The following is a 57671-nucleotide window of genomic DNA, read 5'->3' on the forward strand; positions in this document are numbered from 1 at the left end:
TAGTAAGCCGCTGTCTGTGGAAACAGATAGCGGCTTTTTTGTAAAAATCCTCTTATCTGAAGTGTAGAGCAAAGTCAATTGTTCTGTGTTCAGCCCAGGTCATTTCCTCATTAAAGCGGCTGAAGCCTACATGGCCTCCCAATGCAGGTGTTTCCAGAAATAAATAATCAGACTGGGCTGCAATATCTGCTGGGGAGCAGCTTGCTGAGAGTACAGGATCGTTCTGCGCATTTAAAACCAAAGCAGGAACTCTGATTTGAGAAAGATAAGGTAACGAACTGCAACGAATACAATACTCAGTGTCGTCTTTAAAACCATGTAATGGAGCAACATAATGTTTAGTTATATCCATTAGAGTACTATAAGTCAATGCTTTTTTTAGTGCTTGTGGATCAATAAGAGATGATTTGCTAACTAAAAAATTTTTGAGCTTATCCCGAAACATCCGGCCATATAGGCTATGATCTCCCATAGCTTCTACACTACCTAATACATCACAAGGAGAGGAGATGGCAACAATACTTTTTATTTCAGAAGGAATGGCATTTTCCAATTCACCTGCATACTTTAAAGCAATGTTGCCGCCTTTACTAAAACCAACAAGTGAAATTTCTTTGTATTCTTTGTGGGTTAAAACATGCCGAATAACTATATCCAATTCATCGCTACTACCATGAGTAGTCATTCGCTCCAGAAGATTAGGCTCTCCGCTTAAACCTCTCATATTCCAGCTTAAAACATCCCATCCAATTCTGTTAAATGCCTTTGCCATTCCCAGCATATAGGTACGGGTTGAATTGCCTAACAACCCATGAGTCAAGATAGCCAACTTTGTGGTAGGAATCTGTGCTTGACTCCAATCCAGATCCAGAAAATCATGGTCTGGTGTCTTGATTCGCTCCCGAGAGTAATGTATTCCTTCAACACGGCGAAAAACATTAGGCAGAATCGTTTGCAGATGACGATTCCATTGATGGATCGGTGGATTATAAGAAGGTATAGGTAAAACAGGCATATGCTGGAAATATAATGTTTTAGAACGGTAGCCTATCAGAACAGGTTCCCTGATGGAGAATAAAATTATAGACAGAAGCTATACAAAAGAAATGTTCAGTCCTACTTTCCCTTCTTACTATTCAAAGTGGCATCTTTTTTTTATCTTACTATGTAACTCGGTTACCTATTTTGGTTTCTGCAATTAATGCAGTGACCAACAAGGTATTCACAGGATTTTATTTTTAAATTTTCATACTACAGACAACATACTATGAACGAAGTATTTTCTGCAAGTCGTCTTAAAGACATGTTCACTCCTGATCAGGTAGTGTTAAACGAAAAAGGTGTTTCTTTCCGAACCAAACGGTTATTAAGTGGATCTGACAATTTTGTGTTTTATTCTGATATATCAGGTGTTGACATTGACAGTGGACTTTTCTTCGCTACTATTCGCATACTTCCAAGGGCCAGACCTGAAATTGTAATCAAGGGATTTTCGAAGGGAGACGCTGAACGGATCAAAGAATTAATTCTTGAAAGAGCTTAAATCTGTGATTCCCTTTTGCACATAATTCACAGCAATCAATCTATTGCGTTGAATTCCGATCAGATTTTGTTTTTGCGGTGAGTTATGCGCAAAAACAAAATCTGATCGGAATTCCGGTCAAAATAAAACATGATTGGAGTTATGCATATAACAAGAAGTGTAGTGAATTAGACGTAATTCTTCCACCAATAAGCGGGACTGCCTATCCTTGCTAAAAAAATAGCTTGAGGTAAACTATGCGCAAATCAAAATCCTTCCTATAGCCTTCCCTTATATGGATAGTCCTCAAAAAAACTATATAACAAAAAATGGACAAGGGTAAAACCTGTATCTAGTTTTTGTAGAGCTTTAGCAATAGATATCTTTCAAAAGAGTAATGACCTAAGTTCTGTGAATCAATAATTATTCACAATCAGGCTTGAAATTAGCAACTTTATATCGTTTTCCTTTATACGAGTAATGCCACCACTCAGATGTAATAGGACTAAAGCCTACCTGTATCATGGTTTGTTTGAGTAGTTGTCTACGTTGAAGTACATCAGCGGGCAATTTTGTATAGGCATGATACGCTTCTTTTCCAAAGAAATCGAATGGAGTTCCCATATCTAATTCTTTGCCTGTACTGTCTGCCAGTGTAAGATCCAATGCCGCTCCTTTGTTGTGCATAGAACCATTGCCATAAGGATTTCCTACAAAGTGATCATTAGGCATTATCTTCCACATCTTTTTCTGTACATCCAAAGGACGATAGCAATCAAATAGCCGTAGACGATAGCCTTTGGCTAACAATATATGCTGAGCTTTGATCAGAGCCATTGCCGCTTCCTTTCGAAGGAGACACTTAGCACAATCATAAACCTTTTCCTTCAGAAAGTTATTGGGTGTTGCATACCGTAGATCCAATATAAATGATGAATCTAGCCGGATAAGTTCTACAAACCCACTATCCGGAATCTCATGAAGCTGGATTGGGGGGCGTGGTGTTGATAATGTCTGCTGAATAGTATCAGCTCGTTTTATAGAAATTGTAGTATCAGGTAATGAGTCGTGAGTAGATATATCTATTGGTTTAACAGGCTGGAGAGAGCTTGTATCTTCTATTTTATTTGCTTTTTCTCCCTGCGAAGATGTACAGCAGTAGAATAGAAGGGTGAAAATAAATATAGATACAAATCGAGCTTGAACGTACATGAAGATAAAACGGAATAGTATAATCAATAAAAATATATTGTCTACATTCACAATTACATACTGCGAATGTGCTGTAAGGTGTCAAAATTACATATTTTACCAAAAGTAATGGTAGATTTCGCAAAGAGACTATATATATAAATTATCCGGACGCAGATATAAGACAGTGATAGGATCTTGAAAAAAATAGCATTTTTGATAGATTTACTACACGTATCAAAGACCAAGGTTGTAAAATGAAGGCAAGTTGTAAAATAAACTATGGTTCTAACGGAATTATGGTAATTTTCAACGAATAAAATGCGGGATTTGCCGAATTTTTTAAAAAAAATAGGTTGGGTATTGGCTTACATCAAAATCTTTTAACATATTGGACGCTCTTTTTGATGAGAATTGTTCTTCTGATTAAAGAAATTTAAGCTATTCATCAACCTAAAACAAACATAAAGTATTTATTCTTACATCCTTATGAATTTATTTGTAAAAAAAAATCTAGAACAACTACTTCAGGAAGCAGAGTCCAAGGAGCTTAAGCGGAGTATTGGAAAGTGGGCGTTGGTGGCTTTGGGAATCGGTGCCATTATTGGAGCTGGTCTATTTGTGCGAACAGCTGCTGCTTCTGCAGAATCGGCAGGCGCTGCTGTAACCATATCATTTATTGTGGCCGCAGTAGGTTGTGCATTGGCTGGTTTGTGTTATGCCGAATTTGCTTCTATGATTCCCATTGCTGGTAGTGCTTATACTTACTCTTATGCTACAATGGGCGAATTTGTTGCCTGGTTTATTGGATGGGATCTTGTTCTGGAATATGCATTGGGTGCTGCTACTGTTTCAATTGCGTGGTCTGAATATTTGAATAAGCTTTTAAAGTCTGTTGCAGGGTGGGAGATTCCTTATGAGTGGTGTCATTCCCCGTTTCAATCTGATAATGGAGTGCATGGTATTATGAATATACCTGCGTTGTTCATAATTTTTCTCCTTACATTGATATTGATCAGAGGTGTCTCTGAATCTGCTACAGTAAATGGTATCATTGTAATTGTAAAGGTTGCCATCGTTATATTATTTATTGCTTTGGGTTGGTCTTATATTAATCCTGTTAACCATACTCCATATATGATTCCGGAAGGAACTGCTGGACATGAAGGATTCTTTGAACATGGATGGGGTGGTATCCTGGCAGGAGCAGGGACTGTATTTTTTGCATTCATCGGATTTGATGCTGTATCAACAGCTGCACAGGAAACCAAAGATCCTAAACGTGATATGCCTTTTGGTATTCTGGTATCTCTGGCTATCTGTACAGTTTTATATATCTTATTTGCTCACGTACTTACTGGTGTTGCTAATTACACTGAATTTGAAAAAGCAGGTAAAGAAGCTTCTGTTGCTTATGCAATCGAAACCTATATGACCAAATATAGCTGGTTAGCACTTTTTGTAACTATTGCTATTCTGGCAGGGTTTTCTTCTGTAATTCTGGTAATGCTTTTAGGACAATCCCGTGTATTTTTCTCTATGTCAAAAGATGGATTGGTACCTCCAATTTTCTCTAAAGTACATCCTGTCTATCAAACACCTTATAAGTCGAATCAGATTTTCTTTGTGTTTGTAGGGTTGTTTGCTGCCTTTATTCCTGGTGATGTAGTGGGTGATATGACAAGTATTGGGACATTATTTGCCTTTGTGCTTGTTTGTATAGGAGTAATTATTATGCGAAAAACAGATCCTAATACTCCACGTCCTTTTAAAACTCCATTCTCTCCAGTTGTACCTATTTTAGGTGCATTAGTTTGTTTGGCAATGATTATTGGCTTAGGAGCGGAAAACTGGATTCGTTTGATTGTATGGATGCTTATTGGATTAGTTGTGTACTTTGCTTATGGCCGTCATCATAGCAAATTGCAAAACCAAAAAGTTGCCTAATCCAATTCTAACAGCAATATTGAAAATAAATAGAGGTTTTAGTAAATCGAGTTGCTATTTGAATCTTAGACTTTTTTTATAAAAAATTTAAGAAAATTGCTTTCAGACATTTACCTTTCTATCATATGTAATATATATAGATAGCTTTGCGAACCTTAAATTATTTTTTTGTTAAAAATGGGGTTTGTGTATAGGAATCTTTAATTAAATTTTAATATTTTTGAAGTTTAGATATAAAAATTGTTCATAACCATTTAAAAACCGCCTTTTATTTTGTAATTGCCAGAATGTAATAAGTTTAATTTATTTTTAATATTATTGTGTCGTTTTAAACCTAATCTTTTAATTAATCACTTATAAACGTTTAAATTGGATGAAAAATCAAGCAACAAAGCCCGCTGCTCCAAAGACAGGTGAAAAAAAATCATCAGGTGGTAACTGGTTCGCCGTTTTAACTATTGTACTCATTTTTATCATTGCCGTTTGTATTTATAATTTCATTCTGGGAGATGGTTCTCACTTCGAAGGTGGAGATAACAAAAATGAACCTATCCCTGGCGATTATTTGGGTACAGTTTACAAAGGTGGATTTATCGTACCAGTTTTGATGACAATGTTGTTATCTGTAATTGTTTTCTCTATTGAGCGGGCTTTCACTCTTGGTAAAGCAACAGGTACTGGATCAATTGACGTGTTTGTTAGAAAAGTAAAATCATCTCTTGCTTCTGATAATATCAACGAAGCACTTGCTGAGTGTGACAAACAAAAAGGATCTGTAGGAAATGTTATCAACTCTGTATTGCACAAATACAAAGAGATGGCTGTTGATACTACTATGAGCAAAGACCAAAAAGTTCTGGCTATCCAGAAAGAGTTGGAAGATTCTACTGCATTAGAATTGCCTATGTTGGAGAAAAACCTGACTATCATTGCAACACTTGCTTCTGTAGCTACGTTGACAGGTCTGTTAGGAACGGTAATGGGTATGATCCGTGCATTTGCTGGTATGGCACAAGCAGGTGCTCCTGATTCATCTGCACTTTCAACTGGTATTTCTGAAGCCTTGATCAACACTGCATTAGGTATCGGTACTTCTGCTCTTGCAATCATTGCTTATAACTTCTTTACAAGTAAAATCGATACGTTAACGTATAGCATTGATGAAGCTGGTTTTAGCATTATGCAAAACTTTGCTTCTAAACATAACTAATCTGATAAAGATTGAAGTAACCAACAAATACTATTCATGTATGGGTTGGTTACTTCGTATTGATTGAATTCCGCGTAGTTGAGCAAAGTGAACTTTTTGAAAAAAAAAGTAAAAAAGTTTATGGAATGTGCAGGCCTTCTGCATCTATAGATAAAACGGATTCATTCATGCAAGATTTCTTTATAATGCTTGTAAAAAAGAAACATCATTATGGCAAAAGTAAAAGTTCCCCGTAAATCCATATCGCTTGATATGACTGCAATGTGTGATGTGGCTTTTTTGCTACTAACCTTCTTCATATTAACCGCAACTGCAAGAGAAGAAGAACCTGTTGTTGTTGATACACCTGGTTCTGTATCAGAGACTGTATTGCCTGACCGCGATGTTCTTGTTATCAGTATTGACAAAGACGGGCAAGTATTCCTGAAAGTAGATAGTGAAAAAACACGTCTGGCTATGCTGGATAAGATGGCAGGAAGATATCAGGTTTCTTTCAGTGAAGGAGAAAAAAATCAATTTCGTCTGACTGAGATGTTTGGAGCTCCAATTGCCAATCTCAAGAATGTGCTACATGCGAAAGGAAGAGAAAGAGCTGCATTGCAAAAAGGCATTCCAACGGATTCGCTTGATAATCAGCTGGATAACTGGGTTTCGTATGCCCGTTTAGCTCAGGTAGAAACATTTGGTACTGAACAACAGCTTCGTATTGTTATTAAGGCAGATAAGGATACAAAATATGAGGTAATTCAAAAGGTAATTGATACCTTAATGAAGCAGAACCTGAACAAGTTCAACCTCATTACCAATCTGGAGCAAATGCCGGCAGGTTTTGGAGAGAAAAAGAGCCATTAATATACATACTAGTTTATTAATGATTTCCAAAGACTGTTCAAGTAATTTATTTGTTAACCTTTTAACTGATTTATAGAAATGGCAGATGTAGATACCGGTGGTAAGGGTGGTGGTAAAAAGAAAGGTGCCAAGAAGGCATCGACAAAAGTTGATATGACACCAATGGTAGATTTGGCATTCTTGTTAGTGACGTTTTTTATGCTTACTACTACATTGAGTAAGCCAAATACTATGTCACTGAATATGCCAGAAAAACCTAAGCCTAATGACCCGCCACCTCCTAAAGTAGATGAACGCGTGACAACTACTATAGTATTAGATAAAAATAACCGTATTTTCTATTACAAAGGTGTTGAAACTCCCGAAGTTTTCACAACTGATTATTCAGCAGAAGGATTTCGGAAAGTGGCTGTAGAAATGGTTGCGAAGGGTAAAAGTTTGCAAAAGGATGCTGTATTTATTATTAAACCAACAGCAGAAGCATCTTATAAGAATGTAGTAGATATTTTGGATGAGATGAAAATCACAGATGCCAAAGTATACGCTATCCAGCAGCTTTATCCTCAGGATAAGGAAATTATTGAAAAATATAAAAAAGAACATAATATCACTGACTGATCATGATAGATTATAAGTCGCCGAGTGTCACCTTAGACGATATTGTCTTTGAGGGCAGAAATCACTCTTACGGAGCTTATATGATCCGTAAGAACTATCAGCGTATTGTGCTGCGTTCTTTGCTGATTGGTGGTGCGCTTTTTATCGTTGCTTTCCTGTTTATGCAATTTGTTACAACACAGGAAGACACTGAAGAAGCGGTAGAAGTAGTAGCTGACTTAGCTAACCTACCACCACCACCACCTGTAGATCCAAATGAACCGCCACCGCCACCACCGCCGCCTGCACCACCACCACCCAAAGTGGCAACCATCCGGTTTGTGGAGATGGAAGTTGTAACTGCTGAAGAGGCTGTAGAACCTGTAACCCGGGTTGAAGAAACAGAAAATAAGCAGATTGCAATGGAAACCCAGGAAGGTGAGGAAACTGCTGTTGACTTAGGTTTACCTGAATCTGCTCCGTCTGTGTTGTCAGAAGGGAAAGGTGAAGAAGAACAACCTTTCGTGGCGGTAGAACAGATGCCTGAATTTCCAGGTGGTAATGCTGAATTATTTAAATACTTAAGTAAGAATATCAGATATCCTGCTCAGGCTCGTAATCAGAACATCCAAGGTAAAGTATTCGTTTCTTTCGTTGTTGGAGCTGATGGTTCTATCAAAGATGTAACAATTGCTAAAGGCATAGGATATGGTTGCGATGAAGAAGCAAAGCGTGTAGTTAGCACAATGCCGAAATGGAAAGCTGGCCGTCAAAGTGGACGTAGTGTTCCTGTTCGTTATAGCTTACCAATCAGCTTTACATTGGCGGCTCAATAGTTTGATAAAATAAAAATTCTGAATTACCATGAAATCGCATAGACCTTTGCACGAAACTATTTTTGCCATTTTTGGAATAGTTATGGCACTGGTCTATGTGATTTTAGGCATAGCAATCATATTCACTGACTTTGCAGATGCTATATTGCCGAAAGGAATGAAATTAATATTAGGAATAGCCATTATTGGGTATGGAATATTTAGAATCTACAGAGCTGCAAAACAGCTATTGCCCAGCTAGGCAAACAACTAGAAAGTATTGTAAAGAAATCCTGACATTGTTACAAGGATTCTTCTATATAGCCTCATTTGTCTCATTCACTGCCTGTCAGGAAAGAGCAGCTGATACTCCCACCCAAGGTAAAATTGCGATTGCAGTTGATGAGTCATTTCAACCATTAATACAAGCAGAAGTAGATGCGTTTCAAGCTTCTTATAAGTATGCAAAGGTAACACCTATTTATACTACAGAAGCTCAGGCAATGAGATTAATGTTGGCCGATAGTGTACGATCTGTAATCATTACAAGATCTTTTAGTGCAGAGGAGTTAGAGTTTTATGCAAAGAGAAAAATAACACCTGATAGTTTGAAGATTGCTACAGAAGCTGTGGCTTTAATTGTCAATAAGAAAAATGCAGATTCTTTACTGACAATGAATCGCTTTCGCGCTATTCTCAATGGCTCTATTAAAACATGGAAAGAGATAAGTGGGCAAGGTCCTACAAAGGATATTGTGATTGTTTTTGATAATGGAAATTCCAGTAATCTCTCATTTATTAAGAGAAAGTTTGGTTTAGGAAATGACTTTGATAAAAAGATATATGCTGCTCAGTCTAATAAAAAAGTGATTGAGTATGTACAACAAAATGAAAATGCAATAGGTTTGATTGGAGTAAGCTGGATTAGCGATGTAGATGATCCAAAACAACAGTTTGCCAGAAAAGATGTTTCTGTTGTGGCATTAGCAGAGAAAGATGATCCTACAATAGACGATTACTATCAACCTTACGCTGCTTACCTGAAAACAAAGCAGTATCCGTTATATCGGGACTTATACATTGTAAGTGGAGAAGCAAGAAAAGGCCTTGGCACAGGTTTTGCAGCATATGTTGCAAGTGAGAAAGGTCAATTAATCATATTGAAAGCCGGATTGCTGCCTGCAACCCAGCCGATTCGTTTGGTCAAGGTCAATACAAGATAAAGAGTTAGTTACCAAACTAAACATAATACTATCCATTTACTTAACTTAACCAAAAACCCTTTAGTACTAATGCGTAAATTCATTTTTGTTTTTATGGGAATGCTTGCCATGATGTTGGTGGGGCAAAAAGGAACTGCACAGACAATCAATGAAGGTTTGAACTATCTTGATTTAGATAAGTTTGCCAGTGCAGGAAATGTGTTTAAAACCCTGGTGAAAAATAAACCTACTGGAGAGAATAATTTCTATCTAGGTTATTATTATATCCAGGTTGGAGAACTGGATTCTGCTAAAGCCCAGTTTGAGAAAGGTGTCGCTGCTGATCCTAAAAACGGATTATCATATGTAGGTTTGGGTTCACTTTTATTAAAGCAAGGTAAAAAAGCGGAAGCAAAAGCTCAGTTTGATCAGGCAAAAGCTATCACAAAATCTAAAAATGCAGATGTTTTTTATCGTATAGGAGAGGCCTATGTTTCATATGAAGGAAATACAGACCCTGTTGAAGCTGTAACTAACGCTGAACAAGCCTTAAAGTTAAATAAAAATCTGGCTGATGCATATGTTGTTATTGGTGATGCTGCTTTACAAAAATTAGATGGTACAACAGCCGCTAATAACTATGACAAAGCAATTGGATTAAATCCTAAGTTATTGAAAACACATGTTCGTTTAGGTAATCTTTTCGTAAGAAGTAAAAACCTTAATGCTGCACGTGAAAAATATAATGAAGCTATTGCTGCTGATGCAAATTATGCACCTGCATATCGTGAATTAGCAGATCTTTATTATCTGGCAAGACAGTATGATAAAGCATTGGAGAATATGGAGAAATATATTTCACTTGCTGATAAGAGCCCTGCAAACCAATTCCGTTATGCTGGTTTCCTAATTCTTGTTGAAAAATATCAACAGTCTTTGGATATTTTAGCTACTCTAAAAAATCAATACAGTAATAGTGCTGTTTACAATCGTTTGATGGGTTATGCTTCTTATGAGACCAATCAATGTCCACAAGGTTTAGAATATTTGAATAAATATTTCACATTGGTAAAACCTGAAGGTATCCTTGGATCTGATTATGAATACTTAGGTAAATTGGAGATCTGTAATGGTGGAGACACTACCAAAGCACTTGAGAATATTGTAAAAGGTGCTAAGATTGATACCAACAGAGTAGCAGGATTAAGAGATGTAGCTCAGAAGTTCTTTGATGGCAAAGCTTATGTAAAATCAGCTGAGGCAATCCAGCAATATATTGCTTCTCCGGGTAAAAAAGTTAATGCGAACGATTATTATTTATCTGGCTTGGCTAACTATTATGCAAATGATTTTGTGAAAGCAGATTCTGCATTCAGCACTATGATTACATTACTTGAAGGCCCTAAGCAAATTATTGGTTATCAGTGGAGAGCAAAGACCCGTGCAAAAGAAGATGCTGATGGAACGCAGGGTATTGCAGAGTCAGACTATCAGAAGTTTTTTGAATTGGTAGATGCTGAAGCTGATAAGACCAAATATAAAAGAGAGGTGTCTAATGGATATTTCTATTTAGCTATCCTTAATCTGAAAAAATATAAAGATCTGGCAAAGGCACATGAATATGCAAACAAAATGTTGGCTCTTGATCCAGCTGATAAGAGAGCCAAAAATGTGCTTACTTTTACACAGAAAGACCTAGATCCTAAGGCTGCTGCACCAGCGAAAGCAACAACATCTAAAACTCAGCCTAAAACAAAATAGTCTGGGTTTAGCATAGCATAAACAAAAAAAACTGTCATAAGACAGTTTTTTTTGTTTATGACTAATAGAATATTCAGTCTACATCTTTACCAGAGCTCCATTTTGGAGGATAGGTACTACATTGTATAAATCCTCACGAAGGCAGAACTCGATATCTCGGGTAAGATTTAAACGAGCTAGTCTGCGAACATGTGAGGAGTGAGCGATAAACTTGATCATATTGTATTTTGCCGCATCATAGATCATATGTGCAGCCAATGCTGCATCATCTTCTATAGTAAATTCATTTTTTAGGCTACATACTACCGCACCTGCAAACAAGGTGTCCTCTAAATTATATTTGCCTTTCCATCCAGCACAAACTACTAATACATCATAAGGCTGAGTTAATAAATAATCTGTAATAGCTTTGCGATTGAGAAAAGATCCTACTAATACCTGCTGAGCAGATTTGGATTTGGTAAGGGCTAGTGTTCCATTGGTAGTGGTCATAGCTAATGTTTTACCTGCAAGATCAGGCTTCATATAGCTGAATGGGGAATTATCCAAATCAAACCCTTCAACTTTCATAGCATTTCTCTCGGCAGCAGCAAGATAGCCTTGTTCCTGTAATACCTTGCACTCTTCTATATGAGCAACAGGGATGATCTTTTCAATTCCATGAGCAAAGGCCGTTGTCATACAGGATGTTGCACGAAACACATCTACAATGACAGCAATCTTGTTTTCTAAGTTATACAGGTGCAACAGCTCTGGTGTAGGGCAAACGTCAATTTTTCTCATCAGAAAAGTATTATTTCACAAATGGTAATTTAACGACTTTGGCTTTTAGATTCTTGTCACGGACAGTAACATATATTTCTGTCTCAGAAGTTGCGTAAGCACTTTGTACATATCCCATTCCAATCCCAAGCCCTAATGTAGGAGATTGTGTACCGGAGGTTACTTCACCTATTTTCTCACCTGATGCATTTACAAGTGTATAGTGAGCTCTTGGAATACCTCTTTCTTCCATCTTAAAACCAATTAGTTTTTTCGCTACACCTTTTTCCTTTTGAGACTTCAGATTCTCAGAGTTTATAAAGCTCTTGGAAAACTTAGTAATCCATCCAAGTCCGGCTTCAAGTGGAGACGTTGTATCATCAATATCATTTCCATAAAGACAATATCCCATTTCTAATCGTAAGGTATCTCTGGCTCCTAACCCAATAGGTTTAATACCATACAAAGAGCCAGCTTCCATAATCTGAGTCCAGACATGATTGGCGTCTTTTGCAGGCACATAGATTTCGAAACCACCTGCACCCGTGTATCCTGTAGCAGATATAATCACGTCATTGATATCTGCAAAAGGTCCTTTTGTAAAAGTATAGTATTCTAGTGATTGTAGATCTACAGGTGTAAGTGCCTGTAAAGCTGCAGAAGCTTTAGGGCCCTGAACAGCAAATAGGCAGAGATGATCAGAAATATTTTCCATCTCTACACCAAAAGTATTATGTTGCTGAATCCAATTCCAGTCTTTTTCAATATTAGATGCATTTACCACCAGCATATATTCATTTTCCCGGATACGGTAAACAAGAAGATCATCAACTATACCACCTTTATCGTTTGGGAAACAGGAATACTGAATTTTACCATCGGCTAATTTGGATGCGTCATTGGAAGTAACATATTGAATAAGGTCCAGTGCTTTTGGTCCTTTTAACATAAACTCTCCCATATGAGAGACATCAAAGATTCCAACGCCATTACGGACTGTATTGTGTTCTTCTATATCAGATGAATAACGTACAGGCATAATGTAGCCAGCAAATGGAACCATCTTGCCACCAGCTTGTACATGAATATCATGTAGGGGTATCTTTTTTGCGGAGGATATTTCAGTCATAAGGATGAAGTTTACAGCGCGCAAAGGTAGTAGTTATGAATTAGAAATTAAAAGTAGAGTTTGAAAAATACAAGGAAATAATCGCTACATAACAATTCATATAAAGATAGACCTGGCTTTTATACAAAAAATAGGGCAACCAGTCAGAAGATAGGTATTCCAGATAGAGGGAGAGATAGATTTTTTGAAGGCAAGATTAAAACGATAAGTAGAAATATTTTGTATTAGCCAAATATTATTTGCTATAAGATTACATGGTAGTATATTTATGTGGGGATAACCAACTTGTGCAAAAACAAAAAAAGTCCCTATATTTCTAAAATAGTTAGATACTTCTCATTCTAATGTCTTATTTTCCCATACTTGATTCTTTCGTAAGAAATTTCTTTGGCGATCCTGTTCCCTCACAGAAGCCAGGAAGTAACCAATTTCGAACAATTATAACATTTCAGTTTACTTTAGTCTGTACAGTTGTTTTTTTAATAGCTACTATTCTTAATTTTATAGTTGCGGAATATATGTTAGGATATGCAATCCTAGTAGGCTTTTTTGCATTCTTATGGATTTTATATGTACGAAATAGAGTCTATTATGCTTTTACCTCTACATTGGCCATCCTCATTATTAACGTACTTATTTTTATACATGACGCCCGTTATGGAATACAGGCTGGAGTATATTTATTCTATTTTCCACTAGTATTCGCAATATTCGCTACCTTCTCCTATGAAGATATACTTCTTGTAATTTGTCATTTGTTAATGACAATAGCCGGATGGGGAATAATGGAATTAACACATCATTCACTCTATTCTTCAAATGTACATAGCTATGAAACACTACATGGCCTCTTTATTTTTTGCATGATTGCATCATTGTGTATCACTATAGCATTTGTCTATTTAATTCTTCAGCAGATACGGACAAATGCTATTACGAATGAGCAGGAGAAATTAAAATCAGTTATTGATAGTAATACACAGATGTTGATGCTGATTAACAAAGAGAGGAAGATAGAACTTTTTAATCGTAAGTTTTTTGATTACTATCAGGATGTATATGATGATACATTACAAATAGGAGATAGCTATCTTGATTATGGAAACCCACAGAATCGGGAAATGGAAGCAGAAGCTCTTGATAAAGCATTCGCAGGCCAAACAATTCAAAAAGATATGCTGGTAATGATGGGTAATGTGCCTACCTGGATGAGTCTGAATTTTGTTCCTGTAGTGAATCAAAGGGGAGAGATTCATAATGTTGCTTTTTCTGTATTGGATATTTCAGAACGCAAAAACTATGAGAAAAATCTTAGTGAGACCAATGCGATTCTTACCAAGTTAAATCATGAATTGGATCATTTTATTTATAGGTCTTCTCATGATATGAGAGCTCCACTAGCATCTGTATTAGGGTTAGTTGAATTGTTTCAGAGTGAAGAAGATGAATCAGAACGAGAGGAATATATAGCAATGATTGGTAAAAGCGTACACAAGTTAGACCAGTTATTAATTGATATAACTCAATACGCTAAAAATAAAAAGCTTGAAATCAGAAATCAGCCATTATATTTCTCAGAAATAGTTAATGAACTAATAGAGGCATTACGATTTGCTAAAAATGCACAAAGCATTGACTTTAAAGTAAATATTATCCAGGAAGGAGCCTTTTATAGCGATGAAGAACGAGTGAGATCTATTATTGGTAATCTGTTGTCCAATGCTGTACGGTATCGTTCCTTACAAGTGGCATCTTTTGTGGAAATAACTGTGGTTGTTAATGATAATAAGGCAAAGATTACTATTACTGATAATGGTATTGGAATAGAACCAGAATATCTGAGCCGGATTTTTGATATGTTTTTTAAGGTTTCTCACAAATCCGTGGGATCTGGACTAGGCCTTTACATTGTAAAGGAAACAGTGACTGCTTTGAGAGGTTACATAAATGTGAAATCGGCAGTAGAGCTAGGAACAACATTTATGGTTGAACTTCCTCTGTATCATACAGGAATATTATGAGGGATTGCATTTTCCTACATAGAAAATATAATAAATCAACATTTTTTGACCTTCGCATTCGTAAATACTTTAACTCTGTCGTGTTAGCATCTTTCGAGTCCTTTTTTCATATTGAAAATACGTTTGTAAACATACTTGGATACTCATTGAGTTACCTGGAGTTGTTTGGGGTTATTACAGGTATTGGTGGAGTTTGGCTGGCTTCCATAGCTCATGTGTGGACATGGCCTGTAGGGATTGTAAATGTAATACTATCCTTTTTTCTGTTTTATCAGATACAGCTTTATCCGGATATGTTTCTGCAGGTATTTTTCTTGATAACCAGTCTTATGGGATGGTGGAAATGGCTGAATCCGGAAAAGTATGAAGCAGACCAAAAAGATCAGTTAAAGGTAAGCTTTCTCTCCTCTAAGGATTGGGTGACATGGTGTATTGTCACATTGGTAGCAACAGGTGCACTTGGAACGTTTGCAAGTTATCTGCATGTGTTATTTCCAATACTTTTTTCAAAGCCTAGTGCTTTTCCTTACCTGGATTCGTTTACAACTGTTGCCAGTATTATTGCCACATTCTGGATGATTCGCAAAAAAATAGAATGCTGGTATGCATGGATTCTGATAGATGTAATCAGCACTTACATGTACTATACCAAAGATGTTAAATTTTATAGTCTGCTTTATCTGATATTTTGTTTTCTGGCAGCAAATGGAGCATTTAACTGGTGGAAGATTCACCAAAAGTATTCATTAAATTAACTTTCCTTGCGGTTTTGATGATTAACTGTAGACTGCTCTTTCTGAGCTTTTTTCTGATCCTCTTGTCTCTCAAATTCTAATTTTTCTTTTGTATCATCTATTGCTTCTTCTATGGAGTGAGATTCGTGTATATTGGTTGCTTTTGATGACACATCTGCTAGGGTTGCATAGTATTGGCTTAGAGTTCGTAATTCTTGTTCGGTTAAGGATTCAACATCCACAAGGCGGTTGCTGGCGCGTTGACTTGCTGCAATTAATTCATTTAGTTTTAACTGCATGGCCATTCCATCTTTATTTTGGGATTTCTGAATGAGGAAAACCATCAGAAAGGTAATAATTGTAGTGCCTGTATTGATAATTAATTGCCAGGTATCTGAATAGTGAAAAATTGGACCTGTTGCTAACCATATGATAATTGTCAGAAGGGCTACAGTAAAGGCACCCGAACTGCCAGCCAATTGGGTAGTTTTATTGGCAAATTTTTCAAAAAATAAAGCAATTCTATTCTCAGGCTTTTCCATAGTGTATATACATTATACAGTGACATTGAAAAATAGTATACCAACTATAAGTTAGGCCAAACAGGGCTTTTAAAATAAAGCTTGACATGAGTTGTATATTTGCTTTATCTTTGTGTAGTATTTACACTAATATATGACTGCAACTCTACTAACTCTCATTACTGCACTAAATTTCTCTATATCAGGTATTGTCAAGGATCAGGCAACTCATAAACCGATTGCCAATGCAACAATCTTGTTGGTAGAAACTCAAGACGGTACAATTACGAATGCATCCGGAAATTTTGAACTGAGAAATATTCCTTCGGGAAGCTATACATTGCGAATAAGTCATGTGGGATATACTACATATGAGGTTAATGTAAATTCCGAAACCGACTTTAAGGGAGACGATATATTGCTAGCAGCCCAGGATGTTGTTACTGAAGAAATCATTATTCAAGGAATACGGGCTGACGAAACGACACCTATATCTCAAAAGACTTTAAGTAAAATTCAAATTGAACAAAACTATATGGGACAGGAAATGCCTGTACTACTGACACAGACTCCTTCCATAAACTATTATTCGGATGCGGGTAATTCCTTTGGTTATTCCTATATGCGATTGAGGGGAATAGACCAATCCCGGATCAATTTTACACTCAATGGATTACCTCTGAACGAACCTGAAGATCAGGGAGTATATTTTGCCAACTTTGCTGATTTTGGAAATAGCCTGCAATCAATTCAGGTGCAGCGTGGTGTTGGGACAAGTACATCTGGAACAGCTTCGTATGCAGGTTCTGTTAATTTTGAAAGTATCAATCTGGCAGATTCAATAGGTTCAGTAAACCTGCAGACAGGATATGGCTCTTTTGGTTCTTATCGGATTAGTCCGGAATTCTTAACTGGACGATTGAAGAATGGCTTTGCTTTGTATGGACGCTATTCACTGTTACATACAGATGGATATAAATATCATTCAGGTACACATGCTCATTCCGGATTTATCAGTGCAGGTTATTTTGGAAAGAAGGATCTATTCCGGCTTACTGCTTTTACCGGACATACCCGAAATGATATGGCATATGTGCCAGTAGCATTAACAGATATTCGACAGGACCCACGAACCAATTATCTCTCACCAGAAGAAAAGGATAAGTTTTCACAACAACTGGTGCAATTACAGTATACGCATAAATTCAACCAATATACATCATTGGTTACATCCGGATACTATATTCATCTGACAGGAGGATATGATATTCGCTTTGATCCGATTTTACAGAACTTTTCAGTTGCTTCTGATTTTGGTGGAGGAATGATGACTTTGCACTATACTAAAGATCGGTTAACAACTCATGTAGGTGTTCATGCTAATACATACAAACGTGATCACTTTTCCAGTATACAGCCTAATACCTCTGATCGATTGTATACCAACACAGGGTATAAAAAGGAGATTTCTGCTTTTGGTAAGATTAATTATACCTGGAATAAATTTAATGTCTTTGCAGATGTTCAGATTCGATCTGTATTTTTTCGATATAGTCCAGAGAAAAGTTATGAGTTGCCAGAGCTGTCCACTCGATGGACATTCTTTAATCCCAAAGTTGGCATTACCTATCAGGTAGGTCCGGCTGTAAATGTGTATGCCTCTATTGGCAGAACAAGTCGGGAACCTACCCGAAATGACCTTTTTGCTGGGTTTGATGATGTAGATACCAGTAATATTTCATTGATTGGTGACTTAACAAGGGTAAAGTCCGAATCTGTAACAGATATTGAAATAGGAGCCCGATGGATATTACCTACATTGGTTGTACAGGCAAATGTATATACGATGCAGTTTCATAATGAGATTGCCCCTGTTGGTCAGTTGAGTTACATCGGATTGCCATTGCGGAAAAATGTAGCTCAGAGCTATCGGCGCGGAGTTGAGGTGGATCTGAGCTGGAAGTTACTTTCTAACCTTACAATTGTGCAGAATACAGCTTTTATGGATGCACAGATTAAAGAATATACTAATGATGTAGACAATCAAACATATCGGAATGTTAATCCATTATTATCACCTAAATGGATTTTAAATCAAGGTGTGATTTATCAGTTGCCTTTCTCCAAACCAAAAAAGTTGAGAGGTGATGTAGAGTTATCCAGCAGATATGTAAGCAAGTCGTTTCTGGCAAATACCAATGAATCTCAGTTTATGACACCAGACTTCCATTTGCTGAACCTGCGCATTTCTATGGATTTTCTTCAACATGTCAGATTATCATTTATGGCTAACAATCTGACAGATAAGTTATACTTTACCAGTGGGCAGGTTACAGATCAGCAACCATATTATTTTGTGCAAGCTAGAAGAAATTATTTTGTTACACTACAACTAAACTTTTAATGCTATGCTGGGAGCAATTGCCGGTGATATAATCGGCTCACTTTATGAAATACGTGGTTTGAAAACAATGGATTTCCCATTGTTTGTGCCTGAATCCAGATTTACAGATGATACAGTTTTGACCATGGCAGTGGCTGATGCTCTATTGGATAGTGGAAGGTATGCTGAAAAGATTCATTCGTATGGGAATAAATATCCCTTGGCCGGATATGGAAAATCATTCAGAGACTGGTTACAGTCAACAGATTTGCAGCCTTATAATAGTTGGGGTAATGGATCGGCTATGCGAGTAAGTCCAGTCTCCTATGTTTATGGTTCTTTGGATGAAGTTTTGCAGGAGGCAGAAAAGAGTGCAGTTGTTACACATAATCATCCGGAAGGTGTAAAAGGTGCTCAAGCAATTGCTGCCGCTGTGTTTCTGGCTCGGAAAAGAAGTTCTAAGCAGGAAATAAAAGAATATGTTCAGAACACGTTTGGATATAATCTGGAGCGAAGCATAGAGCAGATCAGACCTGATTATAAATTCGATGTTAGTTGCCAGGGATCTGTGCCGGAATCTATCATTGCTTTTTTGGAAAGTACAGATGTGGAAAATGCAATTCGACTAGCCATTTCATTAGGAGGAGATACAGATACAATGGCTTGTATGGCTGGTAGTATTGCAGAGCCGTTTTACGGTGGTCTACCAAAAGAGATTGAAATAGAAGTGAGAAAACGCCTTACGGCAGACCTTCTGCAGACAATGGATGCATTTCTTACACAATTTCCTACTAAATAATTATACAGTGACTGCAAAGCATCACAATTACTGAGTGTATGCTTTGTTTGGAATTACTATTTCTGATGATTGGTTTTACACTGGGTAAATTTTTGCCTCCTCACAACGGACATATTCATCTTATTCGGGAAGGAGCCAGACAGGTGGATCGCATGTATGTATTAATGTGCTCTATTAACCGGGAGCCTATTCCGGGATATCTACGCTATCACTGGATGAAAAAGATATTTGCAGATGATCCGAACATTCAGGTAATCCATGTTACAGATGAAAATCCTCAGGAACCAGTAGACCACCCTGATTTTTGGCGTATCTGGGCTGGAACGTTTGAGCGTAATCTTCCTGAAAAGCCTGATATCTTCTTTAGTTCTGAAACCTATGGTTTTGAGCTGGAAAGAGAACTTGGAATCAAACATATTCTGATTGATTTGCAGCGAAGTACTATTCCTATTTCTGCCAGATATATACGACAAGAACCTTTTAAACACTGGGAATATATTCCAGCAGAAGTGAGACCTTACTATGTGAAAAAGGTAGTGTTAACCGGACCGGAATCTGTAGGGAAATCTGTTCTTGCAGAGCAGCTTGCCAGGCATTTTCAGACAGAATGGTTACCAGAATATGGTAGAACATATTATGAGGAAAAAATGCCCCATTTTGAGTATCTGGGGATTTCCCACATAGCTGGCGGCCACCTGATGTTAGAAGAGCAAATATTATGCAAAGCAAATAAGATCCTGTTTCTGGATACAGACCTTATTCTGACACAGATATGGAGTGAGATCTATTTTAATCAGTGCCCTGACTGGATAATCGAAGCCAATCATCAGCCTCGCCAACGGGCAGCTTTATATCTATTGCTAAAACCTGATCTGCCATGGGTTGATGATGGAACCCGCAACTATGGCCATATTCGTGAGGAACAGTTTCAAACCATTCGTAGAGAACTGGAAAAACGAAGATTGAAGTATATAATTATTGAAGGTGATTTTGAAAATCGTTTAGCTCAGGCTATCGCCGCAGTAGAAAACTATATTTTACCTGAAATAAAAACTCGTTAATCTTTTTTTGTCATTTGATAATCTCTCCCAACCGAAAAGTGCGTCGGTGATGTGGTGTAATTCCGTATTTTTCCAGTGCCTGGTAGTGAGCCTTAGTAGGATAAGCAGCATTTGTTTCCCATCCATAGTGTGGAAAATCTTTGGCTAGTTTTTCCATCTGGTCATCACGATACGTTTTGGCAAGTATCGATGCCGCCGCAATAGATAAAAACTTTGTATCTCCCTTAACAATACAGGTATGAGCAATAAATGGGTAAGGTTTAAACCGATTTCCATCAATCAGTAACATCTGTGGTATAACCAAAAGATTGTCTACAGCCCGATGCATAGCGAGGAAACTTGCATTCAGTATATTTACTTGATCAATTTCCGAATTAGATGCTTCTGCTACTGCAAAAGCAATCGCATCTTTTTGTATCTCTTCTCTTAGTTTTTCTCTTTCACTACGGGTTAATTGCTTGGAGTCATTCAGGCTAGTGTGTTTATAGTCTTTGGGCAAAATTACTGCAGCAGCAACAACAGGACCTGCCAGGCAACCCCGACCAGCTTCATCCAGTCCAGCTTCAATCAGATCTTGTGTATAGGCAGATTGTAACGACATTCTATTATTGGGTAGAGAGTTGTAAGTTGCAAAACAAATAAAAAACCTCCTTGAGAACAAGGAGGTTTTTTGCAGAAAAGAGATTATGCTTTAAAGGTTTTAATGTTTATGCCCTGCATGATGATGAACATGACGAAGATTCAGTACATGTCCAACAATTAACAATACAGACCCCAGATACATAAGAATAGAGGCAAATGGTATACTTTCTTCCCAGATAATGCTACCTGCAAATACAGCCCAGGCAACTATAAGGATAATACGAACTAACAGAGAATGTGCTTTACGAGCTGATAACCAAACAGCAACAGCCGCAATTGCTAAAAAAAGGAAGTCAAGCCAGCGATATTCCTCATGTGCAGTAAAACTAGCTGCACTTGATAGAAGTACAGGCATAAACATACAGTGGATAATACAGCCTACTGAACTAATAATCCCCATCCAATCTGACTTGCGCGAAACAGAAAAATTTTTCATTGAAGAGGCGATAGCTGAATTTGTAACAACGTTGCAAAAATAATAGCTGATTTACTATATTGCAACAGAAATAAAAACTTTTTTGCAACCGAGTTGCAGCCACCATATGAACCTATTTACATTAAGCTGGGCGTATATCCGCAACCGAAAACTGAATACATTTCTTAATACGTTGCTATTAGCGTTAGGTGTTGGAATCGTAGTCTATTTGTTACTGATAACAACACAATTACAAAATAAGATGCAAGCCAATGCTAAAGACATTAATCTTGTAGTGGGTGCTAAAGGAAGCCCTTTGCAATTAATCTTATGTAGCATTTTTCATATAGACAATCCAACAGGAAACATTAAGTTATCAGATGCCAATAAAATAGCTTCCAATCGGCGATTTGTCAAAAAGGCAATACCACTGGCTCTTGGAGATAGCTATCAGGCTTTTCGTATTGTTGGAACCAATCAATTGTATCCGGAACATTATAGCTGTCAGTTAGCAAATGGCAAATGGTGGCGCAATGTTATGGAAGCAACCATAGGATCTGAGGTTGCCCGGCAGTCAGGACTTAAGGTAGGGGATACCTTTCATAGCTCACATGGATTGGATGGGAGCGAAGATAATCAGCATGAAGAGCAAAGTTATAAGGTGGTAGGAATTATGAAGCCAAGTGAGACTGTATTAGATCGTTTGGTGCTTACAAGTATAGAAAGTGTATGGGCCATTCATGAACATCATGAAGAAGCTGCTATACCTATTATGCCGATTAGACCACCTGCCGAACATACAGAAGCACATCATGACACTACTAGTCAAGAAGATGATAAGGAAATTACTGCCTTATTGCTCACGTTTTCTAACCCAATGGCCACACTCATGATGCCTAGAATGATTAATAGCCAAAGTAATCTGCAGGCAGCTTCCCCTGCAATGGAGATTGTGCGTTTATTCGACTTGTTCGGAGTAGGAGCTGATGTGATAGAATATTTTGCCTATATAATTATTCTAATTGCAGGGTTGAGTATCTTCATTGCATTATATAATGCCTTAAAGGAGAGAAAGTATGATCTGGCTATTATGCGAACATTAGGAGCCTCACAAAATAAATTGTTTACTCATATTATGCTGGAAGGCTTGTTGCTGGCTGCTTTTGGAGGGATATGTGGTTTACTGTTGGGGCACGGAGCTCTGGAACTAACAAGTGCTTTACTGGATAGAACATCACAGGTCTCATTTAATGGATGGCAGTTTCTTACAGAAGAATATTATATTTTTGCAGGCGTATTGGGGGTTGGATTGCTAGCATCATTGTTACCAGCTTTACAAACATACCGCATTGACATCTCGGAAACGCTGGCAGCATAAAGTTGTTCCCTTATAACTGAACAAAATACGCAACCTTCATTGACAAACGAATGTTTCAACTTACAGGAATACGTTACAATTACACTTCGGAACATACTTTATTTTTTCCAGATTGGACTACTGTTCAAGGTGATAAGTGGTTGTTGACTGGAGTTTCCGGAAGTGGTAAGACTACTCTATTACATATGCTTGCTGGTTTGCGGCAGCCTACACAAGGTACGGCCCTCATTGCAGGAACAAACCTATATACTCTTTCAGGAAACAAAGCAGATCAGTTTCGAGGACAAAACATTGGGTTGGTATTGCAGAAACCACATTTATTATCTGTATTGACAGTTGAAGAGAACCTACTGCTAACTCAGTATATGGCAGGATTACCTCAGAATAAACAACGTATTGCAGAAGTATTAAGCATACTGAGCGTATTAGAAAAACGGAAATCCATGCCCCATCAGTTAAGTCAGGGACAGGCACAACGTATTTCAATTGCTCGAGCCGTACTAAATCTCCCTAAACTGATTCTGGCTGATGAACCAACTTCCAGTCTGGATGACGTAAACTGCATGAGAGTATTGGATCTGCTTGAAACACAAGCTGCGGCTTGTGGTGCTACACTGGTTATTGCTACACATGATGCGCGTGTCAAAAATCGGATAGCAAATCATTTACACCTGGAAAGCGTTCAGACAGTATCGGGAACTCTTTAAAATTGTATATTTGTTGAGTAAACAAAACATTTATTTCGCTCAAAAGAGTTATAGCTACCCTTTATGAAACATATTGTTTTTCTATTATTTATCTGTGCTAGTTGTCTGACCCTTCAGGCACAGATAGCTCCTAAGGATCAGGCCATTGCTACAACAGTATCTTCAGCAGATTTATGGAAAACTTTAATGGCGGTAGAGTATAAAAATGTTCCAGACCGATACTATCCTCAACCTATATTCAGCAAAGATTTAAAGGCATTGGCCGGAAAACGTGTCACATTGAAAGGATTTATCATTCCACTGGATGAAGCCAAAAAACAGATGAATTTTATGCTTTCAATGGTGCCGTTTAGTCATTGTTTCTTTTGTGGTGGCGCGGGTCCGGAATCTGTCGTAGAAGTAAAAGCTTCTACCTCTTTTGATTATACTGCGAAGCCTGTACAGGTAAGTGGTGTCTTACGACTGAATGAAACAGATGAGAACCATTTGTTCTATATTCTCGAAGAAGCAAGTCCAGTTTTGTAAATGGCAATAGACGACCTCATAAACAAATAACGCTTAATCTTATTTCTTATAGAGATAGATTAAGCGTTATTTAATTTATAGCCTGTAAATTTTTATTCACATAGATAGATATTGTACACATCAAAATATCGATGATCATACAATTCATCAAAAAGATAGCTGAACTTCAGTGTACTTGGCTTATGGCCAAATACCACATTGCGAATGTATTTGTATAACTGTTCGAATATTGCAGATTCCGGGCTGATTTCTCCATACAAAGTTACCTTATGGACTTCTGGGTTAAGTTGCATTTGGTGAAACACCAGCATAACATAATACAAGAAATCATTAGCACTTACATAAAAAAAAGTATTACAATACTCTAATACTTTTCCATTAGTGACCGCGATTGTCAGGTGAGATGACTCTACCAATACTGTCACTGATCGTACTGGTACTGGCTCTGTATGAAATACACCTTCTACCAATGCACTTGAATAATGTACAAATTCTACATTTCGTGCAGGATAGTTCTGACGAAACCATTCAATTACCTTTCTTTCCTCTGCAAATACGTTCACCATCTCACTATGTGGATGGCGATAGTAGAGTACTTCATAACTTTCAGGCAATGTATGAGTTGCCAATTGAAGATACTTGCGGGCATGCTCCTTGTAAAACAAAGAGCTGGGTAATAATGTGAAAAACTGATTTTTTACAGAGACTTTTATTTTTTGCCAGAATCCAGCTTTCAGAAATTCATGTTCTTCATACAGGAGATCCAGTTGTTCCAGCAGTTGTTCTTTTTGTAATAGTGCAGAGAAATGCCGCTCTTCAAGCCATAAGCACCGGCTAGCATGTGTATCCACTACACTTATTCTAAATCCATCCTTGCTTAATTCCAGATTTAGTGCATACTGAGGAATAAGCTCTATATCAAATACAGTTGTATCTTTAATTAGTTGATTTTGTTTAAACTTTACTACTGTAGTCTCCAACTCAATATAATAAGTTATGTGTTTACCCTTTTTATCCTCTTTTAGGCTTACAAGTTTACAGAATACGAACCTAATAAACTAATTTTGAGATTCTATTTTCTTATACACCTGCAGCATCCATAGCCTGGTAAAATCCACAGAAAAGATTGATTATGAACGGTAAGCAAAATACATATTATTCCCTAACTTTTTTACTGGTATAATATTTTTTTGTGAACGGATCCACAAATAATTTTATTCTGGTATAGATCAGCGGGAGTATGTATTTCTACTGTTGTTATTTCCCTAAAATATATCCTTTATACTTTTGATGCAACCTTTGTAAAGTTGACAGTGTCTACAATGTGTCAACTTTTTTATTTTCTATGAAAACTATTAAAATTTTATCTCTGGCATTTATTATCTCTGTTGCACCTTTATTTCTTACAGGATGCTGCTGGTTTGATACATGTGGCTGTGGCGATAATTTTTCTCAGAAGTATTTTAAGGTAAACGGCTGGAAAGCAATCAATGTATTAATCGATAGTACAACAACCAATGGATACCCATATGTGCGTTTGGATTCGTTACCTGAAACAGCTTCGCATCCCTATAATAAAGTAGGAATAAATATGGAAGTAAAAGCAGAGTATTATTCACTTATGCCTATCAATAGTTATAGCTCCTTAATGGCTTGTGATCCTTTACCTAACGGGCACCAGGGATCAAAAGAAAAAATCAGTGCAATACGAATTACTAGTAATCAAGATTTTGATACTGAACACCCAGCGGGTACAGATTTGGCCGAAATATTTCTGATCAAGAAAATGGGCTTCTATAACTCCTGGTCAGACGATGTTGCCATCAATCTGCGAACTTATAGTAATGGGCAACCCTCACCTGAGCTGGCCTACACACTCTGGCTAACCAAGCCTCCTATATCCTCTAAAAAGCATATCTTCACTATCACCTACGAGCAGACAAATGGAGATAAGTATATAGTTACAACCCGAGAACTAACATTTTCGTAAGAAATATCCTATAAATGGCATTATTAATCAAATAGGTTTTTTCTTCACCTATTTGATTGATAGTGCATGATGAGTACTAGGTAAGTTGTTGATAACCTGTCTGATATAGGGAGTTAATATACCTGCATATACTACTGCTATTCTTTTGCTAATCTTTATAGCTACCACAAAAACAGGCTATAGATAGGTTCATTATTGCATTATGAACAAATAAAGTAGTATCTTTCAAGCCCCTATTCAGAAATCGTATTTTCATCATTGTATTTTATCCTCCATGGCAAGTGAGATTTCCTATCCAAAACTTTCTGTAACAAACTGGTGGGCGTTACGCAAAAAGTTTCAGAGCAATCCAAATATTAAGATTACTCCCGGATTTCTGGCAATGCACTTTGAGATGGGTGAAGATTCTGCACGTACTAATGTGTTACCACCTTTACGAGCCATTGGTTTTATTGATGATGACGGACGGCCTACCGATTTAGCCTATGACTGGCGTGATGATGAGAAGTATGGAGAGGTGTGTGATGTGATCCGTAGAACTGTTTATCCTCAAGAACTTAATGATGCAGTCATTGACCCTGCTGACAGAGTTAAGGTAGAAACATGGTTTAAGAATAAAGCCAGAGTAGGAGAGGCTTCTGCCCGCAAAATGGCGGCTTTTTATCTAATGTTGTGTGAAGCAGTGATTCCGGGTGAGCAGAGAAATGGAAAAGCTAATTTGGAAGCTGCCCAGAAACCTAAAGAGAATAAATTACGTCCTGTAACATCCCGTATTGAACAAGGTTCATTGTTTGCAGAGGACAAACCACAACCTCAAACAATCCATGTATCTGATTCAAAGGATGTAATAACAGTTCCTACGTCTGCTGTTTCTTCTTCCCCAAATATCCAGATTACCATCCAGATACAGTTATCTCCTGAATATACCCCTGACCAGTTGGATCAGGTATTTGCCAGTTTAATGAAGAACATAAAGAAGCTTCATGAATAGATATGAATCTATTAATTTGAAAACTTCAGTATCTACCCAAAAAGGGGATAGTTACCTCTGTAGTCATCTGGGACAGAATTTACTGCAAATCCATAATCCATTGGTGTTTCTACTGAGACCGCATTCGCATATCCTCCCATCAACGAGACAAACTTCTATGCAGATAGAAGTTTTGTCGTGAATTCCGATCACTTTCTCTTCTTGCGGTGAATTCCAATCATATTTTGTTTTTGCGGTGAACTATGCGCAACAGAAAAAATGATCAGAATTCCGATCAAAATAAAAATTGTCGTTAGTTATACGCAAAAGCAAAAATGATTGGCACTCTAGTCAAACTCAAAAGTGATTGGAATTATATACAATTTCTTTAGTGATGAGCAGATTGCCTAATCCTTTCGAGAAAAGTTTTTGACTTGAACTATACGCAGGCAGACAAAATACTTTCATTAACAATAAAGGAAAAGGCGGGAAAAACTTTATCCCAGATACAATTATTACATAGATTTTTTTGCCTTTCTATGTCTACTGAATAGGGTGTTTAGTTTGTATTGTATTGATTATCAGTGGTTTATTTTGTGTGTGAGTATTTTCTCCCAGAATAAAGGTTTTTCTTTATGTGTATTTTTTGCTACCAAAATTGCGTTTTTAGAGAATTTCTTACATCAAATTTACATGAGTTTGTTGGTTAGAGAAAAAAATAAACAGAATGTTCTTGATTGCAGATCTTGATTAGTTTTTAGTATTATTTATATATAAAGGTTTTCCGCCGTAGAATGCCTTCGTATAGGAAAAGTTATATTTATATCTAAAAATAAGACAAAGGTTATTTGCAAGAATTTGACTTTCCTTTGAAAAATATTGTACTATGGGAAGTCGTTGAAAAGCTGTAGAAGTACTAATGGATGCATTATAAAGAACTTATTGCTTAAGTATTGATGGGCGAAGGTTTTGTGTAAAATAGGATTTTTCAAATGTAAGTGTATTACTTTTTCCTTGCGTGATTTCAACTTTTTGGCTTTTCATTACGAATCCCCTTTTTGAGGTTAATTATACTTTTTTTAGGTAAAAGTCATAGTACCTTTGTATCGTTAAGAAAATGAAAAAGGGATATGAGAGGCAAGCCAGACAAACTAAGTAAATCTCTAAGAAAATAAGTTAATCAAAAATATTATAGACATCAAATCAATCAAAACTATGAAAAAGTCAATCATCTTAGCCGTATTAGCAATAGCTGTTAATGCGTCTGTATTTGCTGCTGATAATCTGGATAATGCGAAAGGTACTGCGAGTGCAGTTTTGACTACAACAGCCCGTCCAAATGTATTTAACTTAGTATATAGCTCTGCTAAGTCGGGTTTAGTAAAAGTGACTATTAAAAATCAGGATAATAACGTGGTGTTGGAAGATGAAGTTTTCAGTTCAAAAGGCTTTATTCGTCCATATAACTTCACAGGAATGCCTGCTGGAAATTACAACGTTTTAATTACAGATGCTGCTGGTAAAACAGAATTAGCTGTAGCATATAGCAATGCAGTTGTAAATGCAGTACGTAAGGCTGAGTTTAAACCTCTGGAAGAAGGTAAATATCAATTGAGACTGGTAGGTAACACAGCAGATGCAGTAGAAATATCAATCTATGATAAATTTGGTCAGGCAGTTCACTCTGAAGTTCTTACTCAAAAAGGAAGCTTTACACGTGTGTACGATCTGAGCAAATTAAAAGCAAAAAATCTGACTTTCGAAGTGAAAGCAGCAGGTCAGGTTGTCAATCGTGTACAATTATAAAGATAACAGGTGTTAAAAAGTGATTTTTTTCTATCTAATGAAAAACCCAGTCTACTAAGCCTGGGTTTTTTTCTTTTTACAAGAGTAGCTTTTAGGTAGAAAAAACAATAATCAAATCAAACCTTACAGCTACTAATTGGTTCATATTTTGGTAATTATATAGATTAATGGAACAATATACTATCTTTGACTCTGTCGAGTTGTTCAAACCGCAAAACTTTAATTTCAGATTACATAGCTTATGAGAAAGCCTGCTGGCAAGTTCGTTCGTATTCTTTCTATTGACGGCGGAGGTATCCGTAGTATAATTCCAGGGCAAATACTTGCTATTCTGGAAGAGAAACTGAAAGCCAAAACAGGACGTTCAGAGACCCGTCTGGTTGATTATTTTGATTTGATTGCAGGGAGTGGAAGTGGTGGAATTATGGCCTGTGCCTATCTGAGTCCCATCAAACCTCAAAATACAACTGCCCGATTCTCAGCTCCTCAGGTGGCTGATATCTTTCTTCGTTTTGGTAAGAAGATATTTGAAGAGACATTCGATCATAAGTTGTTGTCAGTAGGAGGGCTTATAGATGAAAAATATTCATCCTACGGACTTGAAAAGTTACTAAAAGAGTACTTCGATGATTTGCATCTAAGTCATTTGTTAAAGCCTTGTCTGGTACCGACTTATGACATTACGCGGAGAGAAGTACATTTCTTCACCCAACATACTGCAACTAAACCTTCTGAAGACTTCTTTGTACGGGATATTGCACGTGCAACTGCTGCTAGCCCTACTTACTTTGAGTGTAAGAGATTACAGTCTCTTTCAGGTGTTAGCTATGCTATGATTGATGGAGGAATCTTTGCTAACAACCCTACATTGTGTGCCTATGCAGAGGCCCGAAAGTTATTTAGTCATCCTGAAAATGCAGAAAAAGGAGTGACTGCCAATGGGATGGTTATATTCTCATTAGGAACTGGCAAATCAAAACTTCATTATGAGTTTGATGATGCGAAAAACTGGGGACTGGCTTCCTGGTCACGACCATTAATTGATATTACAGCTTCTGCGTCTGCTGATGTAGTAGATTACCAGCTACGGGAGATATTTGGTGCTGTGGAAATGGCGGGGCAATACTTGCGTATTAATCCTGAACTAGGGATAGATATTAATGCCGAGATGGATAATGCTTCTGTTAATAATGTACAGGCGCTGAAAGAACTGGGACAATATATTGCAGAAGAGATGGATGGTAAACTTAATAATCTGGTGGATCTTTTAGTTGCAGAATAAACAATATTTTACAGATATAAAATGAAAAAGCCTTTCCTGCAGGAAAGGCTTTTTCATTTCTATAAAGTTTTAGATGGATTATCAATGAATTCGATAAAGTCCTGAATTGTCTTCATGATGAGTACATTGCTAGGGCAATCGAGGGACTGGGTCACTGCTTGATAGCCAGTGAGTAAAATAGTCGTACTAGGAAATGCCTGAGATAGTTTAGTAATATAAGGCTGTAGTTCGTCCGGACCTGGAACAGAGGTAACTATGGTAAACAAATAATCAGGTTTATGAATAGCGTGTACGCTTTCTATATCCTGAAAAGGAAGACTTTGCCCTAAATAGATAACTTTTTGCTTTCGTACCTTCAGTAAGTAGTTCGCAAATAACAAACTCAGTTCATGCAACTCTCCATCTGGTAGAAAGAGCATGTACTTGTACTGTTGATTCGTGTAGTTTGTTATCTGACCATCTGTTGCTACTATTATTTTTTGACGTATTAAGTGTGAAATAAAATGCTCTTGTGCAGGAGTAATGGCAGCAGTCTGCCATAATATACCAATCCGGATTAGAAATGGGAAAATTACCTGAATCATTGTCTGTTCAAAGCCCATTTGCAAGGCACACCTGGTTAGTACTTTCTCAAAACGTTCTTCATCCAGATCAATCATTGCAATCGTAAGTGCTTGAATCTGATCTGTATACCGTATATCTTGTTCACTGAGATCTAACACCTGTCTGTGTATTATATCCGGCTGCATCTGAGCAATCTTGGAAATCTTAAAACCATGCTCCTGTAGCAAAGATATATTCAATACTAATTTCAGATCATTGTCATCATAATACCGGATGTTGGTATCTGTACGCTTGGGTGTCACTATATTATAGCGTTGTTCCCAGATCCGAAGTGTATGAGCTTTGATCCCCGAAAGGTTTTCCAGATCTTTAATCGAATACACACTCATAGTACATACTGTATAATCATAGACAGATAACTTGCTGTTACTGCAAGACTAAATAAAACTTTAATAAAAACAATTGAGGGAATAACATATGCGACAAACCTGTTTAATCACAGGCCCCCGTAGCTGACTCCAAACGTTTCTTTTTCATATCGCAAACTGATACAAATAGATGGATACATGGTAAACACATAACTGTATGATTTGTTTAAAGAAACTGAAATTTTATTTAAAGCAGATTTATTCTAAAGCAGGCCTCCTATTATCTTGTGCAGAGTTAAAGAAAGTAATATAGCAAATTACAACTTAGAAAAAATGCAAATTGTATCAGATACACAGGCAGTGCCATCGAATTTTGCCTGACAGGTACAAGTGCTGAAAATACTAACTGCAGAAAGAATGAAGTAATAAACCAGCCTAGATAGTTATGAAAAGGCACAATATTATCTTGCCACGACCAGAAATCAAGATACATGGCGACTGGTTCAATAAAATAATCAATTAGAACCATTAACAATGAAGCAAAAATAGGCCTTAGCCAACTAGTTCGCAGATAGGTATGAGCAATAACACCTGTACAATAGATTAAGGTAAGCCAATTACAACCGATGATTACGGGCACTCCAGCTATCTTCCAGCCCAGAGTTGATCCATATTCATAGTTACCAAAAATGATTCCTGTTTTTATTCCTGCAAGTTCTACCAGATAGCCTGTTATGAAGCAGATCAAGCAGAAAATATAAAATGAAGTACCAAAAACAGGTTGAAACAATAATAGTAATAGTGTTGTGGCAAGTAGATTTAAAGGTACCAGAATCGTAAAGAGTGGTTGAGTCACTTGCCAGTTTAGCCCAATAATTCCTGCAAGATGCATCATTATCAACAAGATAAGGATTGCTCTATAGAATGTAGATCTAGTTTCTAATGGAATGGATGTAGAAGTAAAGCTTGATTTGGTAGGAGTCATGAACCGCTAAATGACATTATTTTTAATGCGAAAGAGAGATTATTTTTTATACGAACAATTTTTTCCGGTAAATGTTTCTATTTTTCGGCAGAAAAGGCAACCGTCCTATTTTGTTTTGCTAATATATCTTTACAACACAAATCATACCCTATGATATTATATAATATCACCATTAACATTGATGATAATGTGCACGATGAGTGGATACAATGGATGCGTGAACATCATATTCCGAATATTTTATTGACAGGATTGTTTGTAGATAATAAAATATTGAAACTCCTGACAGAGATAGAGAATGGGGGTACTACGTATTCGTTTCAATACTTTATGAATAGTATGGAAGACTACGAAAAGTACGAAAGCGAATATGCTACTGCTTTACGAACGGAACATGATGCACGTTTTGGTGGGAAATATGTTTCATTTCATACATTGCTTGAAGTAATAGAATAGTTGTATATCTTAACTGTGTAACTACATTTAGTATACATTCTTCTATGGATACTTCTTTATTACAGGCACCTTATTATTTTTTTGGTTCGGCTAACAGTCTAGATAGGGATGTACTGCTGGAATGTGAACATATTCCTGACAAACAAACCAGCCAGGAGTGGATCAATGCCTATCGGCAACATCATCAGGTGAGCTGGAATATAAATCTTATCACTATTCAGGACGGAGTCATCGTAAATACGATTCCGTCCAAATCAACTATTGATGGATTAAACAATGCCTTATTTGATACCTATGGATTGCATACCCAGGAGTATCCATTGCCAGTTACCCGTAAAGTAAAGCGACATCTGCTACTCAATATCTATCGGTGCATTCGCACAGTTCTTACTTTTTGTACCCGAACACACTATCGATCTGCTATACGGCCTACTTTGAATGGTATTCATCCATTCTATCATAAGCTTGATTCACTGGAATTGCTGGATTTTACTACTCTAACTTCCTTCGACGCAAAATATACTAATGATATCGACATCTGGAAAACTATTCCGTTCTACATAGGCCAAACACTTGCCTTGTTAAACGAAGTGGAAATATATACCAAAGATGCTTTGGTAGGCTCTTTTCCGCAATTTGCCAATTTTATTTATCGTCAACCTCTAACTCTTGGTGATATTGCCTACCTGCAACAAACAAAGAAACAACTGGCTATTATTCTGCGTACGTTGCCTTTTGAAAACCCTGAAAGTGGTATTCTGATTATGGGGAATGAAAAAATAGACATGAGCCTGGAGGTTGCCTTATAAAATTAGCTTTGGATTCCAATAAAAAGCAATTGAGGAAATAAGAAAAGGTGTTTACCCGATAGTAAATATACATCTGGATAAACACCTTTAAATGATTTAATTAGCCAATCAATGTACTATTTTCTGTACGAGTTGTTGCCCATTCTTATCCTGAATTTTGAGAAGATAGATTCCCGCCGGTAGGAAATTGGTTTTCACTAAATAGCTTTGATTACCTACTACTTCATAGGAAATATGCTGTTCTACGCCCAATTGATTTATCAACGAAATGCTTTGTATTGGATAATTGTATTGAATGAAAATCTCATCCAAAAATGGATTGGGATAAGTAATGAGTTTTCTTTTAACCTGGGGTTCTGTTGCATTAACTATATCTTTTACAGTTACTATAATTTCATCTGACAGATTGATATTACCTTCATTGTCTGTTACTCTTGTGAAAATTGGATAGGTACCTTCCTTTACATTAGCCCATGTTATAGAAAACGGAGCTGTAAGAGCTTCCCCTATTTTGGTTCTGAAAGTAAAAAACTCAACTTTAGCAATGTTGCCGTCTGTATCTGTGGCATTGGCCTGGATTGTAAGAGATGAAGAGGGTGCTATTGTAGTATTAGAAGCAGGTGAAGTAATTTGTGTAGTTGGTGTACCTGGTTTTAATAGTAAACTTGTACAGGATGGATCTGTACTTAATGAATGAAGTCGGTTGTCTATACTACTAGATACAAGATATTGATAGGAGGTTCCTGGCTTTACCAATTCATCCAAGAAGGAAGTTGTCATCAAGCTTGCTCTTCCGATTAAAGTATAATTTGCCGGAGCACCTATGGTATAAGCAGGAATAACTCCCATTTCACAACCTTCTTTTCTCCATATATATAATAGCGCTCTTGAACTGCATGTATAAGCATCCCAACTTACTTTTATAGATTGACCATCTGCATGGGCTTGTACATTTGTGGGTGGTTGGCTTACAATCGTAACACGCCAGGTTTTGGTACTGGTCAGTTGATTAGGTGAAGAGGCATTGTCCTCAGCTTTGAATACCACATCATAAGGTTGTACACGAACTTGCGTACAAGTGGTTTTCCATTCAAAGTTGCTCTGTGCCGGATTTCCCTGATACTGGTACTGATCTCTGACCTTGGGCGGATGGTTGGGAGGATCGAGCGTAGCGGCTGGTTGATTAGGAAATAAGGTAGTTGCAGTAGAGAAAATAGCCGATTCGGAGGAAATGCGAATCGATTGGTTTTGATCCGGGTCAGTAGCACGAATGACAGCTTTAAGTACCGTACCCGCGAAAATGGTAGTATCTTTTGGAATAATCAGCTCAGGCCGTTTATTGGATTGATTTCTGACCGTAATTTGCATATCACGAATAACCTCTCCGATTTTGGTGTAGCCGGCAGAGGTTTTTCGCCATTCTTCGACTGCAAAGGCAACACCATAATTTGCATATCCTTTTGTTCCAATCTCATAGACGCCAGGTGCATCCCAGGTGATGTCTCCAGTGAAAGAGTTAATTACAAAAGTAGGTGAGTCAGAGCCTGCCTCGGGAGTCCCCAATGGAGGGCCAACTGTTTCTGGTGATTGATAGCCACTTACTGAGAGAGTAGGGCTTTGTCTGGGAATGACCATTCTGTAAGCCAGGCTATCTCCATCAGGATCAAAGGCAGTCGGATTGTGGGTGAATTTTTGTCCCACTTCGGCATTGTCAACCGGAGGATTTCGTAGTTGTGGGGTGCTGTTGGAGCCAATGCTGGGAAGAATATTGAGCACAGTTTCTACATAAAAAGGTGTATTAACTGAATTACTCATATTGACAATTTCCGCATTTCTGTTCTGCTCCTGAAAGTAAATCACATAAGAGCCTTGACTTGGAAAAGTGTAAGTGAAGGTATAGGTAATCTCTTCAATATTTACCCCTACAGTTCGTCTAGGAGTATTCGCATCCGCGTCAGGCGACGCAATCACATTCCCTCTTTGTCCATTGGCTAGAATAGGAACAATGCCTAGTATAGCCGTAGGCTGGTCAACACCTTGTGTATCTCGGTAAAGAGTAAGGGTAAAGATATAAGTAAGGGTACTCTGATTGTTTGGATCCCGTACTGCTGTTATCTGTCCTGCACGTAAGTGGGTTGCAAATACATTTATGGTGAAAAGCAGTGATACGAAAAGAAATTGAAAAAAGAATAGACGTAGCTTCATGGAATCAGAATAAAGTAGAGTATGGTAACTCCCAAAGTTACTGAAAAATAATCACTCAGTATAAAAAATGCGTTTGACTCGTTCGCTAATTCCCGTCATAATCTCATATGGAATTGTACCTGCCCATCTAGCTAGTTGTTGAACAGGGAGTTGCTCGCCAAAAATGATTACTTCATCACCTTCCTGCGCTTCAATATTTGTGATATCTACCATACTCATATCCATACACACGCTACCTATTACAGGTGCAAGCTGACCATTGATCCATACACTGCCTGTGCCAATACTAAAACGTCTGTCAAACCCGTCTGCATACCCAATGGCAATAGTTGCAGTAGTGCTATCTCTGGTTACCTTGCCCCGGCGTCCGTATCCAACTGTTTCACCCGGTTTTTCATGTTTAATTTGTGAGATAGTAGTTTTAAGAGTACCTACAGTTTTCAGATGTTCTTGTTCTGTTTCATTTGCTCCCACTCCATAAAGACCAATTCCTAAACGTACCATATCAAATTGTCCTTCCGGATAGTGAGCAATTCCAGCAGAATTAACAATATGTCGGATAGGTTTATAGCCCAATGCTTCTGTCAGCAGAGATGAAATCTTGTCAAGTTGTTTGATCTGCTGAAGCGTATACTCTCTTTCTGTGGGATCATCAGAAGCGGCCAGGTGACTGAAAATAGCTGCAACCTGTACACGATGATGGTTGTTTTGAAGTTTATTAATTAATTGAGGGATATGTTCTTCCTCAAAGCCCAAACGATGCATACCTGTTTCAACCTTGACATGAATCTTAGCCGATTGGTCATTGTTTTCCAGAAAATTGAGGAATTCCTGCAATATACGTGGACTGTAAATTTCAGGTTCCAGCTGGTAATCAATTATTTGCTGAAAAGTTTCTTCTGATGGATTCATTACCATTATAGGAAGGGTAATACCATTTTCGCGAAGTATAACTCCTTCATCTGCATAGGCCACTGCCAGATAGTCTACCCGATGAAACTGAAGTAGGCTGGCCACTTCTGCACTACCACTACCATAAGCAAAAGCTTTGACCATTGCCATAAGTTTGGTGTGAGGCTTGAGTTTGCTACGAAAGTAATTGAGGTTATGGACAATCGCATCCAGGTTTATTTCCAGCACAGTGCCATGTGTTTTTTGCTGAAGTTTCTGGATGATTCGTTCAAACCGGAAGGTTCGGGCTCCCTTTATAAGAATGAGCTCGTTGGAGAATAATGTGTGTGCTTTCTTTAAAAAGGATTCCGTAGTTGGAAATAGAAGTGTCGGGATGTTAAAACAATCTGCATTGCGTGATATGACTTCTCCAATTCCGATCAGTCTGTCTATGTTTTTGGAGTGTACTAACGCTGCAATACGTGTATAAAGTTGTTTCTCGGGTTCGCCAGACTCCAATACATCAGATAATATAACTGTTTTTTTTGCTCGTTGTTGTTGATTACTCAGAAAGTCCAGTGCAATCTGTAAGCCAGCAAGATCATTGTTGTAGGTATCATCTATCAGATAGCAGCCTCTGATGCCTTGTTTTAATTCAAGTCGCATCGATACCGGATGTATCAGTTGTAATTGTGTTTCTATCTCTGTTTGGCTAATTCCCAGGTGCTGCATTAATGTAATACAATGCATAAGATTTTCGCTTTCCCCTTTTCCCATAGATGCCAGAGACATATCTATCCTTTTCCAGGTCCATCGTTTTATGTGACTGGGTAAATGAGCTGAAAGGTATTCGTGAATTTCAGTGTGTTCTTCACAATAAACTACAGCTTCACAATGTTCAAATAATTTTGCTTTCTCAGCAATCTTTTGCTGTCTGCTGATGAATCCTTCATCGTGGGCGGTACCTATATTGGTAAATATGCCAATTGTAGGTTGTATGGTTTTTTCCAGGTATACCATTTCATCTGGTTGTGAAATGCCAGCCTCAAAGATTCCCAAGGTATGGGAGCCATTTATCTGCCAGACTGATAAGGGTACCCCTACCTGAGAGTTATAACTTCGTGGACTTTTGACAACCTGATACTTATTGCTGAGTAAAGTGGTAAGCCATTCTTTGACAATAGTTTTTCCATTACTACCTGTTATTCCTATTACGGGAATAGAAAATTGGTTTCGATGCCATGCTGCTATTCGCTGAAGAGCTCTTACGCTATTAGAGACTATGATTACCAGTGCATCTTGTAAGTCTGTTGCTGTTGATATGTAGGAGTTGTTTTCTTCAATAACGAATTGCCGCACCCCTTTTGCATAGAGATCTTTTACAAACTGATGACCATCATGTCGTTCTCCGTTGATAGCAAAAAATAAGGAAGTAGCTGGGGCAGTTAATCTGCGACTGTCAATCAACAGGTGTTCAATAGGTGAGGATATCGTTGTAGCAGAAAGTATTTTTCCACCTGTAATTTCGGGAAGTTGGCTGAAATATAGCATGCCACAAAGATAGCCTGTCAAAACAAAACCCCACAGGATTTTTAAAACCTTGTGGGGCATCACCAGAGGATATTAAAAGATTATTTTTTCTTAAGATTAATTTCTATTACTCCGTTTTTTCCTTTGTCTCCATACTTCTTTGTGGCAGATTCATCTTTGAGCACGTTAATACTTTCAATTGTTTGCGGATCAATTTTATCCATTTCTCCTTTTGTTATTTGTTTGTCATCTACAATATAAAGCGGAGGATTTTTATCATTTTGGTTTGACAGGTTAGAGGGTTTTACTTTTATCTCCTTACCAGAATCTTCTTTAGAGTCATTCTCAGTGAGTGTAAAGGATGGTTTTACATGCACTTCTATGCCAGAATCTTTCTTTGATGCACTTCCTTGTTTAAGAGTAATGATTACTACTCCATTTTTTCCTTCTTCTCCATATTTATCTATTGCCTTCTCTCCTTTCAGTACATCAATTGCCTCAATGATTGACTGATCAATTTTCTTTATATCTGCCGGGGTGACCTTCTTACCATCTATAATATAAAGCGGATCAGTCGGGATGGTAAATTCATTAGGAAATGGTCCATTTAGAGATGCATCAGCAGAAACACTAAGAGCTGGCTTGATTTTCATCCAGATTGTTTTCTCTGCAGAAGATTGATCCGAGAGGTCAATAGTTTGTGGAGGCATTTCCAGGTAATCTGGGTGTTTAAAAACCATTTGTAACTTCTTTTGATGAATATTCAATGTGAAATCTCCATCTCTTGCTGTCGTTGTGCCATATGTCTCGCCAACTGGATAAATAATAGCGCCGGCTATAGGTTTGCCTGTGTCTGTATCTTTAACCCAGCCTTTTAATAGATATCCAGTTGACTGATTCTTCTTAGCTTGTTTTACAGGTGTAATTATATTACCTGAAGTGGAAGCAATAACTTGTGTGATGTCTGTAAGCGAAATAGGAATTACTGTTGTATTTCGGGCATGCGCTAGTTGAAACAGAAAGAATAATCCTAATGTCAGAACTGGGAATAAACTATATTTAGCATATAATCGAACGGAAGATTGGCTACGATTCATCATATGTATACGTGATTTTAGTGAAGAATGATGAAAATGATTTGTTAAAACAAAGTCAGAGGTTTGGGTGTTAATTTTCAGGAGACTTAACTGATAATCTCGTGTCTTGATACCTGTTTGAAGGGCGGCATTATCTGCAAGGAACTCCAGATTCAGACGTATGTGTTGTTTATAAAGCCAGGTAACAGGATTGAACCAGAAAAGTATCGTATATAATTCTGCTAACAGGATGTCAACTGTATGCCATTGCCTTGCATGAGCTGACTCATGTGCCAGTACTTGCTGTATCAGGTGAGTATCTGACAGTGAAGGGGGGAGAAGTATCCATCCGAAAAAAGAAAAAGGACTATCTACTTGGACATGAGTGCCACACTTGTATCCATTTGCCTGTTGGAAATGACAGGATCTGAGTAGCCTTACTATTGCCCATACACGAATAATAAACCATATAGCAAAAACTGCTGACACAATGCTGTAAATGTATACAAGCCAGTTCGTAAGTTTTAAAGTATTGCTGGTTTCAGAGTCTGTCTGGGTTGCTGCATTCTCAATGTGGTTTTTTACTAAAAGCCAGTAATCCAAGGATGCATTTATGGCTGACACCCCTTTTGTTCCTGATACAGGTACAAAATTGAATAAATCTGTTTTTACTAAAGGAATCAATATGCTGAATACAAGGCCGCCCAGCAAAACCTATCGCTTACTGTGATGGAATGTGTCAAATCGAAGAATAGCCCAATACAATCCGAAAAACATTCCTAAAAGGAAACTGGACTTGACCAGAAATAATAAAAAGGCCATAAGGTAATAAGTTTTGGATAGAAACTACTTTTCAGAATTTTATTGCTTTTTCTGAATCATCTCTACAATCTCTTTCAACTCTTCCGCTGAAATCTTATCCTGCCTGGCAAAGAAAGAAACCAGACTTTTGTAAGAGTTATCAAAATAATTGGCAATAACTTTTCCGATGAAGGCCTGTCTGTATTCTTCCTTAGTTACCACAGGATAGTATTCGTAACTGCCTCCATATTCTTTATGGGAGATATAACCCTTCTCTTCCAGATTACGGATTATTGTAGAGAGAGTATTATAGTGTGGCTTGGGCTCAAGTATAAGCGGCATAAAGTCTTTGACAAATCCTTTGCCTGCCTGCCATACTACCTGCATAACCTCTTCTTCTTTCGCTGTTAATTTTTCCATAAAGTAAATGTAAAACTATTTATATAGTTATTAAACTATTTTTATAGTTTTTAAACGAGATCTATAGTTTTGGTAGTGGAAAAGACTATGTATCATCTGGTCAGGCGTAACAATGTAAGGCAATATGAAAAAAAGTATTTTTTAAAATGCTGGTTATCTGTTTATTGCCGACACTATTTCTATTGTTTTCTTTTGTCTATTTGTTTGGATGGGTTACATTTGATCAAACAGGCCATCAACACTGCAATCAACCGTTAATCAATTTATGGAGTCATTATTCACTACACAAGCAGTCATTAGTATGTTTACCCTGACACTTTTGGAAATAGTGTTAGGCATTGATAACATTATTTTTGTTTCCATCATATCCAACAAGTTGCCTCAGGCAAATCAAGCAAAGGCAAGAAATATAGGGTTAATCCTGGCAGTGGTTATTCGTATCCTGCTATTATTTGGCCTTTCCTGGATTATTGCGTTACAAGATCCCTGGTTTTCCCTTTTTGGAAGGGAGTTTACTGGTAAGGATCTGATTTTGCTGGTGGGAGGATTCTTCCTGATAGGAAAAAGTGTTTCAGAGATTCATGGTAAGCTGGAGGGAGAAGAAGAAGAACAAGCAACAGCAACAAAAGCAAATGAATCTAATGCATTAGGTTGGGTAATCTTACAAATTACAGTTATTAATCTGGTATTTTCATTTGACTCAATCCTGACTGCTATTGGGTTGGTAAAAGAAGTTCCTATTATGATTATTGCCGTGATTTTGTCATCTATTATTATGGCAATATTTGCGAAAGCAGTCAATGATTTTATCAACCGTCATCCAACATTCAAAATCCTGGCATTGTCCTTTCTGATTATGATTGGATTCTTGCTGGCAATGGAAGCATTCGGATTCCATATAGATAAAGGGTATGTGTATTTTGCTATGGCATTTGCTGTATTAATTGAGATTATTAATATGCAAATCCGTAAGCGGACAAAGCCTGTCAAACTGCGCAATCAGGAATTGAAAGATTATTGATCCTAACTATTCGTATATATTTCCAAAGCCATCAGCGAAAGTTGATGGCTTTTTTTACATCCCGAAATCCTGATTTTACTCCCTTATTTACCATAGTTCATCGGAAAGCAATGGCACAAGGAGTGAAGTGTTATTTTCTTTGTTACGCACTCAAAACAAACCGTAACTATGAAAACATTTTTTACTCTTTGCTTTTTTTTGATGTCTACTAGTTGGATATGGGCTCAGACTAGTATTTCAGGCAAAGTTACAGATGCTAAAAAGGAGGCGTTAGCTGGTGCTAGTGTCTATCTGAAGGGAACATACGATGGTGCCACTACCGATGGCGAAGGAAACTTTAAGTTAATTACTGACGAAAAAGATACAGCCACACTGGTAGTAAGTTTCATAGGATACGAAAACTCTGAGCAGAAACTGCAACTAGGTAAGTCAATTACCTTAACTATCGTTTTAGCTGAATCAAAAAATGCTACCTTAAATGAGGTTGTCATTACAGCAGGGGTTTTCGAGGCAAGCGATGAAAAACGAACTACTATTCTGAAACCTCTTGATATTGTTACTACAGCTGGTGCGGGTGCAGACATATTTCGGGCTTTGCAATCTCTGCCAGGAACCTCACAGGTGGGTGAACAGGAAGGTTTGTTTGTAAGAGGAGGATCTGGCACTGAGACAAAAGCTGTCATTGATGGTTTAATTGTACAGAATCCATTCTTTAGTAGTGTCCCAAATGTAGCGCAACGGGGCCGTTTCTCTCCCTTTCAGTTTAAAGGTACTGCTTTTAGTACGGGAGGCTATTCCGCACAATATGGACAGGCGTTATCCTCTGTACTGGTTTTAAATAGCAATGATCTTCCTGAGAAATCACAGATAAATGGCGGAATCAATTTTGCTAGTGTATACGGAGGATATACACAACGCTGGGAGAAAACGTCATTAGATTTTAACGGTAGCTATTTCAATGTTGGACCTATCTTGTTTAATCTTAACTCGCAAAATATAGAGTGGCACAAAGCGCCACAAGGATATAGCTTCGCATCTAATTTTCGCAAGCAGACCTCTGCGACAGGGATGTTGAAAGTATATGCAAACCTGGCAGGTAATACATTAGGTTTGACAGCATCCGATGAAACCACTGATTCAGGAAAATCTACTTTTGGACTAAAGAATCAGAATTTTTACTCAAATGTATCCTATACAGAGGCTTTTGACAAGGGAAAACTCTATATCGGATTTTCACAAAGCTTTAATAAGGATGATCTTAGACTTGATACAGCTGATGCAAGTCGTGGTGATAGTCGTACACAGGGACGCATTATGTTTACCCGCGATTTTACAAATGACGTGGCAGTCAGCGTAGGAACAGAGTTACACACCTATGAATACAAGAATCAGTTTGACGAGTACAAAACTTCCTTTCGGGATGTATACTGGGCCAACTTTCTGGAGACAGATGTACACATTACCCATAAGTTGGTAGGAAGAGCAGGTATCCGGAATGAGTATTCACAGGTTATTCATCGATGGAATGTTGCACCCAGATTATCATTGGCCTATAAGACCAGTGATTACAGCCAGATATCTTTAGCCTATGGGCAGTTTTATCAAAATCCTAATCAACTCTACCTGTATATTAATAAGAAGCTGGACTTTGAAAAAGCAGAGCATTTCATTCTGAACTATCAGCGAATACGAAATGACCGCACTTTTCGGGTCGAAGCCTATTATAAGAGCTATTCTCAACTGGTCAGAGAGTTTATGGATGAGCCATTTGATGCGAACGCCTATCGGTTTCCATACGGGAGAACAGATAACTCGGGTGGTGGCTATGCCCAGGGGTTTGATGTGTTCTTCAGAGATCGAAAAACCTTTAAAAACTCAGAATACTGGATCTCTTATTCCTATCTGGATACAAAGCGATTGTTTGCTAACTATCTGGCAAAGGTTATGCCTTCTTTCGCTTCTACTCACAATTTCAGTGTCTTGTATAAACGATATTTTTCAAAAATCAATCTGCAGGCCAATGCTTCCTACACCTATAGCAGTGGACGGCCTTACTATAATCCCAATGAGCAGGAATTTATGTCAGCCCATACTCCTGCTTATCACAACCTGAGTATGAGTTTCAACTATCTGACTAGTATTGGTGGAAACTTCACAGTGATTTATGCAGAGGTTAGTAATGTGCTGGGTACCCAAAATGTTTTTGGATATCGCTATAGTGCAGATGGCAAGAATAGAATACCTACAAGTCCACCCACCTATCGGTCAGTATTTCTGGGAGTGAATATAACAATTGATAAGCTGAAAAAATCTAAGTCCTAGCCTATACTACAGACAACTATGAAAGCAGCTATTGAACGAAAAGTTATCCGCTGGTTCCATATTCTGGCAAGCATTCCCATTCTGGGTTATGTCTATGGACCAGTGGCCAACATACCAGAAGCAGCCAGAATGGTAAAGTGGGTTATTTTACCATTAGTTATCCTTTCCGGGTTCTGGTTATGGCTGGGACATCTGGCAAGGAAACATTTCAAAGGAACTACCCGAACTTACCGGGTTTCAACAGAAAAAAGAAAAACAATCTGATAAACAACTTACACAATTATTCACTTAATCTTATAGGTACAATTATGAAAAAGACCCTTGTAACCCTTTTTATTCTGATGGCAGGGATAGTAAGCACTTTTGCTGCCGATGAAAAATTTGTCAAAGCTGTTGAAGCTGCTCTCACTCAAATGAAAACAGCAAAATCAGTAGAAGACTTTCAGGCTGTAGCCAATAAGTTTGAAATGATTGGTAAAAATTCGGCAGGAGAATGGATGCCTAATTACTATGCTGCCTATTGTTATGCAAATATGTCTTTTATGGAAAATGATAGCCAGAAAAAAGACCAGTATGTAACCAAAGCAGAGAGTTTGTTATCAGAACTGAAAACAGACAATGATGAAACGTATGTCATGAAGGCATATGTAGCAATGGCAAATCTATCTGTAGATGGACAGAACCGCTGGCAAACTCAAGGAAAGATTTTTGAGGAGAATCTGCAAAAAGCAGAAAAAGTAAATTCAGAGAACCCCCGGATTTATTATCTGAAAGGCACAAACTTATTTTATACCCCCGAACCATTTGGTGGAGGTGCTAAAAATGCCTGCCCACTTTTTCAGAAGGCAAAAACAAAATATGAAAGTTTTAAACCGGCTTCTAACATTGCACCTGTGTGGGGAAAAGAATATAACGAAGAAATGCTGAAAAAATGTCAATAGAATTTTGTTAGTATCTATCTAAAACTTTTTCGGATGGACGTTTTAGTTTTTAAAACAAATGTAAAATCGAAAAATGCTCTAAGAAATATTCAGTTGCAATTGAGCCAGATCCCGGATATTCTGAAATGGAACCTGGATCTGGCTGATTGCGATAAAGTATTACGTATTGAAACCATTAGCTTATCTGCACAGAAAATTATTGATATTTTACATACATTAGGGTTTCAATGCGAAGAGCTATAACTGTATAAAAGATCTGTCAATCAGATTGCCAAAATAGTATATCATCTATGAAAACACTGGAAGTCTCTGTTGGACAAAAAGAAAAAATTGTATGGGATACCAATCAGGATGCTGCTATTTCCATCGGTGGTGGAAGTAGTGTTTTCGCTATCGTTAAATGCCCTGAGAATACAATAGAACTGAGTATCGTAGGAGGGAGTACCATAGAAATTTATGGTGAATGTAAACACCTGATTGTGAAAAGAGCAACAGCTGGAAGTTATCTGAATCTGAATAGCTTTTTCTGTGAAGAGGCAACCATCGAACTGGCTGACTGGGGAGCATGCCTGGAATTATCGGTGAGTCGTATTATTCATTCGGTATGTCTAAAGAGAGCAAGTATCCTGGTCTTTTCTGGTTCTCCACAAGTGTCAAATATCAACCTGTATGGAGGGTCTGTTATTGAACAGAGAGATAGTGATTAAATCAATACAATTATCATAGGGCTTATAAACAATGGAATTAATCAATAGGTAGATATGATAGCAGCAAAGTGGTTATCAAAGGTAAAGGAGGTTGTAGTGCAGTTTTTACTAATTCTTGCACTGGACCTGGCGTTTGGGGCTGTCACCTATTTTAGTGTCAAGAGTTTTTCGACGTTGATGGACGATCCCTCTATGGAGATAGATTTAAAGCACAGCTTTGCCTGGTTGATAACCAACAACAGTGTAGAATCTATCATAATTTGTCTTACGCTGCAAGCATTCTCTCTTGTTGAAAGAAAAATTCGGTTTATATGGCTAAGGCCTATACTGTTGTCTGTATGCATATTTGCTGTAGTGCATATGATACAGATAGCAATCTATCGGCCATACACATTTTTTCATTCTCTATTTCATTTCACCCCACTGAGTCTGATATTTGGAAGTAATATAATATTAGCTGGTCTATCAGTATATGCTTACGGAAATTATGAAAAAAGAAGAAGCCGCAAACTTAATGATCAACAATATCAGTTACTGGAACTGAAAGAACTAAAAACCAAAGCAGAACTTGAAGCATTACAAGCCAAGATAAATCCTCATTTTTTATATAACTCTTTAAATGCTATTGCTAGTCTAATCCATGAAGACCCTGACAAGGCAGAACAGATGGTTTTGTTACTGGCAAAATTCTTTCGCTATAGTACTAATGCAAAAAGCCAATATTTGACTCGATTAAGTGAGGAAATTGAGATGGTTAAGACCTATCTGGAAGTGGAGAAAGTGCGCTTTGATGATCGGTTAGAATATTTTTTATGGTTTGAGAAAGAAGAGTTGAAAAACTGTATGGTTCCTCAGTTTTTACTACAGCCATTGGTAGAAAATGCAATCAAACATGGAATTTCTAAATCAATGGAAAAAGGAATATTAGGTATAAAAGTCCTGGATAAACAAGATAAACTTGTTATTGTGATTTTCGATAATGGAGTTCCATTTCCAGAGCAGTTAATAACAGGTTATGGGTTGCGTAGCACACAGGATAAACTTAGACTGCTAATGGGAGAAGATGCCCGAATGGAGATTATCAATGGACGAAGTATCTCTTCGCAGGGAGATGACTTTGTCAATCAACCTCATAAAGCCATCAAGATTACAGTGAAAAAGCAATTTAGTCCCTCTTATGAAAAAGAGACAGAGTCAGAGAGTATATTAACGAAAAGCAGATAAAAGTCTTATCAAATCGGTGATAAACAAAAGCATACATGACTACTATACTTATAGATGATGAAAAGCTGGCAATCAGTCGTTTGAAACGGTTGCTGGCCGAGCATCAAAGTTTTATTGACATTGTTGGAGAAGCATACAATGGAATTGATGGATTAAAAATAGTAGAAGCATTACAACCAGATCTGATATTTCTGGATATTGAAATGCCTGGTATGAATGGTTTTGAAATGCTGGCTCAACTAACCTATTCTCCTATGGTTGTATTTGCTACAGCCTTTGATGAGTATGCTATCCGGGCATTTGAAGAAAATTCTATTGATTATCTGTTAAAACCAATTGAGAAGGAACGTTTGGAAATGACTATTCAGAAGTTACGTAAGACTTCATCTTCATTTGATAATCAACAGTTCTTAAAGTTGATTGAACAGATGCGTCCCAAGAAAGAAATGGTATCCATTTCTGTTAAAACGGGAGACCGTATTTTATTGCTGCGTTTGGAAGATATCAGCTATTTTGAAGCTGAGGATAAGTATACCTTTCTGATTACAACAGAGGGAAAAAAATACCTTACAGACTATACATTGACTAATCTGGAAGAAAAGCTACCCGATTCTTTTTTGCGTGTCAGCCGTTCCTTCATTGTAAATTCCCGTTTGATCAAGGAAGTACAAAAACACTTTAGTGGAAAGTTTATTCTTTTTCTGGATGATCGTAATCAGTCCAAAATAGAGTCTGGAATTAAATATGCTGAATCAGTAAAAAGCCTGATTAATAACTGAATCTATTCAGCTTATCAATCAGGCTTCTCTTTTATATTATGGAAAGGTCAGACTACTTTTTTCGGAATCGTATATTGGTCCGGCTTTCTTCCCCATGAATGAGGCGGATAATGTTTTTCTGATGAGTCAGCACAACTATGGCAAACATAGCAAATCCAAAAATTATCAGAATTGGGTCATCTGGGCTAAATCGAGGCATGAACATGAGCAAAGGAAAGGCCAAAGCTGCTATCATTGAACCAAGAGATACATATTTTGAAAGAAGTACTACCAGGAAGAATATAGCAATACATAATAATGCAGCTTCTACATGAATTGCAAGCACCATTCCCAATAAGGTTGCTACTCCTTTGCCACCACGGAAATTGGCATAAATTGGAAATATATGACCAACAACAGCCAAAATACCAATAAAGAGTTGATAGGTAATCAGATTAGGCTCTGTAAAGGCATGCAGGTGTAAAAGAATGGCAGCTATAGAAGTAGCAGTCCAGCCTTTAAAAACATCTACTGCCATCACAATAGATCCGGCTTTCTTTCCCAGTACTCTGAATGTATTGGTTGCTCCAGAGTTACCACTACCATAGTTACGTATGTCAATGCCATGAAAAGCCTGTCCATACCAAAGAGCTGTCGGTAAGGAACCAATCAGATAGGATGCGATAAAGCCAGCTATAATTAAGGTTATCTCCATTATATATTTCTCTCTGAAAAAGGTGTAATTTGTATTTTATACAGATAAATCTTCCAATTTTCTTCAAATATATGGAAGATCATTCTGAATTTCAAAATAGCCCTATAGGCCTCACTTCATTATTGATGTAAGAAAATAAAAGCAAACTCAGTGATATTCAGTGCATAATGAGTTAGCATAAGGCTACTAAAATATACATTTTTCCATTAATCTGCTAACTTTTGCCCGAAAAAACCAGAATGCCTTCCAGAATACTATTTAACGGACTCAAACACCATGCCCAGATTATCCGTGATTTCATCCATACCTATGATGCAAAAAGTATGTACTTACTGGAACAGCAAATATGTAGTATAGGGAATTCACAAATGGATTTGTATACTGGAAATCTATCAGAAACAACTATAAAGGAGGAAGTAATTACACAGCTTACAAGAGCCAATCTTTTATCTGAAGTAGATTTTAAAGAATTTTTGCATCCGGAGCAATTCCGTTCTGTTTTCCTGAGTGATGGGTCTTCATGGATCTTACGATTTGGGGAAAGAACTGGGCAGTATATCCATATCCATCCCGCTCGCTATTCTATGCACACAATAAGAGTTAAAGCAACAACACTAAAAACAGCCATAGGTGTTTTAATATGGCAGAAAGAGACTATCTCTGAACTAGACATAAAACAGCTTAACTACCTTCGTAAAGATATCTTAAAACTATCTCCCATTCGAAGCCTTGAAGATGTAAACTCTGTGTGGAAAGTGGTTAACATGTTGATTGATAAGGGATAGTGTTGTAATTTTTAGATTGAAAAAGCATGTTACCTGATAAAGTTAGCTGAAGAAATAATCAGTGCAGAGATAGATCTTCCAATTTTACTATGATAAGTAAATGCTGGTGACCTAGAGTTTAAAAGATTTCCGTATTTTGGTAAACCTGAGAAATCTATTCCTACCTAACCAACATAGAAATATGAACAGAACTACTGTAAACCAGATAACCTCTATCCCTTTTAAGATATACTGTTGTTTATGGCTTATAGGGGTAATTCCTTTGAACCTCTATGCACAAAAATCATATCAGCCTCCATACTTTGAAGATACCAATCGGCTAACTAAGATTAAAAAAGCCATTCCTGCTATTGAAGAGCTTTACAGGAGGTATGCTGAAAAAAATAATTTTCCCGGTTTTGTATTTGGTGTGGTATTTGATGGAAATCTGGTCTATGCAGGCAATACAGGTTATACCAATCTGGAGAAAAGAACTGCTGTAAATACTAAATCTGTTTTTCGGATTGCTTCAATGACTAAAAGCTTTACAGCAATGGCGATCCTCAAACTTCGAGATGAAGGTAAACTTAATCTGGATGACCCGGTTTCAAAATATATCTCTCAGTTTAAGAAAGTACAAACCTTAACCAACGATTCTCCACCTATTACCATTCGTCATTTGCTTACTCATTCTGCTGGTTTTCCAGAAGATAATCCATGGGGAGATCGACAACTGGCAGATACAGATGCTGAACTACTTCAATTGATTGAAGCTGGTATAACTTTCTCTAATGCACCTGGACTTCAATATGAATACAGTAATCTGGGATTTGCCTTGCTGGGTAATATTGTGACAAAAGTTTCCGGTAAACCATATCAACAATATATTACGGAAACTATCTGTAAGCCTCTTGGTATGACAAGTACCTATTGGGAATATACCAAAGTTCCTACAGATCAACTGGCGCATGGCTATCGACGTCTCAATGACCAGTGGCAAGAGGAAACACTACTGCACGATGGTTCCTATGGAGCTATGGGAGGAATGTTAACCTCTATCGAGGACTTTAGCCGATACATGGCCTTGCATCTGCAAGCTTGGCCTCCCAGAGATGAGGCAGACAATGGAATTATCAAAAGAGCCTCACTTCGAGAGATGCATCAACTGGGACGTATCAATACATTAAATACACAGTATAAGTATCCAGGTGGTCGCTTGTGTCCAACAGTGAGTGGCTATAATTTTGGATTACGTTGGGCAACAGATTGTGCTAATCGTGTTTCCATCGGTCACAGTGGGGGATTGCCGGGCTTTGGTAGCAATTGGTCTGTTCTGCCGGATTATGGAATTGGTGTTGTGTGTTTCTCTAATCTGACCTATGCGCCTACTGGTGTTATTAATATACAGGTACTAGACTCTCTGATTACATTGGCTGAACTTAAACCACGTAAATTACCTGTATCTTCTATTCTTGAAAAGCGAAAAAATGAAATCATTGCCTTATTGCCTGACTGGGAAAATGCTGTAAGGAGTGGGATCTTTGCAGAAAACTTCTTCCCCGATAATCCATTGAATATCCTGAAGACACAAAGTGCAGAGGTATTTGCAAATGCTGGTAAAGTTATCAAGGTAAGAGAGTTAATGCCTGAAAACCAACTACGAGGTGTTTTTATAATGGAAGGAGAGAAAGCTGATATTCAGGTAAGCTTTACCTTAACCCCAGAAAAGAATCCGTTAATTCAGGAGTTTCATATAAATGCAGTGAAAAAATAGACAGTAAGAACTTGCCTCATTATTCGTTTCTTGTGAAGATTTGCATAATAAAAGATGACAAAAAGATAATTTACAGATAATGTTGTATTAATTTTGAAAAAGGACATAAAATTCTGGCCTTGTGTCATTGTCTATTGTAGTTTGAATTATCTGTAAATATTATAACTGATTTTATGAGTTCTCCTAAAGATTTTACTTATGTAACGGGTACAGAACCTCATCGTATTCGTACACGTCAAATTTTAAAGTCGCATCCGGAAGTAAAAAAGCTAATCTCGAAGAATCCAGTAACAATGGTATGGATACTGGTATGTGTGGGAATTCAACTGGTAATGGCTTATCTGCTTAAAGACCAGCCCTGGTATATCATACTTGCTGCAGCCTGGTTGATTGGAGCATTTCCGGTACATACCTTATTTGTTTGTATCCATGAAGCGGCACATAATCTTATATTCAAAAAGCCTGGGGCTAATGTGGCAGCGGGTATTATTGCCAACTTTCCATCATTGATTCCAACAGCTATTTCATTTAAAAATTACCATCTGAAGCACCATGCTTTCCAGGGAGTACATGAACTGGATGCGGATCTGCCAGATTATTGGGAAGCACGACTGATCAATAATTATTTCATTGGAAAAATAATATGGTTGTTATTCTTCCCGGTTTTCCAGGCTATTCGTACACTTCGTTGTATTGAACTGGCAGCAGTAGACAAGTCTGTAGCTATGAACATTATTTGCCAGATTCTGTTTGATGGTTTGATTGTATACTTCTGGGGATGGCCTGCAATGGGGTATCTGGGAGCCAGCTTCTTATTCTCAGTTGGCTTACACCCTCTGGGAGCCCGTTGGATTCAGGAACATTATCTGGTTCTGGATAAGAATCAGGAGACTTATAGTTATTATGGTGTTTTAAATACAGTGAATATGAATGTAGGCTATCACAACGAGCACCACGATATGCCTTCTATTCCCTGGAATAACTTGCCTAAATTGAAATCTATCGCCCCCGAGTTTTATGATAATTTAAAGTATCATACTTCTTTTACTAAATTGTTTTTTACATTTCTTTTTAGTCAGGAGGTTAGTTTATTTTCCCGAATCGTGCGTAAAGAAAGAGGTAAGGTTACATTGAACGATAATTCTACACCAGACCTACAGGTAATATCAGCGGAGGAGCAACTACAAAAGTATTAAAACAGGTGATTTAAGGGTAATACTGTAAAGCTGTAAAAGAGGGTAATTGTGAAAACAGTTATCCTTTTCTTTTTTGTGATGAATTCGTAAAAAGGTATTTGATGCGAATGATCTTTTTGGATAATGATATTTGTCATTATCTCTTCAGAAGGCAGACTCTACTTTTATGGCGTATTATTATCCGGATCTTTTCATCTACCTATTCATGGAAATTTTAATTTTCTTTATTGCCCACTGGTACCTATCTCTATTCTTTCAGACTTTCTTTTTACATCGGTATGCCGCCCATCAGATGTTTACCATGAACAAGTTCTGGGAGCGAACGTTTTATGTTCTTACCTGGATCTCGCAGGGATCTTCTTTTTTGAGCCCTTATACCTATGGTGTAATGCATCGTCTTCATCATGCCTATGCAGATACGGAAAAAGATCCCCATTCACCTCAGTATTCCGATAATTTGTTTGATATGATGTGGAAGACAAAAAACATCTACAATGATATTCTTAATGGTAAAGCCAATATAGATCCTAAGTTCACTAAAAATGTTCCTAATTGGAAGTTTATGGAATGGCTGGGAGATCGTTGGATTAGCCGCATTGCTTGGGGAACCCTTTATACGTTGTTTTATATACATTTTGCCACACACTGGTGGATGTTTCTTTTGTTACCAATCCATTACCTGATGGGACCTGTACATGGTGCAATTATTAACTGGTTTGCTCACAAGTTTGGCTACGTGAATTTTAAAGTAAATGATACCGCTAAGAATTTGTTACCTCTTGACTTTCTGATGTTTGGTGAAAGTTATCATAACAACCACCACAAATTTGGAGGGCGTGCTAACTTTGGTATTAAATGGCATGAGTTTGATCCCGCTTATCCATTTATCCTTTTATTCAATGCATTGCATATTATAAAACTGAAGCCCAATAATGACCTCAATTATATGTAGCAGCATTGTTATAAAAAGAGAACGGCCACAAATCTGTGGCCGTTCTCTTTTTATAATGTGTTTTATACTTAATCTTCCATATAAATCCCCATAGGGCTTTCCGGAATCACAAATTGAATTTCTCTTGGATGAATTTCTTTTTCCTCACCTGTAGAGGCTATAATACCAAAATCAGACGCAATCAATCCCTGCAAACCATAATAGAGTATGCCACTAGTATATTTCAGATTCATGGTAATTGGCAGTTGATAGGATTTACCCGCAATCTCAATCTGACCTGTCAATAGAAGCGTTCGCGGATTCACAAAACCTTCAAAACCACGGGTTTCGGATGGTAGATAAGCAAACATATGTACTTCTTCTGATTGGTCAGGATGAAAAATAAAGTTAAAGAGTGAAACCAGAAGTGAGCTATTAGGTTTGGGAGATATATTAGCAACCATCAGAACAAATTCAAACCGTTTAAGCCGGTTATTATATCTACCTTTAATCTCAGGAGCTGTAAACAAGTAGTTCTTCTTCCCATCAGATATGCTAATGAGCATAGGGTTACTTCCTGTAAACTGCATACTCTGCGCCTTTACTTCTGGCAATAGACCAAGCAGCATGAAAAAGAAGAGATAAAAGTAGTGTTGTTTCATATGTGTAAGGAGCTAAATGTAACCTTATGTAAAATACGAAATCTATGAATAGATGCAAGGCGTCAAGTCCATAATTTTGATAAAACTTTCTGATTACTAGATAGTTTATAGAAAACTGTAGCTAAACAACAATACAGGGCTGTTGCAATGAAACTTTATAAAATAATATGCCTGAAAGCAAATGCCACATACAGAATAAAGGAGAAAAATGAGGCGGGGATAAATAAGGTCAATTGGCCCCCACTACAATAGTTTTTGTTGAATTATCTGCATAAATGTAACACGGTACTTCTCGCTTATTGGCAATCTGGTTTCATGAATATAAATATGATTGTCTTCAATCTTGTGAATGGTGTGAATATTTACAATATAAGAGTTGTGGATGCGATGAAAATATTCAGGAAGGATATCTTCCAATTCCTTCATACGTTTATAAACAATATGTTTTTCCTGCTCTATGTAAAAAATAACGTAGTCTTTTAATCCTTCAATGAACAAAACTTGTCTCAGGTCTATTTTTACAACAGACTTTCCCGTTTTTACAAACACACTTTCTGTGTCTGCTTCCGTTTCACTAGGAGATGTAACTGGAGAAGAGTCTTTTGAAAGAGCAATTATCTTGGTAATTGCTTTCATGAATCGTTCGAATGTAATGGGTTTGAGTAGGTAATCAATTGCATTCTTTTCATAGCTCTCAATAGCATATTGGGTATAAGCTGTTGTGAAGATAACTTTCTGCTGTTTGTCAAGTAAATCGGCAAAAGCCATACCTGTAATATGAGGCATATTGATATCCAAAAAAATGAGATCTACTTTATGAAGATGCATAAAGTCCAAAGCCTCCATCGCATTGTAACAGGTCTTTTCTAAAGTCAGAAAAGGTACTTGTTCAATGTAATCACACAATAACTGAACAGCTAGGGGTTCATCATCCACTACCAGGCATTTAATTTTCATCTTTTTTGTTTTGAAGGTATGTGAGAAGATAAAGTGAGTTGTTTCTATGAAGCATCCTGCAATGGTATCTGAAGAATAGCTGTAAACTGACCTATATCAGATTGGGTAGTTAATGTGTGGTTGCCATTATAAATCATTTCCAGGCGTTTTTTGAGATTTTTCAGCCCTAATCCTTTTGTGTTGGACGATTGAGGCCAGAGGCTATTGGTAACTTCAAACCGGACATAATTAGTCTCAGTATGCAGTTTCATTTTTGCCCAGCTCTTCGATTGTGTTTTGTCAATACCATGTTTGAAGACATTTTCCACTAATGGCATTAATAACATAGGAGAGACCAGCACTTCTTCTTTTAAGCCATCCAGACATAATTCTATTTGTACAGGATAGGGTATCCGGATTTTTTCTAACTCAATATAATCCTTAATAAACTCAACCTCTATAGAAAGAGGAACCTTTTCCTTAGGAGCTTCTTCCAGAAAATAGCGCATCATATCAGATAGCTTGGCAATCATTACAGTCGTCTTCTCTGACTTGCTGTGAGCCAGATAATAAATATTATTCAGGGTATTAAATAGAAAGTGAGGTTGGACCTGCGATTTAAGCAAGTTCATTTCTGCCATTAACTGCTGTGTGCGAATTTTTTCCTGTGTTTGCAATAACCAGGTATAGTTCATTGCGATGCGTAATAGTATCCCAAATAGCGAAGCTAGAAATTGAGTGACAAATACAAAGGCCCAATGGCTCAGATTAAATCCGTAAAACTGGTGATACGTCAGATTCAGATATAATACCCAATATTCGGTAAACATCCGCAATGTCACTAACAGTATAAGTATAAGGAGAGACACAATGATATATCTGATATAAACCCCTTTCCGAAAGTAGACAGTCAGAAGCCAGTTGCTTTGTGTGTAAACAGCCAGAATATAAAAGAAAGTATAAATGGACGCTCGCGCAAGGCCATACATCCAATCTTCCCACTTCTGAATGCTATAAAGCATAAGAAATAAGTATAAAATGATCCAGGCTGCGACTTGCAACAGCTTTATGTTTATAGAAGGAGGTCTCATCTTGGGTGTTTTCAATGTGTCAAGTTCGTGAAACTTTGCTCTCTTCCACCTTTTTTTCGGCCACAGCCCCTTTTTTTTCGACATTTCTCCATTTTGGCTAATGATCTAAAATAGAATCTCAATTATCTAAGAAAGTGGTAAGAGAAAAAAAAGGCTTATAAAATTGCATAACCATTTGATAAACCTATGAAACCTCACCACATTTTTCTTTGGATAGTAGTGTATTTTTGGATAGATGCTTCTATCGGCCAGACACATGTTGTAGCACCTGACACAATTTCTACCAATGATGTTTTTGGACTGGCTCTTAATGCAGATCAGACAGAAGCCTTTTGGGTGAAATCATGGGGCGGGCGAGACAGTCTCATGATTCTTACTTCCCATAAAGTCAATAATCACTGGAGTACTCCTCAACCTGCTCCGTTTTCAGTCACCACACGTAAATTTAAAGATATTGATCCTTTCTTTGCGCCAGATGGCAAAACGCTTCTTTTTAATTCAAACCGATTTAATGATCCTAAAAACTTTGATATATGGATAGTTAAAAAACAAAAGAATGGTTGGGGCGAACCATCCTCATTAGGAAAGGTTATCAATTCCGATTCTTCCGATTTTTATGCAACAATGGCATCCAATGGAAATATATACTTTACTTCCAATCGGGATGGAGGATACGGAAAAACAGATATCTATGTAGCTACACAGGATAAGGGTAAATATAACAAACCTGTCAATCTAGGTAACATTGTGAATACTGCTGGATTTGAGTCTAATCCATATATATCACCCAAGGAAGATTTTCTGATTTTTCTGGCAACGGATCGAAAAGATGGATATGGCGATTCTGATTTATACATCACCTTTAAAAAAGAAACAGCTTGGACAATACCCCAAAACCTGGGCAATATAATAAATACTACACACGGAGAGTTTTGTCCTTCTATGTCATCTGATGGCAACTATTTCTATTTCTCTCGTGTAAAGAGAGGAAAAAAATTGGAGGAGAATATTTATCAGATCGAACGGAAAGAGTTACAACTGGAGACGTTAAGAAAACAAGCACATTAATGCTAAGAACCAATGAAAACAGGCTGAAAATGGTATTGCTTTGTAGGCTATCTGTTATAATAACTTCTGTTGAACTATCTGCATAAATGCTGTGCGGTATTTCTCACTTATTGGTATCCGAACCTCCTGAATGTAAATATGGTTATCTTCAATCTTATGTATTGCATGAATATTAATGATATAGGAATGATGAACACGTTGAAAATAATCAGGGAGGCTGTCTTCCAGTTCTTTCATACGTTTATAGACGAGTATTTTGCTGTCCTGTGTATAGAGAGAAACATATTCCTTCCAGCCTTCAAAATACGAAATACTATCATATTCAAGCCGGAGAAATTGTTTGCCAGACTTTACAAAGAAGTAATCAGTGTCAGAATTAACTTGAGGAGTACCTGTTGACAGATAACCGGAATGCAACTTGGCTATCGCTTGCGAGAAACGTTTGAATGTAATGGGTTTGAGCAGGTAATCAATTGCATTCTTTTCATAGCTCTCAATAGCATATTGGGTATAAGCTGTTGTGAAGATGATTTTTTGTCCTTTAGATAAAAATTCTGTTAACTCCATTCCTGAGATACCAGGCATATTGATATCCAGAAAGATTAAATCGACCTGATGTGTTTGAAGGTATTCCAGGACTTCCGCAGCATCATAACATTGATGTGAAAGTGTAAGAAATGGTATCTGACGAATGTATTCTTGCAGTAGGTTTACTGCGTTGGGCTCGTCATCAACAATCAGGCAGGTAATATTCATGGTTTAGGAATACTAAGTGAAGCAATAAAATAGTCGTCAGATACCTTGGCAGAAAGTGTAAAGCGGTTAGGGAAAATCAGTTCCAGTCGATCCTTGAGATTGCGCAAGCCAAACCCGCCTTCTGATGATAAAGTGGTTTCCTTTAACAACGTGTTTCTTACTGTAAAATGGAGTGTTTGTTCTTTTTCGATCAATTCGATCACCACTTCATTTGTATCATTTTTTTTATTGATACCATGCTTAAATACATTTTCGACAAAGGGCATCAAAAGCATAGGAGGAAGGAGATAATCAGTAGATACACTACTATTGATAGTTATTTGTATTGGGTAGCGCATCCGAATCTTTTCCAACTCAATGTAGTGATGAATAAACTGCATCTCTCTGGAGATAGGAACTAAGTCTTGCGGGCAATCATCTATAAAATACCGCATCACCTCCGATAGCTTTTCGATAAGATAGGCAGTTTTAGGAGATT

Annotated in this window: 56 protein-coding genes (1 of these 56 only partly in view); 36 read left to right on the forward strand and 20 right to left on the reverse strand. The window is 37.4% G+C overall.

What is annotated here, in order from left to right; genetic code table 11:
- Positions 1 to 52: 52 nt before the first annotated feature.
- Positions 53 to 1015 (reverse strand): YheT family hydrolase, encoded by a 963-nt coding sequence (locus tag QNI15_RS19520; RefSeq protein ID WP_313990957.1) that lies wholly within the window; start codon positions 1013 to 1015, stop codon positions 53 to 55.
- Between the two features lie 252 nt (positions 1016 to 1267).
- Here QNI15_RS19520 and QNI15_RS19525 point away from each other — a divergent pair, with 252 nt between their 5' ends.
- A complete protein-coding gene (locus tag QNI15_RS19525; RefSeq protein WP_313979124.1) occupies positions 1268 to 1543 on the forward strand; it encodes a hypothetical protein in 276 nt (91 codons plus the stop codon).
- A 402-nt stretch (positions 1544 to 1945) separates the two neighbouring features.
- On the opposite strand, the gene QNI15_RS19530 is transcribed toward QNI15_RS19525, so the two are convergent.
- Positions 1946 to 2734, reverse strand: a complete 789-nt coding sequence (locus tag QNI15_RS19530; RefSeq protein WP_314033114.1) for a M15 family metallopeptidase — start codon at positions 2732 to 2734, stop codon at positions 1946 to 1948.
- Between the two features lie 468 nt (positions 2735 to 3202).
- Between QNI15_RS19530 and QNI15_RS19535 the strand changes: the two genes are divergently transcribed.
- The 8 genes from QNI15_RS19535 (at position 3203) to QNI15_RS19570 (ending at position 11097) form a co-directional block, all read left to right on the forward strand.
- The gene (locus QNI15_RS19535) at positions 3203 to 4660 is read left to right on the forward strand and encodes an amino acid permease (RefSeq protein ID WP_313990951.1); all 1458 of its coding nucleotides are present in this window, start codon (positions 3203 to 3205) and stop codon (positions 4658 to 4660) included.
- Between the two features lie 373 nt (positions 4661 to 5033).
- Positions 5034 to 5870, forward strand: a complete 837-nt coding sequence (locus tag QNI15_RS19540; protein ID WP_313979117.1) for a MotA/TolQ/ExbB proton channel family protein — start codon at positions 5034 to 5036, stop codon at positions 5868 to 5870.
- 210 nt (positions 5871 to 6080) lie between these two features.
- Positions 6081 to 6722, forward strand: coding sequence for an ExbD/TolR family protein (locus QNI15_RS19545; protein WP_314033115.1), 642 nt, complete (start codon positions 6081 to 6083; stop codon positions 6720 to 6722).
- Between the two features lie 78 nt (positions 6723 to 6800).
- The gene (locus QNI15_RS19550) at positions 6801 to 7340 is read left to right on the forward strand and encodes an ExbD/TolR family protein (protein WP_314033116.1); all 540 of its coding nucleotides are present in this window, start codon (positions 6801 to 6803) and stop codon (positions 7338 to 7340) included.
- Between the two features lie 80 nt (positions 7341 to 7420).
- On the forward strand, positions 7421 to 8155 hold the full coding sequence (locus QNI15_RS19555; protein ID WP_314033117.1) for an energy transducer TonB: 735 nt from the start codon (positions 7421 to 7423) through the stop codon (positions 8153 to 8155).
- A 28-nt stretch (positions 8156 to 8183) separates the two neighbouring features.
- A complete protein-coding gene (locus QNI15_RS19560; protein WP_313990936.1) occupies positions 8184 to 8396 on the forward strand; it encodes a hypothetical protein in 213 nt (70 codons plus the stop codon).
- Complete coding sequence (locus tag QNI15_RS19565) at positions 8347 to 9357, forward strand: PstS family phosphate ABC transporter substrate-binding protein (protein ID WP_314033119.1); 1011 nt, start codon at positions 8347 to 8349, stop codon at positions 9355 to 9357. The genes QNI15_RS19560 and QNI15_RS19565 overlap by 50 nt, the downstream gene beginning before the upstream one ends.
- A 69-nt stretch (positions 9358 to 9426) precedes the next feature.
- Positions 9427 to 11097, forward strand: a complete 1671-nt coding sequence (locus tag QNI15_RS19570) for a tetratricopeptide repeat protein (RefSeq protein WP_314033121.1) — start codon at positions 9427 to 9429, stop codon at positions 11095 to 11097.
- A 78-nt stretch (positions 11098 to 11175) separates the two neighbouring features.
- Here QNI15_RS19570 and QNI15_RS19575 read toward each other — a convergent pair whose 3' ends face one another.
- A complete protein-coding gene (locus QNI15_RS19575) occupies positions 11176 to 11880 on the reverse strand; it encodes a 2-phosphosulfolactate phosphatase (RefSeq protein ID WP_314033123.1) in 705 nt (234 codons plus the stop codon).
- A gap of 10 nt (positions 11881 to 11890) precedes the next feature.
- Complete coding sequence (gene gcvT, locus QNI15_RS19580) at positions 11891 to 12988, reverse strand: glycine cleavage system aminomethyltransferase GcvT (protein ID WP_314033125.1); 1098 nt, start codon at positions 12986 to 12988, stop codon at positions 11891 to 11893.
- A gap of 518 nt (positions 12989 to 13506) precedes the next feature.
- Between gcvT and QNI15_RS19585 the strand changes: the two genes are divergently transcribed.
- Both QNI15_RS19585 and pnuC read left to right on the forward strand, forming a co-directional pair.
- Positions 13507 to 15009, forward strand: coding sequence for a PAS domain-containing sensor histidine kinase (locus QNI15_RS19585; protein WP_314033127.1), 1503 nt, complete (start codon positions 13507 to 13509; stop codon positions 15007 to 15009).
- 80 nt (positions 15010 to 15089) lie between these two features.
- Positions 15090 to 15764, forward strand: a complete 675-nt coding sequence (pnuC, locus tag QNI15_RS19590) for a nicotinamide riboside transporter PnuC (RefSeq protein WP_313990921.1) — start codon at positions 15090 to 15092, stop codon at positions 15762 to 15764.
- On the opposite strand, the gene QNI15_RS19595 is transcribed toward pnuC, so the two are convergent.
- On the reverse strand, positions 15761 to 16285 hold the full coding sequence (locus tag QNI15_RS19595; RefSeq protein WP_314033129.1) for a low affinity iron permease family protein: 525 nt from the start codon (positions 16283 to 16285) through the stop codon (positions 15761 to 15763). The genes pnuC and QNI15_RS19595 overlap by 4 nt on opposite strands.
- Positions 16286 to 16418: 133 nt before the next feature.
- Between QNI15_RS19595 and QNI15_RS19600 the strand changes: the two genes are divergently transcribed.
- From QNI15_RS19600 to QNI15_RS19610, 3 genes are read left to right on the forward strand one after another with little or no spacing between them, the layout of a single operon-like run.
- Positions 16419 to 18668 (forward strand): TonB-dependent receptor, encoded by a 2250-nt coding sequence (locus tag QNI15_RS19600; RefSeq protein ID WP_313990916.1) that lies wholly within the window; start codon positions 16419 to 16421, stop codon positions 18666 to 18668.
- A gap of 4 nt (positions 18669 to 18672) precedes the next feature.
- Complete coding sequence (locus tag QNI15_RS19605) at positions 18673 to 19446, forward strand: ADP-ribosylglycohydrolase family protein (RefSeq protein ID WP_313990915.1); 774 nt, start codon at positions 18673 to 18675, stop codon at positions 19444 to 19446.
- A 38-nt stretch (positions 19447 to 19484) separates the two neighbouring features.
- A complete protein-coding gene (locus QNI15_RS19610; RefSeq protein ID WP_314033131.1) occupies positions 19485 to 20507 on the forward strand; it encodes an AAA family ATPase in 1023 nt (340 codons plus the stop codon).
- Between the two features lie 10 nt (positions 20508 to 20517).
- Here the strand turns inward: QNI15_RS19610 and QNI15_RS19615 are convergent, their stop codons facing one another.
- The gene (locus QNI15_RS19615; RefSeq protein ID WP_314033133.1) at positions 20518 to 21108 is read right to left on the reverse strand and encodes a ribonuclease HII; all 591 of its coding nucleotides are present in this window, start codon (positions 21106 to 21108) and stop codon (positions 20518 to 20520) included.
- A 99-nt stretch (positions 21109 to 21207) separates the two neighbouring features.
- Positions 21208 to 21585, reverse strand: coding sequence for a MerC domain-containing protein (locus QNI15_RS19620; protein ID WP_314033135.1), 378 nt, complete (start codon positions 21583 to 21585; stop codon positions 21208 to 21210).
- Between the two features lie 106 nt (positions 21586 to 21691).
- Between QNI15_RS19620 and QNI15_RS19625 the strand changes: the two genes are divergently transcribed.
- From QNI15_RS19625 to QNI15_RS19635, 3 genes are all read left to right on the forward strand, one after another.
- A complete protein-coding gene (locus tag QNI15_RS19625) occupies positions 21692 to 22942 on the forward strand; it encodes an ABC transporter permease (protein ID WP_314033137.1) in 1251 nt (416 codons plus the stop codon).
- A 50-nt stretch (positions 22943 to 22992) separates the two neighbouring features.
- Positions 22993 to 23649, forward strand: a complete 657-nt coding sequence (locus QNI15_RS19630) for an ABC transporter ATP-binding protein (RefSeq protein ID WP_314033139.1) — start codon at positions 22993 to 22995, stop codon at positions 23647 to 23649.
- A gap of 63 nt (positions 23650 to 23712) precedes the next feature.
- Positions 23713 to 24174, forward strand: a complete 462-nt coding sequence (locus QNI15_RS19635; RefSeq protein WP_314033140.1) for a DUF3299 domain-containing protein — start codon at positions 23713 to 23715, stop codon at positions 24172 to 24174.
- A gap of 92 nt (positions 24175 to 24266) precedes the next feature.
- Here QNI15_RS19635 and QNI15_RS19640 read toward each other — a convergent pair whose 3' ends face one another.
- A complete protein-coding gene (locus QNI15_RS19640; RefSeq protein WP_313979075.1) occupies positions 24267 to 25154 on the reverse strand; it encodes a DUF3822 family protein in 888 nt (295 codons plus the stop codon).
- Between the two features lie 365 nt (positions 25155 to 25519).
- Between QNI15_RS19640 and QNI15_RS19645 the strand changes: the two genes are divergently transcribed.
- The 4 genes from QNI15_RS19645 to QNI15_RS19660 all read left to right on the forward strand — a co-directional run bounded on the left by QNI15_RS19645 (position 25520) and on the right by QNI15_RS19660 (position 30222).
- Positions 25520 to 26164, forward strand: coding sequence for a hypothetical protein (locus QNI15_RS19645; protein WP_313990902.1), 645 nt, complete (start codon positions 25520 to 25522; stop codon positions 26162 to 26164).
- A 274-nt stretch (positions 26165 to 26438) separates the two neighbouring features.
- Positions 26439 to 27155: a DUF5343 domain-containing protein gene (locus QNI15_RS19650; protein ID WP_314033141.1), complete on the forward strand. Its 717-nt coding sequence runs from the start codon at positions 26439 to 26441 to the stop codon at positions 27153 to 27155.
- Between the two features lie 1194 nt (positions 27156 to 28349).
- The gene (locus tag QNI15_RS19655; protein ID WP_313990896.1) at positions 28350 to 28940 is read left to right on the forward strand and encodes a hypothetical protein; all 591 of its coding nucleotides are present in this window, start codon (positions 28350 to 28352) and stop codon (positions 28938 to 28940) included.
- A gap of 241 nt (positions 28941 to 29181) precedes the next feature.
- Positions 29182 to 30222 (forward strand): patatin-like phospholipase family protein, encoded by a 1041-nt coding sequence (locus tag QNI15_RS19660; protein WP_313990893.1) that lies wholly within the window; start codon positions 29182 to 29184, stop codon positions 30220 to 30222.
- 59 nt (positions 30223 to 30281) lie between these two features.
- Here QNI15_RS19660 and QNI15_RS19665 read toward each other — a convergent pair whose 3' ends face one another.
- Together QNI15_RS19665 and QNI15_RS19670 are read right to left on the reverse strand one after the other, a co-directional pair.
- A complete protein-coding gene (locus QNI15_RS19665) occupies positions 30282 to 31175 on the reverse strand; it encodes a MerR family transcriptional regulator (protein WP_314033142.1) in 894 nt (297 codons plus the stop codon).
- Positions 31176 to 31449: 274 nt separating this feature from the next.
- Entirely contained in the window at positions 31450 to 32049 is a 600-nt protein-coding gene (locus QNI15_RS19670) for a carotenoid biosynthesis protein (RefSeq protein WP_314033143.1), read from the reverse strand.
- A 240-nt stretch (positions 32050 to 32289) separates the two neighbouring features.
- Here QNI15_RS19670 and QNI15_RS19675 point away from each other — a divergent pair, with 240 nt between their 5' ends.
- Positions 32290 to 32595 carry a DUF4286 family protein gene (locus QNI15_RS19675; protein ID WP_313979056.1) on the forward strand — a complete coding sequence of 102 codons (306 nt, stop codon included), beginning with the start codon at positions 32290 to 32292 and terminating at the stop codon, positions 32593 to 32595.
- Positions 32596 to 32639: 44 nt separating this feature from the next.
- Entirely contained in the window at positions 32640 to 33404 is a 765-nt protein-coding gene (locus QNI15_RS19680; protein ID WP_314033144.1) for a hypothetical protein, read from the forward strand.
- 108 nt (positions 33405 to 33512) lie between these two features.
- Here QNI15_RS19680 and QNI15_RS19685 read toward each other — a convergent pair whose 3' ends face one another.
- The 4 genes from QNI15_RS19685 to QNI15_RS19700 all read right to left on the reverse strand — a co-directional run bounded on the left by QNI15_RS19685 (position 33513) and on the right by QNI15_RS19700 (position 40327).
- Positions 33513 to 35609, reverse strand: coding sequence for an Ig-like domain-containing protein (locus QNI15_RS19685; protein WP_313990884.1), 2097 nt, complete (start codon positions 35607 to 35609; stop codon positions 33513 to 33515).
- A 51-nt stretch (positions 35610 to 35660) separates the two neighbouring features.
- Entirely contained in the window at positions 35661 to 38051 is a 2391-nt protein-coding gene (locus tag QNI15_RS19690) for a bifunctional UDP-N-acetylmuramoyl-tripeptide:D-alanyl-D-alanine ligase/alanine racemase (RefSeq protein WP_314033145.1), read from the reverse strand.
- 80 nt (positions 38052 to 38131) lie between these two features.
- On the reverse strand, positions 38132 to 39730 hold the full coding sequence (locus QNI15_RS19695) for a M56 family metallopeptidase (protein WP_314033146.1): 1599 nt from the start codon (positions 39728 to 39730) through the stop codon (positions 38132 to 38134).
- A gap of 237 nt (positions 39731 to 39967) precedes the next feature.
- A complete protein-coding gene (locus QNI15_RS19700; protein WP_313990876.1) occupies positions 39968 to 40327 on the reverse strand; it encodes a BlaI/MecI/CopY family transcriptional regulator in 360 nt (119 codons plus the stop codon).
- A gap of 265 nt (positions 40328 to 40592) precedes the next feature.
- Between QNI15_RS19700 and QNI15_RS19705 the strand changes: the two genes are divergently transcribed.
- The 8 genes from QNI15_RS19705 (at position 40593) to QNI15_RS19740 (ending at position 47321) form a co-directional block, all read left to right on the forward strand.
- Positions 40593 to 41348 carry a TerC family protein gene (locus QNI15_RS19705; protein ID WP_313990874.1) on the forward strand — a complete coding sequence of 252 codons (756 nt, stop codon included), beginning with the start codon at positions 40593 to 40595 and terminating at the stop codon, positions 41346 to 41348.
- A gap of 168 nt (positions 41349 to 41516) precedes the next feature.
- Complete coding sequence (locus tag QNI15_RS19710) at positions 41517 to 43670, forward strand: TonB-dependent receptor (protein WP_314033147.1); 2154 nt, start codon at positions 41517 to 41519, stop codon at positions 43668 to 43670.
- An 18-nt stretch (positions 43671 to 43688) separates the two neighbouring features.
- A complete protein-coding gene (locus QNI15_RS19715) occupies positions 43689 to 43934 on the forward strand; it encodes a hypothetical protein (protein WP_313990867.1) in 246 nt (81 codons plus the stop codon).
- A gap of 44 nt (positions 43935 to 43978) precedes the next feature.
- On the forward strand, positions 43979 to 44611 hold the full coding sequence (locus QNI15_RS19720) for a hypothetical protein (RefSeq protein WP_313990864.1): 633 nt from the start codon (positions 43979 to 43981) through the stop codon (positions 44609 to 44611).
- 33 nt (positions 44612 to 44644) lie between these two features.
- On the forward strand, positions 44645 to 44854 hold the full coding sequence (locus tag QNI15_RS19725) for a hypothetical protein (protein WP_313979030.1): 210 nt from the start codon (positions 44645 to 44647) through the stop codon (positions 44852 to 44854).
- 47 nt (positions 44855 to 44901) lie between these two features.
- Positions 44902 to 45318: a hypothetical protein gene (locus tag QNI15_RS19730; RefSeq protein ID WP_313990861.1), complete on the forward strand. Its 417-nt coding sequence runs from the start codon at positions 44902 to 44904 to the stop codon at positions 45316 to 45318.
- A gap of 54 nt (positions 45319 to 45372) precedes the next feature.
- The gene (locus tag QNI15_RS19735; protein WP_314033148.1) at positions 45373 to 46542 is read left to right on the forward strand and encodes a sensor histidine kinase; all 1170 of its coding nucleotides are present in this window, start codon (positions 45373 to 45375) and stop codon (positions 46540 to 46542) included.
- Between the two features lie 35 nt (positions 46543 to 46577).
- On the forward strand, positions 46578 to 47321 hold the full coding sequence (locus QNI15_RS19740) for a LytR/AlgR family response regulator transcription factor (RefSeq protein ID WP_313979021.1): 744 nt from the start codon (positions 46578 to 46580) through the stop codon (positions 47319 to 47321).
- A 52-nt stretch (positions 47322 to 47373) separates the two neighbouring features.
- Here QNI15_RS19740 and plsY read toward each other — a convergent pair whose 3' ends face one another.
- Positions 47374 to 48015, reverse strand: coding sequence for a glycerol-3-phosphate 1-O-acyltransferase PlsY (gene plsY / locus QNI15_RS19745; protein ID WP_313979018.1), 642 nt, complete (start codon positions 48013 to 48015; stop codon positions 47374 to 47376).
- A gap of 239 nt (positions 48016 to 48254) precedes the next feature.
- Here plsY and QNI15_RS19750 point away from each other — a divergent pair, with 239 nt between their 5' ends.
- The 4 genes from QNI15_RS19750 to QNI15_RS19765 all read left to right on the forward strand — a co-directional run bounded on the left by QNI15_RS19750 (position 48255) and on the right by QNI15_RS19765 (position 52701).
- Complete coding sequence (locus QNI15_RS19750; RefSeq protein WP_314033149.1) at positions 48255 to 48800, forward strand: hypothetical protein; 546 nt, start codon at positions 48255 to 48257, stop codon at positions 48798 to 48800.
- A gap of 181 nt (positions 48801 to 48981) precedes the next feature.
- Positions 48982 to 50553: a serine hydrolase domain-containing protein gene (locus tag QNI15_RS19755; RefSeq protein WP_313990851.1), complete on the forward strand. Its 1572-nt coding sequence runs from the start codon at positions 48982 to 48984 to the stop codon at positions 50551 to 50553.
- A 173-nt stretch (positions 50554 to 50726) separates the two neighbouring features.
- Entirely contained in the window at positions 50727 to 51749 is a 1023-nt protein-coding gene (locus tag QNI15_RS19760) for a fatty acid desaturase (RefSeq protein WP_314033150.1), read from the forward strand.
- A gap of 205 nt (positions 51750 to 51954) precedes the next feature.
- Entirely contained in the window at positions 51955 to 52701 is a 747-nt protein-coding gene (locus QNI15_RS19765) for an acyl-CoA desaturase (RefSeq protein WP_313990845.1), read from the forward strand.
- A gap of 68 nt (positions 52702 to 52769) precedes the next feature.
- On the opposite strand, the gene QNI15_RS19770 is transcribed toward QNI15_RS19765, so the two are convergent.
- The 3 genes from QNI15_RS19770 to QNI15_RS19780 all read right to left on the reverse strand — a co-directional run bounded on the left by QNI15_RS19770 (position 52770) and on the right by QNI15_RS19780 (position 55300).
- Positions 52770 to 53342 (reverse strand): hypothetical protein, encoded by a 573-nt coding sequence (locus tag QNI15_RS19770; RefSeq protein ID WP_314033151.1) that lies wholly within the window; start codon positions 53340 to 53342, stop codon positions 52770 to 52772.
- Between the two features lie 243 nt (positions 53343 to 53585).
- A complete protein-coding gene (locus tag QNI15_RS19775; RefSeq protein WP_313990839.1) occupies positions 53586 to 54299 on the reverse strand; it encodes a LytR/AlgR family response regulator transcription factor in 714 nt (237 codons plus the stop codon).
- 44 nt (positions 54300 to 54343) lie between these two features.
- Positions 54344 to 55300: a sensor histidine kinase gene (locus tag QNI15_RS19780; protein WP_313990837.1), complete on the reverse strand. Its 957-nt coding sequence runs from the start codon at positions 55298 to 55300 to the stop codon at positions 54344 to 54346.
- A 255-nt stretch (positions 55301 to 55555) separates the two neighbouring features.
- On the opposite strand from QNI15_RS19780, the gene QNI15_RS19785 reads away from it, so the two are divergent.
- A complete protein-coding gene (locus QNI15_RS19785) occupies positions 55556 to 56437 on the forward strand; it encodes a hypothetical protein (RefSeq protein WP_314033152.1) in 882 nt (293 codons plus the stop codon).
- Between the two features lie 54 nt (positions 56438 to 56491).
- Here QNI15_RS19785 and QNI15_RS19790 read toward each other — a convergent pair whose 3' ends face one another.
- The gene (locus QNI15_RS19790; RefSeq protein WP_313990833.1) at positions 56492 to 57193 is read right to left on the reverse strand and encodes a LytR/AlgR family response regulator transcription factor; all 702 of its coding nucleotides are present in this window, start codon (positions 57191 to 57193) and stop codon (positions 56492 to 56494) included.
- Positions 57190 to 57671, reverse strand: the 3' portion of a protein-coding gene (locus QNI15_RS19795) for a sensor histidine kinase (protein WP_314033153.1). Its footprint extends 604 nt past the window's final position; only the last 482 of its 1086 coding nucleotides appear in the window; its start codon lies beyond the right edge, outside the window; it ends in the stop codon at positions 57190 to 57192. The genes QNI15_RS19790 and QNI15_RS19795 overlap by 4 nt, the downstream gene beginning before the upstream one ends.

Source organism: Xanthocytophaga flava (genome assembly GCF_030068545.1).
GTDB classification, from domain to species: Bacteria; Bacteroidota; Bacteroidia; order Cytophagales; family 172606-1; genus Xanthocytophaga; species Xanthocytophaga flava.

Excerpts from the sequence above, each read along its gene's own strand:
- QNI15_RS19520 (WP_313990957.1), bottom strand. The coding sequence starts at position 1,015 with ATGCCTGTTTTACCTATACCTTCTTATAATCCACCGATCCATCAATGG.
- QNI15_RS19525 (WP_313979124.1), top strand. The coding sequence starts at position 1,268 with ATGAACGAAGTATTTTCTGCAAGTCGTCTTAAAGACATGTTCACTCCT.
- QNI15_RS19530 (WP_314033114.1), bottom strand. The coding sequence starts at position 2,734 with ATGTACGTTCAAGCTCGATTTGTATCTATATTTATTTTCACCCTTCTA.
- QNI15_RS19535 (WP_313990951.1), top strand. The coding sequence starts at position 3,203 with ATGAATTTATTTGTAAAAAAAAATCTAGAACAACTACTTCAGGAAGCA.
- QNI15_RS19540 (WP_313979117.1), top strand. The coding sequence starts at position 5,034 with ATGAAAAATCAAGCAACAAAGCCCGCTGCTCCAAAGACAGGTGAAAAA.
- QNI15_RS19545 (WP_314033115.1), top strand. The coding sequence starts at position 6,081 with ATGGCAAAAGTAAAAGTTCCCCGTAAATCCATATCGCTTGATATGACT.
- QNI15_RS19550 (WP_314033116.1), top strand. The coding sequence starts at position 6,801 with ATGGCAGATGTAGATACCGGTGGTAAGGGTGGTGGTAAAAAGAAAGGT.
- QNI15_RS19555 (WP_314033117.1), top strand. The coding sequence starts at position 7,421 with ATGATCCGTAAGAACTATCAGCGTATTGTGCTGCGTTCTTTGCTGATT.
- QNI15_RS19560 (WP_313990936.1), top strand. The coding sequence starts at position 8,184 with ATGAAATCGCATAGACCTTTGCACGAAACTATTTTTGCCATTTTTGGA.
- QNI15_RS19565 (WP_314033119.1), top strand. The coding sequence starts at position 8,347 with ATGGAATATTTAGAATCTACAGAGCTGCAAAACAGCTATTGCCCAGCT.
- QNI15_RS19570 (WP_314033121.1), top strand. The coding sequence starts at position 9,427 with ATGCGTAAATTCATTTTTGTTTTTATGGGAATGCTTGCCATGATGTTG.
- QNI15_RS19575 (WP_314033123.1), bottom strand. The coding sequence starts at position 11,880 with ATGAGAAAAATTGACGTTTGCCCTACACCAGAGCTGTTGCACCTGTAT.
- gcvT (WP_314033125.1), bottom strand. The coding sequence starts at position 12,988 with ATGACTGAAATATCCTCCGCAAAAAAGATACCCCTACATGATATTCAT.
- QNI15_RS19585 (WP_314033127.1), top strand. The coding sequence starts at position 13,507 with ATGTTAGGATATGCAATCCTAGTAGGCTTTTTTGCATTCTTATGGATT.
- QNI15_RS19595 (WP_314033129.1), bottom strand. The coding sequence starts at position 16,285 with ATGGAAAAGCCTGAGAATAGAATTGCTTTATTTTTTGAAAAATTTGCC.
- QNI15_RS19600 (WP_313990916.1), top strand. The coding sequence starts at position 16,419 with ATGACTGCAACTCTACTAACTCTCATTACTGCACTAAATTTCTCTATA.
- QNI15_RS19605 (WP_313990915.1), top strand. The coding sequence starts at position 18,673 with ATGCTGGGAGCAATTGCCGGTGATATAATCGGCTCACTTTATGAAATA.
- QNI15_RS19610 (WP_314033131.1), top strand. The coding sequence starts at position 19,485 with ATGCTTTGTTTGGAATTACTATTTCTGATGATTGGTTTTACACTGGGT.
- QNI15_RS19615 (WP_314033133.1), bottom strand. The coding sequence starts at position 21,108 with ATGTCGTTACAATCTGCCTATACACAAGATCTGATTGAAGCTGGACTG.
- QNI15_RS19620 (WP_314033135.1), bottom strand. The coding sequence starts at position 21,585 with ATGAAAAATTTTTCTGTTTCGCGCAAGTCAGATTGGATGGGGATTATT.
- QNI15_RS19625 (WP_314033137.1), top strand. The coding sequence starts at position 21,692 with ATGAACCTATTTACATTAAGCTGGGCGTATATCCGCAACCGAAAACTG.
- QNI15_RS19630 (WP_314033139.1), top strand. The coding sequence starts at position 22,993 with ATGTTTCAACTTACAGGAATACGTTACAATTACACTTCGGAACATACT.
- QNI15_RS19635 (WP_314033140.1), top strand. The coding sequence starts at position 23,713 with ATGAAACATATTGTTTTTCTATTATTTATCTGTGCTAGTTGTCTGACC.
- QNI15_RS19645 (WP_313990902.1), top strand. The coding sequence starts at position 25,520 with ATGAAAACTATTAAAATTTTATCTCTGGCATTTATTATCTCTGTTGCA.
- QNI15_RS19650 (WP_314033141.1), top strand. The coding sequence starts at position 26,439 with ATGGCAAGTGAGATTTCCTATCCAAAACTTTCTGTAACAAACTGGTGG.
- QNI15_RS19655 (WP_313990896.1), top strand. The coding sequence starts at position 28,350 with ATGAAAAAGTCAATCATCTTAGCCGTATTAGCAATAGCTGTTAATGCG.
- QNI15_RS19660 (WP_313990893.1), top strand. The coding sequence starts at position 29,182 with ATGAGAAAGCCTGCTGGCAAGTTCGTTCGTATTCTTTCTATTGACGGC.
- QNI15_RS19665 (WP_314033142.1), bottom strand. The coding sequence starts at position 31,175 with ATGAGTGTGTATTCGATTAAAGATCTGGAAAACCTTTCGGGGATCAAA.
- QNI15_RS19670 (WP_314033143.1), bottom strand. The coding sequence starts at position 32,049 with ATGATGCATCTTGCAGGAATTATTGGGCTAAACTGGCAAGTGACTCAA.
- QNI15_RS19675 (WP_313979056.1), top strand. The coding sequence starts at position 32,290 with ATGATATTATATAATATCACCATTAACATTGATGATAATGTGCACGAT.
- QNI15_RS19680 (WP_314033144.1), top strand. The coding sequence starts at position 32,640 with ATGGATACTTCTTTATTACAGGCACCTTATTATTTTTTTGGTTCGGCT.
- QNI15_RS19685 (WP_313990884.1), bottom strand. The coding sequence starts at position 35,609 with ATGAAGCTACGTCTATTCTTTTTTCAATTTCTTTTCGTATCACTGCTT.
- QNI15_RS19690 (WP_314033145.1), bottom strand. The coding sequence starts at position 38,051 with ATGCTATATTTCAGCCAACTTCCCGAAATTACAGGTGGAAAAATACTT.
- QNI15_RS19700 (WP_313990876.1), bottom strand. The coding sequence starts at position 40,327 with ATGGAAAAATTAACAGCGAAAGAAGAAGAGGTTATGCAGGTAGTATGG.
- QNI15_RS19705 (WP_313990874.1), top strand. The coding sequence starts at position 40,593 with ATGGAGTCATTATTCACTACACAAGCAGTCATTAGTATGTTTACCCTG.
- QNI15_RS19710 (WP_314033147.1), top strand. The coding sequence starts at position 41,517 with ATGAAAACATTTTTTACTCTTTGCTTTTTTTTGATGTCTACTAGTTGG.
- QNI15_RS19715 (WP_313990867.1), top strand. The coding sequence starts at position 43,689 with ATGAAAGCAGCTATTGAACGAAAAGTTATCCGCTGGTTCCATATTCTG.
- QNI15_RS19720 (WP_313990864.1), top strand. The coding sequence starts at position 43,979 with ATGAAAAAGACCCTTGTAACCCTTTTTATTCTGATGGCAGGGATAGTA.
- QNI15_RS19725 (WP_313979030.1), top strand. The coding sequence starts at position 44,645 with ATGGACGTTTTAGTTTTTAAAACAAATGTAAAATCGAAAAATGCTCTA.
- QNI15_RS19730 (WP_313990861.1), top strand. The coding sequence starts at position 44,902 with ATGAAAACACTGGAAGTCTCTGTTGGACAAAAAGAAAAAATTGTATGG.
- QNI15_RS19735 (WP_314033148.1), top strand. The coding sequence starts at position 45,373 with ATGATAGCAGCAAAGTGGTTATCAAAGGTAAAGGAGGTTGTAGTGCAG.
- QNI15_RS19740 (WP_313979021.1), top strand. The coding sequence starts at position 46,578 with ATGACTACTATACTTATAGATGATGAAAAGCTGGCAATCAGTCGTTTG.
- plsY (WP_313979018.1), bottom strand. The coding sequence starts at position 48,015 with ATGGAGATAACCTTAATTATAGCTGGCTTTATCGCATCCTATCTGATT.
- QNI15_RS19750 (WP_314033149.1), top strand. The coding sequence starts at position 48,255 with ATGCCTTCCAGAATACTATTTAACGGACTCAAACACCATGCCCAGATT.
- QNI15_RS19755 (WP_313990851.1), top strand. The coding sequence starts at position 48,982 with ATGAACAGAACTACTGTAAACCAGATAACCTCTATCCCTTTTAAGATA.
- QNI15_RS19760 (WP_314033150.1), top strand. The coding sequence starts at position 50,727 with ATGAGTTCTCCTAAAGATTTTACTTATGTAACGGGTACAGAACCTCAT.
- QNI15_RS19765 (WP_313990845.1), top strand. The coding sequence starts at position 51,955 with ATGGAAATTTTAATTTTCTTTATTGCCCACTGGTACCTATCTCTATTC.
- QNI15_RS19770 (WP_314033151.1), bottom strand. The coding sequence starts at position 53,342 with ATGAAACAACACTACTTTTATCTCTTCTTTTTCATGCTGCTTGGTCTA.
- QNI15_RS19775 (WP_313990839.1), bottom strand. The coding sequence starts at position 54,299 with ATGAAAATTAAATGCCTGGTAGTGGATGATGAACCCCTAGCTGTTCAG.
- QNI15_RS19780 (WP_313990837.1), bottom strand. The coding sequence starts at position 55,300 with ATGCTTTATAGCATTCAGAAGTGGGAAGATTGGATGTATGGCCTTGCG.
- QNI15_RS19785 (WP_314033152.1), top strand. The coding sequence starts at position 55,556 with ATGAAACCTCACCACATTTTTCTTTGGATAGTAGTGTATTTTTGGATA.
- QNI15_RS19790 (WP_313990833.1), bottom strand. The coding sequence starts at position 57,193 with ATGAATATTACCTGCCTGATTGTTGATGACGAGCCCAACGCAGTAAAC.